This is a genomic window from Methylobacterium persicinum (assembly GCF_022179525.1).
Lineage (GTDB): Bacteria > Pseudomonadota > Alphaproteobacteria > Rhizobiales > Beijerinckiaceae > Methylobacterium > Methylobacterium persicinum.
In genome coordinates, this window is record NZ_BPQX01000054.1 from 54,889 (window position 1) to 111,034 (window position 56,146).

Sequence of the window (56,146 nt, forward strand, 5' to 3'; positions counted from 1 at the left end):
TTGAACCGCAGGGAGACCACCGCAAAGGCAGGGGCGCGTCTCGAATGCGTGGTCCGGCGGATCGGCGGCCGGAAGAGCCACCCGGGCTTGCACCGGGTCCTTGCGAATGGACCCGTGTTACGCGGCCTCCTGCTGCAATGCAACAACCACGGCTGGCCCCGGAAAAACATATCCCGCTGATGCCGAGACCGATTTGGCGTAAGCAAAATCTGCAAAAAATATGGCTTTGCAGGTTGTTAGAGAGGCCGAGATTTAGCGGCGCCGGGGATGGTTTCTATCGTCTGGAGATGGTCACGGGGCCGGCGATGGCTGATGCACGCGTCACCTATCGCCGCGTTAGAGCTTTTCCGCCGAAGTGGACGCCGGGTCGGCGACGGAAAATGCGGTAAAAACAATAGCCTAAAGCGTTTTCAGTGATCCAAGGATGACAGAAAACGCTTTAGCGGCAGTGTCGCCCGCACATTCGGCGGGCGGTGTTACGAGCTTGAAGAGCCGCCCGAGGTTATGGCGGCCGCCTCCAAGAGTATTTGGTGCCTCGGTGCTCTCGCTGCCCCATTGGCACGTCTCAGTCCCGCCAGCACGTTGGCCATGGCTCGGATCGGCCGCAACGATGGTGCGGCGGCACCCGATCCTCGAGGGTCAACGGAACTGAACGGGTTGGCCGCTCCTCTTTACGCCCGCGCAACGTTCAAACCCTGCCTATCTCACCAGCAGAATGGATCACCTCCTTGGCGAGGCTCCCATCGAGCATTGCAGTAGCCTGCCAGATGTCGAACGACGTCAGGCCGCGTCGGCGGGGTTCGGCGCGGCCTTGGGGCCCCCCTTGGCGACGCCGACCAGAGCTGGGCGCAGCACCCGGTCACCGATGACGTAGCCAGTCTGGACGACCTGCACGACGGTGCCGGCCGGCACGTCGGAATTGGGCACCTCGAACATGGCCTGATGCCGATTCGGGTCGAACTTCTGGCCATGCGGCTCGACCGGCTTCACACCATGCCGCTCAAGATTCTTGGCAAGGTCCCGCTCGGTCAGCTCAATCCCGTCGACGAGGCTCTTGAGGGCTCCATCGGCAGCGGCGCGCTGGTCGGCTGGCACGCTCTCCAGCGCCCGGCGGAGGTTGTCGGCGACGTTGAGCACGTCGCGGGCGAAGTTCGTCACCGCGTAGGCCCGGGCGTCCGCGACCTCCCGCTCGGTCCGTCGACGGAGATTCTCCATCTCGGCGAGGGTGCGCAGCATCCTGTCCTTCAACTCGTCGCGCTCCGCGGTGAGCAGGGCGAGCGCCTCGGCCACGGGGTCGACCGCGGCCTCGGTCTGGGCCTTGGCGGCCTCGTCCTGGGGCTGGGTGGGGACGTCCTGAGGCTTGTCGTCGTTCGTCATCGCACTTTCGGAGATTGTCGGCCCGGAAGGGAAACCGGGCGTGATATCAGGCCGTCACCCCACGAAATCAACCCAAGCCGTTCCGCTTTGGCAGCCCTATGCCGCCTCCGCGTCGTCGTCGCACGCGCGGACGCGCTCGCCGTGACGGGGCGATCCGCCCTCACGCCTCCCGCGGCGGCGGGGCAGTGACGAGGGCTTCCAGCCCCTCGGCCTTGAGCATCGCCACGTCCCCCGCGAACACCTCCAGCACCGCCTTGCGAATCGCCACCTGCCGGTCGGGCTGGGTGACGCGGGTGCCGGTGAGGTCGGTGACGTAGAAGACGTCCACCGCCCGCTCGCCGAAGGTCGCCACATGGGCGGAGGTGATGTTGAGCGACAGGCCGCCGAGCGCGCTCGTCAGCTCGAACAGCAGGCCCGGCCTGTCGAGGCCGGTCACCTCGATGACGGTCTCGCGGCTCGACAGGGCATTGTCGATGGTCACGTCGGGCGCGACGAGGAAGGTCTTGGCGCGGGCACTGATCGACGGGTGCTTGTCGGCCACGAGTTCGGCGATCCGGATCTCACCCTTGAGCGCCCGGTCGATCATGTCGGTGATGCGCTTCATCCGGCGCAATTCATCCTCGTCCCGGTCGAAGGCCCGGGAGATGACGAAGGTGTCGAGGGCGAAGCCGTCGGTGGTGGTGAAGATCTGCGCATCGACGATGTTCGCCCCGGCCGCGGCGCAGGCGCCCGTCACGATGGCGAGCAGGCGGGGATGGTCGGGCGAATAGACCGTCACCTCCGTCACCCCGCGCACCGGATCGAGGCCGACCTCGGTGGCGCTGGTGCGGTTCGCCTCGCCCGTGCGCCGGAGCAGGAGGGCGTTCTTGATCTGCCGGGCGCTGTCGACCTTCAGCCAGTATGCCTGCTTGTGCCGGGCGGCGTAGGCGTCGAAGGCGTCCGAATCCCAGTCCGGGAGTTGCTCCCGCAGGCTCATCTGGATCAGCCGGACCCGGTCCGTCCGGGCGATCTCCGAATGGCCGCCGGACAGGTACACCTCCGTCTCGTCGTAGAGGGTGCGAATCAGCGTGCCCTTCCAGGCGGTCCACACGCCCGGTCCCACCGCCGTGATGTCGGCGACGGTGAGGATCGTGAGAAGCTTCAGCCGCTCCAGGGTTTGGACGATGGAGGCGAACCGCTCGATCGTCTTGTGGTCGGACAGGTCGCGGCTCTGCGCCGTCATCGACATCAGCAGGTGGTGCTCCACCAGCCACGCCACCGTCTCCGTCTCGGCCGGGCTGAGGCCGAAGCGGGGGCAGAGCTTCTGCGCGATCTGCGCGCCGGCCACGGAGTGGTCCTCCGGCCGGCCCTTGGCGATGTCGTGCAGGAGGATGGCGACGTAGAGGGCGAGGCGGTTGTGAACGGTGTGGATCAGCCGCGTGACGAGGGGGTAGCTCTCTTCGGAGCGCCCGCTCTCGATGGACGACAGCACGCCGATGGTGCGCAGCAGATGCTCGTCCACCGTGAAGTGGTGGTACATGTTGAACTGCATCATCGCCACGACACGGCCGAAATCCGGGATGAACCGGCCGAGCACGCCCGCCTCGTTCATCTCCCGCAGGGCCTCCTCGGGGGCGTTGCGAGAAGTCAGGATCTCCAGGAACAGCCGGTTGGCCTCCGGATCGGTCCGGAGGGACGTGGTGACGAGGCGCAGGGAGCGGGAGGCGAGACGCTTGGCGTCCGGATGGATCGGCACGTTGTGCCGGTCCGCGAGCCAGAACAGGCGCATCAGGTTGACGGGGTCGCGCTCGAAGGCGTCCTCGGCCCGCAGGTTCACCCGGCCGTGGTCGATCCAGAAATCCTCCGCCTCCACCGAGGTGGCGCGGAAGCGGTCGCGGAACTTGCCGATCCAGCGGTCGAGGACCGGCGTGCGCTTGGCGTGCCGCGCCTCCATCTCGGCGCTGACGATGGCGGTGAGGTCGCCGACATCCTTGGCGATGCGGAAATACGCCTTCATGAACCGCTCGACACCGGAGAGGCCGCCCCGGGCCTCGTAGCCGAGGCGCTCGGCGATCCGCGGCTGCAGCCCGAAGGACAGGCGCTCCTCGGCGCGCTTGGTGACGAAGTGCATGTGGCAGCGCACCCGCCACAGGAACTCGTCGCAGCGTTCGAACAGGGCGTATTCTTCCGCCGTGAACAGGCCGGCGCCGACCAGTTCGCTCTGGTCGCGCACCCGGTAGGTGTACTTGGCGATCCAGAAGAGGGTGTTCAGGTCGCGCAGGCCGCCCTTGCCGTCCTTGACGTTGGGCTCCACGAGATAGCGCGACATGCCCGCCTTCGACACACGTCCGTCGCGCTCGCGGAGCTTCGCATCCACGAACTCGGCCGCCGAGCCGACGATGACCTCGGCGTCGAAGCGGGTGACCAGCTCCTCGTAGAGCACCCGCGAGCCGAACAGGAAGCGGGCCTCCAGCAAGGCCGTCCGGATCGTCATGTCCGCCCGGCCCTCGCGCAGGCATTCCTCTACGGAGCGGGTGGCGTGGCCGACCTTCAGCTTCAGGTCCCACAGGACGTAGAGCATCGCCTCGACGACGCTCTCGGACCATGCGGTCTGCTTGTAGGGAAGCAGGAACAGCAGATCGATGTCCGAGCCCGGCGCCATCGTCCCCCGGCCGTAGCCGCCGGTGGCGACAACCGCCAGTTGCTCGCCGGTGGTGGGATTGTCGTTGGGATAGAGGCGCCAGACCACGGCGTCGTAGATCGCCCGGACGACCGCATCCGTCAGGCGCGACAGGGTCCGGGCACAGTTCATCCCGTTGCGGTCACGCAGGAGTTGCGCTTCTGCGGCCCGGTGCCCCTCGTCGAGGACCCGCTTCAGTTCGGGCACGAGGGCCGCCCGCAGCCGAGTCGGCTCACGGATGTCCCGGTCGAGGCCGGCGGTGATCTGGTCGAGCTCTGCAACGGGGTCGAGCATGCTTCCCGTTAGCATGATATGCCTAAGTTGCCAGTCGTGCCTGCATGCCGCAGCCCCGTCCTAGACTGATGTCCTGCAAGACGAACGAAACGTTTGACATAACGAACGCCTGCGTTTAGCTCGGCGGCAAAGAGACGCCGAGGAGACGATTCGATGCCGCTGGTCCGCCGCACCGTGCTGGGCGCTGCCGCCGCTTTGGCCCTGGCCCTGTCGACCTCCGCGTCGTCCGCCGCTGACCCGGCGGAACTCCGGCTCGACTGGGCGACCTACAATCCCCTGAGCTTGCTGCTGAAGGAGCGCGGCTATCTCGAGGAGGCGCTGAAGCCCCGCGGCATCAAGGTGCGCTGGGTCCAGTCGCTCGGCTCGAACAAGGCCCTCGAATTCCTCAATGCCGGGGCCATCGACATCGGCTCGACGGCGGGGGCCGCGGCGCTGGTGGCGCGGATCAACGGCAACCCGATCAAGGCGGTCTACGCCTTCTCCCGCCCGGAATGGACCGCCCTCGTCACCCGCAAGGACACGGGAATCACCAAGCCCGCGGACCTGAAGGGCAAGCGGGTGGCGGTGACCCGGGGGACGGACCCGCACATCTTCCTCATCCGCGCCCTCCAGGGTGCCGGCCTCACGGAGAAGGACGCCAAGCTGCTGCTGCTGCAGCATCCGGACGGGCGCACGGCCCTCGACCGGGGCGACGTCGATGCCTGGGCCGGCCTCGACCCGATGATGGCCGCCGCCGAGATCGAGAATGGCGACGTGCTGTTCTTCCGCGATGCCGCCGCCAACACCTGGGGCGTGCTCGACGTCCGCGAGGCCTTCGCCAAGGACAACCCGGACCTCGTGCGGACGGTGATCGCCGCCTACGAGCGCGTCCGGGCGGAAGCCTTGAAGGACCCGGCCGCCCTGCGCAACGCCCTGGTGGCCGCGACGAAGCTGCCGGAGCCGGTAGTGGCCCGGCAGTTGGAGCGTACCGATCTCTCGCAGCCGTCGGTCGGTGCGACGCAGGCGGAGGCGATCCGTGCGGCCGGCATCGCGCTCCAGCAGGCCGGCGTGATCGCGGCGGACGTCAATGTGCCGGCGGCTGTCGATGGACTGATCGACCCGGCCTTCAATCCGCAAGCAGGGCGCTGAGGGCCGGCGCCTCCGCGCGGGCGCACGCACTCCCGACGACATGATTACTTGATCGGTCAGACATTGCTGGGAGTCGGCCGGGCCGTTTGCAGGACATGGGACGCGGCCAGCCGGCAATCGTGGATGGTCGCCCGAGCCGTGTCGATGGCGATGGTCACCGCCGACATCGTCCGCGGATCGGGCTCGCGTTCGCGGGCATAGCGCACGACATCCGTCGCCAAGCCATCGACCTCGACGGTCAGCGCCTCGATGGCCGCAGGATCCTTGAGGGACCGGGCCTGCCCGGTGATCTCCAAGAGTCGGTCCATGACGTCGTCGATGCGCTCCCGGCGCAGGCTCGTCAGGCGTTGGCGCAGCCAAGCCAGGACCGAGACGAGGCCCCCGGCCAGGGCGCCGAGGAGGTACAGCGTGTCCCCGTAGCGCTCGACGAAGCCGTGCTGCTCGCGCTCGTAATAATCGATGGCGCCGGGATGGATCGGGATCCGCGCGCTGGTCGCCGCCACCGTGGTCTCGTAGGCCGGGGCCAGGACGTATTCGGCGGCATCCGTCTGACGGGCCGCCGCCGTGCGCTTCTCGAAGATCTGCTGGGTGATGTCGGCCGCCACGACCCGGCTGAGCGTGGCGCGGGCCATCAGCCGGTATGAGGCGCCCACGGTCTTCACGTCGTCCGCCGGTAGTTTCGGGCGGCCGGCGAACAGGCCGCCCGGGATGGTCACGGCCTGGAGCCGGGGAAACCGTTCGATGATGGCGTCGTCGTCCTCGACCGCGACGAACTCGATCTTGCCGTCCCGGGCCACCGACCGCACCGCGCCGACGAGGGCGATGGCCTTGGGCGCGGAGGGGGCGATGATGCTGAGGAACGCGTCGATCCGCCTCTCCCGGAAGGCGGCGGGCAGGGCGGCCTCGTCGACGGGCACGAGTTGGACGGTCGCCGGCCCCGGCGGGCCGCCTGCCACGGCGGTGTCCATGGCGAGGCCGTGATAGGAGAGAAGGTTCTTGAGCAGCGAATAATCGGCATCTTTCTGGGTGCCGATCCCGAGGCGCCGTCCGCCGAGCTTGGCGAAGGTCTTGATGCCGGAGGGCTCGGGCGAGACGACGATCATGGCTTGGTCGCGTAGGATGGCCAGCGTCAGGCCATTGGTGGGCATGAGCACGTCGGGCCGGACCACCGCGAGGTCGGCCCGCCCATCCTGCAGGGCGGCGGCACTCTCGCGGACGTCGTCGAAGGAGATGATCCGGAGGCGGATCCCCTCGCCGCCCTCATCCAGGGCATCGGCATAGGCCTTGATCAGCCCCGGCTCGGTGCCGTCCCTGGGTGCCACGGCGATGATGAGGGTGGTGGGCCGCAGGAGATACCACACCGCCGCCCCGCCCAGGCACAGCATGACGACACCCGCCAGCAGCAGGACCTCCCGACGCATCAGGAACGCGGTGATCGTGGCCATGGGATGGGGGGCCCTGCATTCGTCCGCAGGCGAAACGCGGCGGTGGCGGTTCGGTGCCGGGACTCAAGCCCCATCTTGGCTGGCACGGAGAAGTCACCCAGGGATGTGGGCACAGTCCCAGGAGCGCTATTCCGCCGCCGGCAGGTGAAGGGCCATCAGCTGGGCGGAGCGGCGGTGGTCGCCCTGGTCCGACATGGGCAGGCCGATCCGCCGCCTCGCGTCTCCCACGGCTTCGTGGACGCTGTCCACCGCCAGGATCAGGGCGCTCACCGTGCGCAGGTCGATCGACCGTTCGCGGGTATGGGTCACCACGTCGGCAATCAGGTCGTCGATCTCCAGGACGATCGTATCCAGTTCCGCCGCCGTCGTGGCCGCGCGGATCTCCCGGAGGATGTCGAGGAGCCGGTCGAGGACGATGTCGATCCGCTCCCGGCGCTTGCGGGCGAGGCGCTGGCCGAGCCACGCGAAGCCGGAGCCGATGGTGCCGCCGAAGAAGGCCACGAGGTAGATGTAATCCTCGTAGCGGTCGAGGAAGGTCTGCTGCTCGCGCTCGAAATAATCCACCGCGCCGGGGTGGTTCGGCAGACGGGCGGAGGTGGCTGCGACGGTCGTGTCGAAGTCGGGGGCCTTCATCAGCTTCGCGATGGGTGCCACGGCGGCGAGGCGGGAGCGCCATTCGAACAGATGCTGCGTGGCCGAGGCCACGGCGACCCGGCTGACCGTGCCCCGGGCCATGAGGCGGTAGGAGGCACCCACGGTATGGATCTCCTCGTCGGGCCGCTTCGGCCGTCCGCCGAAGGTGCCCGCCGGGATGGTCACGGATTGCAGTTCCGGGAAACGCTGGAGGATCGCATCGCCGTCGGGAACCGAGACGAAGCCGATCTTCCGCTCCGGCGAGCCCGCCTCCACTGCCCGGACCACGTTGGCCGCCATCTTCGAAGCAGGGCTCGCGATGACCGCCACCGCATCGACGCGCTTGTCGGCGAGCGCCTGGGCGATCTCCGCCACTTTCAGGGGCACCACCGTCACGTGGCCCGGCGCCGGCTCCGCGGTCTCTTCGGTGGCGGGGGTGTCGGGCACGAGGTCGTAGAAGGACAGCACGTTCGTGACGAAAGGCAGGTCCGCCCCGTGCCGCACCACGATGCCGAGGCGCTTGCGGGCGAGGTCGGGAAACTCGTCGATGTCGCTGTGGTCGGGCCGGGCCACCACCAGCGCCTCGTCGTGGAGGATCGCCAGGGTCAGGCCGTTCTCAGGGAGGAACACGTCCGGTCGGACCACCGCGAGGTCGGCCTTGTTCCTCTGGAGGGCGAGGCCGCTGTCGCGCACGTCCTCGTAGCGGACGATCTTCAGCCGCACATCCTCCCGCGCCCGGTCGAGGGCCGCGGCGTAGGCTTCGATGAGGGAGGCTTCGGGGCCGTCCTGGGGCCCCACGGCGACCGTCAGGGTGTTCGGCCGCGACAGGTAGACGACCGCGCCCGCGAGCGCGATGAGCCCCAGCGCCACCAGGACGAGGAGCCATTCCCGACGCATCAGGACGGACACAGCCGCCCGCAGCCTTCGCTGCAGCGTCCCCGGCAAGGAATCAGGGTCGAGGGCATGGCCCGTCCTGTCGCGTTGCGCGCGTTCCATCGCTCGTTCATGAAACGCAAACCTGTCCAGATCGTGAAGAACACGTGAAGCGACCCACCGTTGCATCCATCGGGCCAGATGCCGTGCCGGCCCAGACGGAACCGCCCCGGCCGCCCAAGCCGGTGAGCGCAGCGTGGCTGGAGCGGGCCGCCCTCGACTACCTGCAGCGCTACAGCGCCTCGACCGACATGCTTCGCCGCACCCTCGCCCGGCGCGTCGAGAAACGCGCCAGGGCCCGCGACGAAGAGCCTGCCGCTTTCGCGGAGATGATCGAGGCGACGGTGGCCCGGGCTGTGTCGGCCGGGCTCGTGGACGACGCCCGATTTGCCGAAGGCCGGCTCGCCGCCCTCCGTCGCCGGGGCACCTCCCGCCGGGCCGCCGGCATGAAGCTCGCCGCGAAGGGTGTCCCCCGGGATGTGGTCGAAGCGGCCATGGAGGCCGAGCGGGAGGCGAGGCCCGAAGAGGACAGCGAGGAGAAGGCGGCCTGGGCCTATGCCAAGCGGCGGCGCCTCGGCCCTTACCGCCTGCCCGACAGGCGGGCCGAGCACCGGGAGCGCGACCTCGCCAGCCTCGCCCGCCAGGGTTTTTCCTACGGCCTCGCCCGCGGGATCATCGAGGCCGACGAGGTCCCCTGACACCCCCCGTCATTGTGAGCGCAGCGAAGCAACCCAGGGATGCGGGACGCCTCAGGTTGTGGCGGATGCTTCTGGATTGCTTCGCTGCGCTTGCAATGACCGCAAGGGTTCGCACGAGCAGCCGGTGGGGTGCGGCAATGAGGACCGGGAGGGCCGCCCGGACGCCCTTGTTTCGCTCGGGTTTGTGTTCATCTTCCGTTCCATGGACGAGGTTCTGGCCAAGAAGCTGCGCATCCTCGCCGATGCCGCCAAATACGATGCGTCCTGCGCCTCGTCCGGAGCGCCCAAGCGCGCCGCGGGCAAGGACGGGATCGGCTCGACCACCGGGGCGGGGATTTGCCACGCCTACACGCCGGATGGGCGCTGCGTCTCGCTGCTCAAGATCCTGCTGACCAATTGGTGCCTTTTCGACTGCGCCTATTGCGTCAACCGCCGCTCCTCGAATGTCCCACGGGCGAAATTCACTGTCGAAGAGGTCGTGAACCTCACCCTGAATTTTTACAAGCGCAACTATATCGAAGGCCTGTTTCTGTCGTCTGGCATCATCAAATCACCCGACCACACGATGGAACTGATGACCCGGGTGGCGAAGTCCCTGCGCCGGGACCACGGCTTTGCCGGCTACATCCACCTCAAGTCTATTCCCGAGGCAAGCCCGTGGCTGATCGAAGAGGCAGGGCTCTACGCAGACCGCCTGTCGATCAACGTGGAGCTTCCGACCGAAGCGAGCCTGGGGCGCCTCGCGCCGGAAAAGGACGGCGCGGCAATCCAGGGGGCGATGGCCCAGATCGGCGAGCGCATCGTCCAGGCCAAGGCCGAGAAGCGCCGCTTCGCCCCGGCGGGACACTCGACGCAGGTGATCGTCGGAGCTGACGACACCACCGACGCCGCCCTGATCGCCAAGAGCGAGCTGCTCTACGGCAGCGTCGGGTTGAAGCGGGTCTATTACTCGGCCTTCAGCCCGATCCCCGATGGGTCGCGGATCCTGCCCCTGAAGGCCCCGCCCCTAGCCCGTGAGCACCGGCTGTATCAGGCGGACTGGCTGCTCCGGTATTACGAGTTCTCCGCCGAGGAAGTCGCTTCGGCCTCCGAGGGCGGGATGCTGGCCCTCGACATCGACCCGAAACTTGCCTGGGCTTTGAAGTACCGGGAGCGCTTCCCGGTGGACGTGAACACTGCCGACCGGGAGATGCTCCTGCGCGTCCCCGGCCTCGGGGCTCGGGCGGTGGATCGCATCGTCAAGGCGCGCAAACACACGACCCTGCGCCTCGACGATGTGGCGCGGCTGACCTCGAGCTTGAAGCGGGCCCGCCCCTTCCTCATCGCCGCCGACCACCGCCCCGTCGGCCTCACCGACCGGCAGGACCTCCGGGCGCGGTTGGTGGAGCCGGCCCAGCAGCTGAGCCTGTTCTGATGGCCGGGCGCATCCTCCCCTCCCCCTCCGCGGGGGAGGGCGGCCCCCGTACCATCCTCCTGCGCCCCGGCGCCGACCTGACCGGTTTTCGCGATGCCGCCCGGCGTCTGGCCGCATCCGGCGCGCGCCCCGAGGCGGTGACGTGGAGCGTCGAGTCCGCGCCGGGCCTGTTCGGCAGCGACGGCGCGCCCGATGCGGACCGGCCCCTGTCCCTCCCACGGGCGGTGGTCGATCTGATCCCCCAGGTCGTCCCCCACCGGGACCCGGAGCGCTACAGCCTGCTCTACACCCTGATCTGGCGCAGCCTCCACGGCGAGCGGCACCTGATGGAGGTGGCGAGCGACCCCGTCGTCCACCGTTTGTCCCGCATGGCCAAGGCGATCCGCCGTGACCTGCACAAGATGCACGCCTTCCTCCGCTTCCACCGGGTGGAGGATGCGGCCGGCGAGCGCTTCGTCGCGTGGTTCGAACCGGACCACCACATCCTGGAAGCGGCGGCGCCTTTCTTCGTGCGCCGCTTCGCCGGGATGCGCTGGACGATCCTGACCCCCGAAGGCCGGGCCGTCTGGGACGGAACGGCGTTGACCTACGGCCCCCCCGGCTCCCGCAGCGACGTGCCTGAGGGCGACGGCTTCGAGGCCGGCTGGCAGACCTATTACGAGACGACGTTCAACCCGGCCCGCGTCAACCCGAAGGCGATGCGGGCGGAGATGCCGAAGAAGTACTGGCGCAATATGCCCGAGACGGCCGCCATCCCCGCCCTGCTCCGGGGTGCGGCGGACCGGACGGCGCAGATGATCGAGAGGGAGCCCACCGTGCCCGCACGCCGCGAACCCGCCCGAGCCGTCGCCGCGATGGCGGACCAGGACCCGAACAGCCTCGACGAGCTCAACGCCATCATCCGCAAGACCGAGCCCCTCGTGCCGGGGGCGACCCAGGCCGTCCTGGGCGAAGGTCCCCTCGGCGCCACCCTCGCCTTCGTCGGCGAGCAGCCCGGCGACCAGGAGGACCTGAAGGGCCGCCCCTTCGTCGGGCCGGCGGGGCAGTTGCTCTCGCGGGCCATGGCGGAGGCCGGCATCGACCGTGAGGCGAGCTACCTCACCAACGCGGTCAAGCACTTCAAATTCACCCTGCGGGGCAAGCGCCGGATCCACGAAAAACCCACCGCCGGCGAAGTCAGCCACTATCGCTGGTGGCTCGACCGGGAGCTGGACTTCGTCGCGCCCAAACTCGTCGTGGCGCTCGGCGCGACGGCGGTGCTGGCCCTGACGGGCAAGTCGATCCCGATCACCCGTGCCCGTGGCCCGTTCCGGTTCGACCGGCGGGACAACCGCTTTCAGGGCTTCATCACCGTCCATCCCTCTTATCTCCTGCGCCTGCCCGACGAGGCGAAGGAAGAGGCCTATGCGGCCTTCCTCGACGATTTGAAGCGCATTGCCGCACTCGGTGCGGAGCTTGCCGCATGAACGAGGAGATTTAATCCCTGAAGGCGCGTGCGGGGAGGCACGCCGCTCCGAGTCATTCTCTCCTATATTGCAGTCACGACAGAGGAAGCGGACGCAAACACTGCTCCGCGCTGCATGAGGAGAGAGATTTACAAGATGAAGACCCGCCTTGCCGCTGCTTTTGCCGTCCTCGCCATCGGCATCGCCGCCCCGCTGACCTCGGCGACGGCCACACCCTTCGACACCCGCCGCGACGTGCAGACCACCGGTTCGATCGGCGTCCACGACTCGCCCCTCTACGAATCCCACCCGGGCTACTGCGCCCCGAGTTCGGCCGCCGAGGGCAATGCCAACCAGCAGACCCGCCCGGTGAAGCAGTACGGCCAGACCACCGGCGGCGACCGCTGCTGACACGCATGACCGAACGATGATGTGGCGGGGCCGGGGTGCCCCGCCACTTGTTTTTGCGCTGGCCATCCGCTGGACAATGCGTGGGGGACCGTCCACGAAAAACTCCCCATCCTTGTCGCGGCGGCCGAGGCCGAACTCGGGCGACTGCCGGATCGTTGACGAGTCCTAGCGAGCCCCCCTGCGCCCATGACCGCCGCCAAGACCGCCGAGACTACAGCCGCCCCCAAACAAGTCGGCCCCGGCGATCAGGTGATCCTGGTCGATGGCTCGTCGTTCATCTTCCGGGCCTATTTCCAGTCGATCAACCAGGACCAGAAGTACAATTCCCGCCCCTCGGACGGATTGCCGACCGGGGCGGTGCGGCTGTTCTGCACCAAGATCGCCCAGTTCCTTCAGGATGGCGCCGCCGGCACGATGCCGACGCATCTGGGCATTGTGTTCGACAAGTCGGAGGGTTCATTCCGCAAGGAGATGTTCCCGGACTACAAGGGCCACCGCCCCGACGCGCCGGACGACCTGAAGCGCCAGATGCCGCTGATGCGCGACGCGGTACGGGCCTTCGGCCTGCATGCCGTCGAACTGGAGCGCTACGAGGCGGATGACCTGATCGCCACCTATGCCCGGCAGGCCGAGGCCCGAGGGGCGGGCGTCATCATCGTCTCCTCCGACAAGGACCTGATGCAGCTCGTCGGGCCGCTGGTGCGATTCTACGATTTCGAATCGGGCTCCAAGGGGAAGCCAGGCTACCGGCCCGAGCGCAACCTCGATGTCGAGGCGATCATCGCCAAATGGGAGGGCCTGAGCCCGAACCAGATCGGCGACGCGCTGGCTCTGATCGGCGATACCTCGGACAACGTGCCGGGCGTCCCCGGCATCGGCCTGAAGACCGCCGCCGCCCTCATCAAGGAATTCGGATCCCTTGAGGCGCTGCTGGAGCGGGCCGGCGAGATCAAGCAGCCGAAGCGCCGGGAGACCCTGCTCGCCAACATCGACCAAGCGCGCCTCTCGCGAAAGCTCGTGGCGCTGATGGAGGACGTGCCCGTCCCCGTCCCGCTCGATGAACTGGTGGTGCCCAAGCCCGACCCGGAGAAGCTCGTCGGCTTCCTCAAGGCGATGGAGTTCAACACCCTGACCCGGCGCATCGCGCAGATGCTCCACGTGGACCCGGAGAAGGTGCAGCCCGACCCGTCGCTGCTGCCCGGCGCCGGGGCCAGGGCCGGCGACCCGCCTCCGTTCTTCGGTGATGCGGTGCCGCCGGACCCGGAGACTGCCGCCGCGGGGCCGGAGCGTCCGCCGGGCGACGCCCCACCCGAGGGCGGGGAGGTCGATCCCTTCGCGGATCTCGGCCTGCCGGACGCGGCCCCGAAGCCCCGCGGCCCCGCCGAGCCGACGCCGGGCGCCCTGGTGGCCGCCCGGGCGGCCGAGTCGGTGAAGCCGTTCGACACGGCGGCCTACGAGACGGTGCTGACCCTCGAACACCTCGACGCCTGGATCGCCGAGGCCGAGGAAGTCGGCGTGGTGGCCGTCGACACCGAAACGGATTCCCTCGATTCCTACCGGGCGGGGCTGGTCGGCGTGTCGCTGGCGGTGGCGCCGGGGCGGGCCTGCTACATTCCGCTGGCCCACCTGCGGGCGGTGACGGCCGAGCCCGATGCGGGCGAATTGTTCGGTCAGGGGGCAACCTCGACCGACATCGCCGAGCCCATCCCCGACCAGATCCCCCTGGATGCGGCGCTGGCGCGGCTGAAGCCGCTCCTCGAGAACCCCGGCGTGCTCAAGGTCGGGCAGAACCTGAAATACGATTGGGTGGTCTTCTCGCGCTACGGCATCGAGGTCGCGCCCTTCGACGACACGATGCTCATTTCCTATGTGCTCGATGCCGGCAAGGGCGGGCACGGGATGGACGAACTCGCCCGCCGCCATCTCGGCCACCAGCCGATCACCTTCGCGGATGTAACCGGCACAGGCCGGGCCAAGGTGACGTTCGACCGGGTGGCCCTCGACAAGGCCACCGCCTATGCCGCTGAGGATGCGGACGTCACCTTGCGCCTATGGCGGATGATGAAGCCGCGCCTCGTGGCCGAGCGGCGGGTCGCGGTCTACGAGACCCTGGAGCGCCCGCTCCTGCCGATCATCGCCCGGATGGAGATGGCCGGCATCCGCGTCGACCGCGACATGCTGAGCCGCCTGTCGGGCGACTTCTCGCAGATCCTGGTGCGCCTTGAGGAAGAGATTCAGGAGGATGCCGGCGAGAAATTCTCGGTCGGCTCGCCGAAGCAGATCGGCGACATCCTGTTCGGCAAGATGGGCCTGCCCGGCGCCAAGAAGACGCCCTCCGGCCAATGGGCCACCCCGGCGACGCTGTTGGAGGAACTGGCCCAGGCCGGGCACGAACTGCCCAAGAAGATCCTCGAATGGCGCCAGCTCTCGAAGCTGAAATCGACCTACACCGATTCGCTCCAGACCCATGCCGACCGGGAGACGCAGCGGGTCCACACCTCGTTCTCCCTCGCAGCGACGACGACGGGCCGGCTCTCCTCCTCGGAGCCGAACCTGCAGAACATCCCCGTCCGCACCGAAGAAGGCCGGCGCATCCGCAAAGCCTTCGTGGCGGCACCCGGCAAGAAGCTGATCTCGGCCGACTATTCGCAGATCGAGTTGCGGCTCTTGGCCCACATGGCCGACATCCCCGAACTGCGCAAAGCCTTCGCGGACGGCATCGACATCCACGCGGCGACGGCCTCGGCGATGTTCGGCGTGCCCCTGAAGGACATGACGCCGGACCTGCGCCGCCGGGCGAAGACGATCAACTTCGGCATCATCTACGGCATCTCGGCCTTCGGGCTGGCCGACCGCCTCGGCATTGGCCGGGAGGAGGCGTCCGCCTTCATCAAACAGTATTTCGAACAGTTCCCCGGCATCCGCGACTACATCGACACGACGAAGCGCAGTTGCCGGGACAAGGGCTACGTCACCACCCTGTTCGGCCGGGTGTGCCATTACCCGCAGATCCGCTCCAACAACCCCAACGAGCGGGCGAGCGTCGAGCGGCAGGCGATCAACGCTCCGATTCAGGGTTCGGCCGCCGACATCATCCGCCGGGCGATGACCCGGATCGAAGGCGCGCTCGCCGCCGAGCGGCTCGGCGTGACGATGCTTCTGCAGGTCCACGACGAGCTGGTCTTCGAGGCGGCGGAGGACGAGGTGGAGACGGCGATTCCGATCATCGCCTCGGTGATGGAAGAGGCCCCGGCGCCAGCCCTGACGCTCCGGGTGCCGCTGGTGGTCGAGGCCAAGGCGGCGCTGAACTGGCAGGAGGCGCATTGAGGAGTTCGCGGTTCTCGCGAGCCCCTCCCGTCATTGCGAGCGCAGCGAAGCAATCCAGGGCGCCGCGCCATCGCCGGAGGTTACGCGAGTCCGGGGTACAGGTCGGTCCAGTCCGGGTTCATGGCCTCAATGAGCGCGAGCTTGCGCTTGCGCGATCCGGCCTTGATTTGCTTTTCGCGATCGATGGCCTCGACCATCGAAGCGTAAGGCTCGTACCAGACCAGTGTCTTGCAGCCGTATTGCCGTGTGAAACCCGGCAGCAATGCCTCGCGGTGCTCGTACACCCGCCGGGCGAGGTCCGACGTCACGCCGCCATAGACTGTGCCGTTGCGGCGGCTTGCCATGATGTAGACGGTCGGCGCGCGCATGGCGGCCCTCAGAGGGTCGATGGTTCAGGTCGCGGATCCCTGGATTGCTTCGCTGCGCTCGAAAAGACGAAAATTTGGGTGTCCACAGAGATGCACCAACCTCCGCAACCTCTCCGTCATTGCGAGCAAAGCGAAGCAATCTAGGGACGCGCCATGGTCGGAGACGTCCCGCTACCCTGGATTGCTTCACTCCGTTCGCAATGGCGGAGACGCCTTTGAGTGAGGCGTGAAGCAGTCTACGGAAGCGCAACCTTCATGAGTTGTGGCGAAGGCGCCGAATAAGAACACGGGAGCGAAACGATGCGAGCCCTCCTCTGCCAGACCCTCGACGGACCGGACGCCCTCGCCATTGTGGAGCGGCCGGAGCCCGAGGCCGGGCCGGGGCAAGCGCTTGTGCGGGTCACCCTGGCCGCGCTCAACTTCTTCGACACGCTGATCGTCGCCGGGAAGTATCAGGTGAAGCCGCCCCTGCCCTTCTCGCCAGGGGGCGAGGGCGTGGGTGTCGTCGAGGCGCTGGGCGAGGGCGTCAGCGGGCTCACGGTCGGCCAGCGGGTGGTGATCCACGCTGGCTACGGCTGCTGCGCCGAGCGGATCGCTATCGCCGCGACGAAACTCACCCCCGTGCCGGAGGGGGTGCCGGACGAGCAGGCCGCGGGCCTCACCATCACCTACGGCACCACGCTCCACGCGCTGGCCAACCGCGCGAAGCTGCGCGAGGGCGAATGGCTCGCGGTGCTCGGGGCCTCAGGCGGGGTCGGCCTCGCGGCGGTGGAACTCGGGGCGCTGATGGGGGCAAAGGTTATCGCTTGCGCCTCCTCCGAGGACAAGGTCGCCGCCGCCCGCGCCCACGGGGCCGCCGAGGGGCTGGTCTACACACCCGAAACCCTGAAGGACGACCTGCGCCGGATCACCGGCGGCGCGGGCGTCGACGTGGTCTACGACGCGGTGGGCGATGCCTTCGCGGAGCCGGCCCTGCGGTCCCTGGCATGGCGCGGGCGCTACCTCGTGATCGGCTTCGCAGCGGGGGGGATCCCGCGGCTGCCCCTCAACCTGATCCTGCTCAAGGAACTCGACGTGCAGGGCGTCCACTGGGGCGCCTTCACCGAGCGTGATCCGCAAGCCCACCGGGCCGACCAAGCGCAGTTGCTCGCCTGGGTGGCGGAGGGCAAGCTCAGCGCCAAGGTCCACGGGGTCTATCCGCTGGAGGCCTTCCCCGAGGCGTTCGGGGTGCTCACCCGGCGGGAGGCCGTGGGGAAGGTGCTGCTGCGGGTGTAGGTTTGTCGCTCGCCTCCATGCGTCTTGGGAGGATCGCTGCACAATTCGCTGGCTGATCCTACCCTCAGTCCTCATCCTGAGGTACGGCGACAGCCGCCTCGAAGGAAGGCTCAAGAAGTCGCCGCGCTCCCTGGAACCCTCCTTCGAGGCCCGCTGGCGCGGGCGCCTCAGGATGAGGGGGGAGGAAGGGACCAACGTCTCGACTCCCCCTGCGAACAGGGGGCGGAGAATTGCTCACAGCAGCCCCTGCTCCCGGGCCAGCATCATCAGATCCGCCTGCGGCCTCGCACCGATGTGCTGGATCACCTCCGCCGCCGCGATTGTGCCGAGGCGGGCGCTGGCGAGGTGGTCGAGGCCCCGGGCATGGCCCGCGAGGAAGCCGGCTGCGAAGAGGTCTCCCGCCCCGGTCGTGTCGAGGACATGCGCCACCGGACTCGCCGCGACCTCGCGGACATGGCCGCCGTGGACCACCAGGGCGCCCTTCTCCGAGCGGGTGACGAGGCCGAGCATGTGCATGCCCCGGCCGTTGCGCTCGTCGCGCAGCGCCGCCACGGCGGCTTCCTCGTCCTCGGTCTGGTACAGGCTCTTCAGCTCGCCGAGGTTGGCGAACAGGATATCGATGCTGCCGTCGCGGATGAGGCCCAGGAACTCGTCCCGGTAGCGGCCGACGCAGAACGCATCCGACAGGGTCAGCGCGACGGCATTGCCGGCCCGGTGGGCGATCTCGACGGCCTTGCGGAACGCGTCCTTGGCGGCCGGCGGATCCCATAGGTAGCCTTCCAGGTAGACGACCCGGGCCGAGGCCACCGTGTCCTTGTGCACGTCGTCCGGCCCGAGGCCCTGACAGGCGCCGAGATAGGTGCTCATGGTCCGCTCGCCGTCCGGCGTCACCAGGACGAAGCAGCGGGCGGTGGCCGGGCCGTCGGCGGCGGCGGGCACGTCGAAGCCGACGCCGGTCGCCTTCAGGTCGTGGCGGAAGAGATGGCCGAGCTCGTCGTCCCGCACCCGGCCGACGAAGCCGGTCCTGGCCCCGAGCATGGCCGCGCCGACGGCGGTGTTGGCGCCGGAGCCGCCGGAGACGATCGTCGCCGGGCCCATGGCCTGGAATAGGGCTTCCGCCCGCGGCTCATCGATCAGGGTCATCGCGCCCTTGGCCATTCCCTCCCGTTCGAGAAAGGCGTCGTCGGTCCGTGCGATGACGTCGACGATGGCGTTGCCGAGGACGAGGAGGTCGAGGGAAGCGGTCATGCGGCGGTCCGGCTGCGAAACGTTAAAGCCGCTGTGGCATCGGTCGATAAACGGATCAAGCCGCGGGCGGCGATCACGGTTCTCACCCCGCGATCTCCTCCAGGGCGACGTCCCGGGTCCGCGGTCCGAGCACGCCGACGAGGCCACCCGCGACGAGCATGGCGGCGGAGATGAACAGGAACACGCCCGACGTTCCCGACTCCCGCAGCACGAAGGCGACGACGAAGCCCGTGAAGATCGCCGAAAACCGGCTCCAGGAATACACGAAGCCGACCGCCCGCGCCCGGATGCCGGTGGGGAACAGCTCCGCCTGGTAGGCGTGGAAGCTGTAGGACATGACGTTCGAGGCGAGGGTCAGGCCGATGCCCAGCGCCACGATGCCGGTCACGTCCCTGACCTGAGCGAAGGCCAGTCCGCAGGCGATGTACAGGCAGGCCGCCGCCACGATGACGTGCTTGCGCTCGAACCGGTCGGCGATGGCGAGCCCGATCAGCGGGCCGACGGGCGCCGCGACGGCGATCAGCGCCGTGTAGGCGAGGCTCGACGTAACGGTGATGCCCTGTGCGATCAACAGGGTCGGCACCCAGTTCGCGAAACCGTAGAAACCCACGGTCTGGAACACGTTGAATCCGGCCATCATCAGGGTCCGGCGGCGGTAGGGCGGCACCCACATGTCCCGGAAGGCGCCCTTCGGCTCGGCGGCCTGGGGCGGCCCAGGCGGCGGCAGGGGGCGGCCGTATTCCATCTGAACTTTCGCCTCCAGTCGGGCCATCACCGCCTCGGCCTCGGAGAAACGGCCGCGCTCCACGAGCCAGCGGGGACTTTCGGGCAGGCCGGAACGCATCCACCACACGAGAACCGCCGCCGACGCGCCGATCAGCGCGACCCAGCGCCAGCCGTCTAGGCCGAGGGGCGAGAGCGGGATCAGCAGGTAGGACAGGAAGGCCACGACCGGCACGGCGCAGAAACCGATGGCCTGGCACAGGGCGAAAGCCCGCCCGCGGATGCCCTTCGGCACCAGCTCGGAGAGGTAGCTGCCGATGGTCACCATCTCGAGCCCGAGGCCGATGCCGGCGATGAGGCGCCAGAGATTGAGGCCGAACGCCTCGTTCTGGAAGGCAATTACGACATTGGCCGCCGTGTAGGACAGGAGCGACCACGTGAAGATCGTCCGCCGCCCGAACCGGTCGGCGAGCCAGCCGCAGGCGACCGTGCCGATGAACAACCCGGTGAACAGGGCGGCGACGAAGCCTGCCACCCCCGTCGCCCCGAACAGGCCCGGCGTGGTCGGCGTGAGGATGCCAGCTTTCACGAGGCCCGGCGCGACATAACCGGTGAACAGCAGATCGTAGAGTTCGAAGAAGAAGCCGAGGCCGAGCAGCGCCACGAGGCGCCAGACCGTTCCCGTCGCCGGCAGGCGGTCGAGCCGGGCGACGATCATCGCGGGATCGGGCTGCGGATGCGGAACCGCGCTCGTGGTCATGTTGGGGATCGTCCTCAGGCCGGAGGCGCCGCTTGCCCCGGAACGGGCGGCTGCGCAAGACACGCGCATCCCCCGTCATTGCGAGCGCAGCGAAGCAATCCAGTCGGCACCACCACATCCGGATAAGTCGCGCCCTGGATTGCTTCGGCTCCGCCTCGCAATGACAACGGGGTTCGGCAGGCGCCGGGCAAGCCCCCTCACACCCCGAACACTGACCACCCCATGCGCTGGGTGAGCCGCTCCAAGGCGACCCGGCCGAGATGGGAGTTGCCGGCCGCGTCGAGGCCGGGGGACCAGACGGCGATCGAAGCCTTGCCCGGGGCGACCGCGAAGATCCCGCCCCCCACTCCGCTCTTGCCCGGCAGGCCGACCCGGTAGGCGAATTCCCCCGAGCCGTCGTAGTGGCCGCAGGTTAGCATGATGGCGTTGATGCGCCGCGCCCGCTCAGCGGTGACGACGTTGTAGCCGGTGGCCGGGTTGAGGCCGTTATGGGCCAGGAACTGCCCCGCCGTGGCGAGCTGGCGGCAGTTCATCGCGATGGCGCAGTGGTGGAAATACACGCCGAGGGTGAAGTCCACCGGGTTCTCGATCACCCCGAAGGATTTCATGTAGTAGGCCAGCGCGCTGTTCCTGAAGCCGGTCCGCCGCTCCGAGGACGCGACCTTCTCGTCGATGAAGACGGTCTGGTCCTGGGCCAGGAACTGCATGAAGCGCAGGATCTCGCCCAGGGCCTCCCGGGGCTCGTGGCCGGAGAGGATCACGTCGGTGACGGCGATGGCGCCGGCATTGATGAACGGGTTGCGGGGCACCCCGCGCTCCCGCTCCAATTGCACGATCGAGTTGAACGGGTTGCCGGAGGGCTCCCGCCCGACCCGCCGCCACAGGCGGTCGCCGATCATGCCGAGCGCCAGGGTGAGGGTGAACACCTTGGAGATGCTCTGGATGGAGAACAGCACCTCGCTGTCTCCGCCGGCACTCACCCGCCCGTCGCCGTCGATCACGGCCATGCCGAACCGGTTCGGGTCCACATGGGCCAGTTCGGGAATGTAGTCCGCCACCGTGCCGCGGTCGGTGCGCGCGGCCATCTCCTCCGAGATCTCACGGACGACGGTATCGAGGTCGGGCATGGGCCAGTCGAAGTTTCAAAAGGTCCGAGACCTTTTGCGGGTGCAGGGCGGGGCCCTGCGACGATCGGGGCTTCGCCCCGAACCCCACCAAAGGGATGATCCCTTTGGGATCCCGGTCCTTCTACGCAAGGACCGGGCCCCGCGTCACGCGGCGGCCAGGGCCGTGCCCATGCTTTCCTTCTTCATCAGCTCGCGGAAGAAGCCGTCGAGATGGGTCAGCTTGTCCGGCGCGCCGTCCTGGGCGATCCGGCCGCCCTCCAGCACCACGATCCGGTCGAAGTCCTGAAGCGTCGAGAGCCGGTGGGCGATGGCGATGACGGTGCGCCCCTTCATTAGGTTCGCCAGCGCGTGGCGGATCGCCTGCTCGGATTCCGCATCCAGCGCCGAGGTGGCCTCGTCGAGGAGCAGGATCGGCGAGTTCTTCAGGATCGCCCGGGCGATGGCGATGCGCTGGCGCTGGCCGCCCGAGAGCTTCACGCCCCGGTCGCCGACGATGGTGTCGAAACCCTCCGGCAGGGACTTGATGAAGTCGGTGCAGTGGGCCGCCTCGGCCGCTTGCCAGACCTCCTCGTCGGTGGCCTCCGGCCGGCCGTAGCGGATGTTCTCCCGCAGGGTGCGGTGGAACATCGACACGTCCTGCGGGACCACGGTGATGGCCTCGCGCAGGGAATCGAGGGTGACCCGGTCGATATCCTGGCCGTTGATGCGGATCGACCCCGACTGGACGTCGTAGAAGCGCTGGATGAGGGAGAACAGGGTCGACTTGCCCCCGCCCGACTTACCCACGAGGCCGACCCGTTGGCCGGGCTCGATGGTCAGGTCGAAATCGGTGAACACGCTGCGCCCGTCCGGATAGTGGAAGGCCACGTGCTCGAACTCGATCTTGGCGCCCTGGCCGGCCAGGGGCTGAGCCTCGGGATGGTCCACGAGGTCGTGGGGCTGCAGCAGGGTGTGGAGCGCCTCGGCGAGGCGGGCGGTATGCTGCGTGGCATCGACGAGCGCCACGGCGAGGTCGCGGGTGGCCGCCAGGATGCGGATGCCGAGGGTGCAGACGAGGACCACCTGTCCGTTCGTCGCCTGACCGGCCTCCCACAGGCGGATCGACCAGTACAGGAGGCCGAGGATCGCCAGCACGGTGAGGATCGCGTGCACGATCCGCAGCTTCTCCAGATACAGCAGGGACGAACGCCGGGCCCGCATCTCCGTGGCGATGGTGCCCTGGAAGCGAACGCCCTCCCGCTCGACCGCCGAGAAGGCGCGCACCAGGGACATGTTGCCTACGAGATCGACCATCTCGCCGTCGACGCTGGCGGCCTTGGCGGCGAAGTCGTGGTGCAGGGGCTTGCCGGCGGACGCCATCTTGAACATCAGCACGACCACGGCCGCGAAGATGGCGGCCAGGATCCCCGCCATCGTGAGGCTGACGGACGAGATGTAGGCGATGGAGCCGAACGCAGCCACCGTCGGCGGCATCACGTTGAACACGAACATGTTCTCGACCGTGAAGATCGCGTTCGAGGTCGCGGTGATGCGGCTCGCCAGGGTGCCGGGCTGCCGGTCGGAGAAGAAGGTGGGCGAGTGGCCGGTCATGTGCCGGAACAGGTCGCGGCGGATGTCGCCCGTCACGCCGACGAAGGTGAAGGCCCCCGTCAGGGCGGCTACGCGCCAGAGCAGGTTGTCCACGGCGATGAAGATGATGAGGACCGTGAGCGCGCTCCAGATCCCGGTATTGTTCGGACCCGGCCCCTTCGTCAGCGCATCGACCACGCCCTTCAGGGCGTAATCGGTCGACACCGAGAAGCCCACCGCGCCGAGCACCGAGACCAGGATGACCAGATGCGGCAGCCAGCGACGGCGTAGGTACCGTCCGACGAAGGCGAAGGGCCGTTCGGCGTATCGGTGGAGTTCTTCCATCGTGGCGACCATCCCGTTCTCGCGCCACCGGCCGGCTCGAGCCGTGCGAGCATGCGGTATCAAAGGCAAGTCCGTCCCGTAGCGCCAACGCACCAGCGTTGCCATACGTTGCAGCGTCACTTTCCGGCGTGAGCGCTTTTAGCGTCCCAAGCTGAACAGAGCTTGATGGCGGGCATACAAAGCGAAAGCGGTGCCGCCCGGGTTATGCCGCCCATCATGCTGCCTCGGCGGCCTCCTGAGTCCGCGCCCGCCGGGTCTCCGGCATGATGAGGGCGACGAGCATGAAGGCGGCGAAGCCGACGAAGGCCAGCCCCAGGAACGCGCTGTGGCTGCCCAGGCGATCGGCCATGACCCCCGCCAGCGACGTGGAGAGCGCAGCGCCGATTCCCATCGCCGTCCCCACCGCGCCGAGGGCGAGGTTGAACCGTCCGGTGCCGCGGGTGAGATCCGACACGACGAGGGGCACCATCACCCCCAGGACGGAAGCGGACACGCCGTCGAGCACCTGGATCGCCACCAGGCCGTAAGGGTTCGTGGTGGAGGCGAGCAGCAGGCCCCGCAGCGGCAGCGCCGCGAAGCCGACAAGGAGGACCGGGTAGCGCCCGAACCGCTCGGTGGCGCGCCCGACCGCCGGTGCGCAAAGGGCAAGCACCGCCTGCGGAACCATGATGCAGGCTGCCACCAGGGCAGTCGCCGTCTCACTGGCCCGGAGGGTGAGGACGCTGCCGACGAGGGGCATCATCGCCGCGTTGGCGAGGAAGAACAGCAGCATGCAGGCGCCGAAGCTCATCAGGCCGCGATTGGCCAGGAGCGCGCGGAAGCCGCCCCGGCCCTCCGCCCCAGCCTCAGCTGCCTGGCCGGCCTCGACCCGCGCGGTGGCGTCGATCTCGTCGGCGCGGATTCGCGAGAGGGCCATCACGGCCGGCACGCCCAGAGCCGCGGTGAGGTAGAAGACGGCACCGTTCGAGAAATAGTAGCCGCATGCGCCCATTCCGGCGGCGGCGATGGCGTTCCCCAACGCCTGGAAGCTCGCGTTGCGCCCGAGCCGCTCGCCGGCCCTGGCATGGCCGACGAGGCCGATGCTGATGGCGGCGAGTGCCGGGGTCAGCACGCAGCTCGCCGCCGAGTGGGCCGCCATCGCCAGGAGCACGACGAGGAAGCTCGGCCAGACGGCGAGTGCCAGGGCGCTGGCGGCCACGGACACGACGGCGACACCCGCGGCGAAGCGCTTGGAGCGGGACGCATCCACGAAGGCGCCCCCCGGCACCTGCCCGAGCAGGCCCACGAGGCTGCCCACCGTCAGGGCGAAGCCGATATCGGACTGGGTCCACTTCGCCTGAGAGAAATACACGGCGAGGAACGGCCCGAAACCGGTCTGAAGGTTGGCCACGAAGAACGCGAAGGCGTCCAGACCGCGGCGGCTGCCGACGGACACGGGATCACCCGCGGCCGTTCGGACCGTCCCCGCATCCGCGGACGAGTCCGGCGGCGAACCGGCGGCCTGAGTGGAGACCGTTTCCGCCACCGGCGCGATGCGCGGCTTCGCGTCGGCCCGGAATTCCTTCCGGGCCTCCTGCCGGCCTTCCTGGCGGATCGGATCGCGGTCGCGAACCGGGCCGGGAGGCGCTGAAGCGTGGGGCCGTGCCTTCAATCGGGCCACCGTCATTTATCCGGAGCCTTTTCCGGCGCGGACGCCTGGGGCGGGGATGGGGGGACAGCCGGGGTGGCCGGGGAGACGGGGGCCGCGGCGCCGGGCGGCGGACTCGGCGGTGCTGCGGCCTGCCCGGCAGGCTGGATGGGGGCGGAGCCGGGGGGCAGCGGAGGCTGCCCAGCCTGCTCGCCACCCTCGGCCGGAGCGCCGCTCGCCGGGCCGAGCACGACGATGGGCTCTCCGGACTTGTACTCCGGCGAGACGCGGACTTGGTTGCGGGTCAGGGCGACGGAGAGCCGCCGCTCCTTCCCATCGGAGGTGAAGCGCAGGGCCCGCCAGTCCACGGCGATCTTCCGGGTGCCGACACCGAGGAACCCGCCGAAATCGATGATGGCCGCCCGGGGATGGCCTTCCTTGTCGATGATCACGTCGATGACGCGGCCGAGTTCGTCCCCGCCCGCGCTGCGGACGCTGCGGCCGAGCAGGCTCTCGTAGTCCGAGGTGTCGAGGACCGTCGCGGGCGTCCCCTGCTGCGGGGGTGTCCCAGCCGCCGGAGCCGGTGCAGGCGCGGCAACCGGGGGAGACGCAGGAGCCAGTGTGGCCGGCGGGGGACTGGCCGGCGGGGGACTGGCCGGCGAAGGGCTTGCCGCCGGGGGGCTGCCGGGCGGGGAAGACGCGCCCGCGCCGGAACCGCCCTCGCCGCCGGGCGGCGACTGGGCCACGGCTCCCGTCGCCCCCAGGGCGAGCGCCAGGGCCGCGATCATCCGACTGGTAGTACGCACGCGTCGTCCTCTGTGAATCCAATGGGGGCGGGGTGGAAGCCCTGTGCCACCCGTACCCGGCGCAGCTGCCTGGAGCTACCGTCCGACCTGGGCGAAGTTACGATCAGGTCTGTGGGCTGGGGGCAACAGGGCGCAAGTTCCGAGCCGCCGGAGCCATCCTAGGCCACTGCCGCGACACGCAGCCCCGGCCAAGTGTCTGTTTTTCGCCGCAACCCCAGCGTACAGGCGGGGAAACAACCGGTCCGGCCGTCCTTGCACGGCCGGCACGAGGAACCGTCTATGTCCAGGACTCCGTCATCGGCAGGCATCCCTGCCCTGGTTCTCGCCGTCGCCCTCGCCGCGGGTGGTCTGGCTGGCTGCCAGGCGCTTGGCGGAACCACGGGCGTGATGCCGGAGACGGACGTCGGCCTTCCTCCCTCCATGCGGAACGCGATCCCCAACCGGTCCGCCCGGACGGCGAGCGTCGACGACGAGGGGCGCCCGCTGCAGACCCAGCCGACCCGTTCCCTCGACATCCCGCGGACGGCGGGGGCCTCGGCCCGCAGCAGCGATGCGGGCGAGCGGCGCATCCGCCGCGAGGACCTCGAAGGCAGCGACGCCCAGAGCGGCGGCGGCTCCAGCTCCATGGCCCCTGCCCTCACCCCAGGCGGCAGCGTCGGCCTCGGCGGCAAGTTCTGAGCCTGCGCCGTCAGGCCGGCGCGAACCGGGTGCCGTAGAAGTCGTCGAGGCGCTTCTTGTAGTCCGGGTCGGCGAAGCTGTCCTCGCCGGGCCCGTGGCTCGGCGCGCCGGACAGGACGCCCGGATCGATGTCCACCACGTAGCCGCCGAGGTCCGTGCTGTACCGCAGCGCCCGCCACGGCAACGGGTGGTGGTTCTCGCCAAGGCCGAGGAAGCCGCCGAACGCCAGGACGGCATAGGCGACCTGTCCCGACACCTTGTCGACCATGAAATTGTACACCGAGCCCAGGTGTTGGCCGGTGCTGTCGTAGACGGCGGTCCCCTCGACCTTGTTCGAGGCGATCAGACGCGCCGTCTCGTCAAGGGCGATGCCCTCCGCGCCGGGATCGAGTTCCATCGTGCCCGGCTTCCTGACGGCACGTTCGGTCGGCAGATCCGTGGGCATGGCCCCTCCTCCAGCACTCTGCGCCGCCCCCTTTCGCGCGTCGGGGCGTCAGGAAGAGTACGAGTGCACGGGGCCGGGGGTTCCAAGCCGGCCCGGGGACTCAGGTCTCCGCCGACGGATCGGGGGACGGATCCTGCTCCGCGAGGCGGTCGCGCACGGCGCGGCTCGCCATCAGCATCTCGACCCCGAACACGACGAGGGCGCACAGGGTGCAGAGGATCGCTGCCCCGAAGAGCCCGAACAGCAACCCGGCCACCGCCGCCGCACGCAGGGCGCCGACGAAGAGCGTGAGCACCGCGCCGCAGGTCGCTACGCCGCCCGTTGCCGCGAGGATCACCGCCGCGTCGAGGGAGAGGGATCGGCGGCGCAGGCGCGTGAGCCGGCGGACCAGGGCGGCCCGCTCGGCCTCGCTTGCTCCCGCGACCTGACCGGAGACCCGGTCGGCTTGATCGGCCACCCGGGCGAGGCGTGTGGCGAATACGTTGAGGAGGGTCGCCACGCCGGTCAGGAGGAAGACCGGGGTCAGGGCGAGCTGCACCACATGGGCCGTGCCCTCGAGGCTCGCCGGAAGGGCCAGACCGCTCACGCCGAATCGCCCTGCGGGCGGAACGGTCGGAAGAGCGCGACGCCCGGCTCAGACGAGGCCGCGGCCCGTCGCGTCGGCGCAAACGCCCCCGGCGCGGGTTCCGGCCGCCAAACCGACGACCAACGCAACCGAAAGTGTGAGTGCGAGTGAGAAGATCGGTGCGAACATGTCACCGGTACTTGCAAATCGAGGTTACGATAATGTTTCATATCCCAACCTATGCGATAAGATTCTGAAAGCGCATCGGTGCCGGGCGAACCGAAGGCCGTTGCGCCCTGTGGATTGAGGCAGTTAGCGTCCGATTTCCCCTTGGAACGGGCGCCCCACTGCTTAGTTGAAGCTGCTATGCTGTCGCGACGCGGGGCGAGGTTCGCCCCGGTGCGGTCCAAGCATCGGAGGATATTGATGGCGACGAAGACGGAGAAGGCTGCGCCGAAGGCGGCCAAGACCACGAAGGCTGCTTCCGAGTCCGCCCCCGCCAAAACCGCCAAGCCAGCCGCGAAGGCGACGGCCGCGAAGCCGAACGCCCTTCAGCAGCCGCTGAAGCCCTCGGCCGAGCTCGGCGCCATCGTCGGCACCAGCCCCCTGCCCCGGGGCGAGGTTGTCAGCAAGGTGTGGGACTACATCAAGAAGCACAACCTGCAGAACCCCGAGAACAAGCGCGAAATCGTCGCCGACGACAAGCTCAAGAAGGTCTTCGGCAAGGACAAGTGCTCCATGTTCGAGATGAACAAGCACCTCGCCGCCCACCTGAAGGCCTGAGCATCCTCAACCGGCCGGACCGGCCTGACGGCCGGTCGCGGCGGTTTCGAAAGGTGCGGGCGGCTCACGCAAGATATTGCAGGACGCCGCCATCGACCCGCATGGCCGCACCGGTCGTCGCACTGGCGGCCGGGCTGCAGAGATATGCGACGAGGCTGGCCACCTCCTCCACCTTGGCCAAGCGCCGGATCAGCGATGTCGGCCGGTGCTGTGTGACGAACTGGCGGCCGAGTTCCTCGACATCGCCGGTCTCGCCCCCTGCCATCTGCTTGAGGAAAGTCTCCACACCCTCCGACAGGGTCGGACCGGGCAGGACGCTGTTCACCGTGACGCCGCTTCCAGCGACCGTCTGGGCGAGCCCCCGGGCGATGGAGAGCTGCGCCGTCTTCGTCATCCCGTAATGGACCATCTCCGTCGGGACGTTGAGGGCGGATTCGCTGGAGATGAAGATGACCCGGCCCCAGCCGCGCTCGACCATGCCGGGCGTGTAGGCCCTCGACAGACGCACGCCGCTCATCACGTTTACGTCGAAGAAGCGCTGCCAGTCGGCATCCGGGATGTCGAAGAACGGCTTCGGCTCGAAGATGCCGGTGTTGTTCACGAGGATGTCGATGGCGGGATGAGCCGCAGCGAGAGCCTCGGCTCCGGCGGCATCGGAGACGTCCCCCACCGCCGCGAAGGCCCTGCCGGCGCTCGCCTCGCCCCGGAGGCGCGCCAGGGCCGCATCGACCCGCTCAGTCGTGCGGCCGTTGATTCCTACCTCCGCACCGAGATCGCAAAGCGCCTTGGCGATTGCGTAGCCGATGCCGCCGGTCGAGCCGGTGACCAGGGCCTTCCGTCCGCTGAGATCGAGGTTCATGGCAGACCTTCCTTCACGGTGATGACGGTGAGCCGGCCGGCGGCTCGTAGGCGGCCGGCGGCGATCCCCAGATCCTTAACGCATCCCCGGGGCGTTGTGCGGTCTGCGCCGACAGCCGGCCGCCCCTGTCAGGGTGGGCGCGACGAGGACGTCACTCGCCTTCGCCCCCGCCCCGGCTAACCCTTCTGCTGCCGCCGCAGGACGCTGGCGCAGGCGCCGATGGCGGCGAGCATCACCGCGCAAGACAGGGACAGGGTCACCGCCCGCGCGGGTCCGAGGCCGTGGGTCAGCCCGAACAGCACCGCGACGAGGGCCGCCCCGAGGGACTGCCCCGTGAGCCGGGCCGTCGATTGCATGCCGCTGGCGCCGCCGCTCCGCTCCCGGGGGGCCGACGTCACGATGACCCGGTTGTTCGGGGACTGGAACAGGCCGAAGCCGAGCCCGCAGAGGGTCAGGCGCCAGACGATGTCGATCACCGATGCCTCAGCCGGCAGGGCCGCCACGAGGGCGAGGCCCAGGGCCAGGACCGCGAGGCCCGCCCCGCCAAGGAGCCCCGGCGGGTAACGGTCCGCCAGCCGGCCGGAAATCGGCGCCATCACCGCCACGGCGATGGGCCAGGGGGTCAGCAGGAACCCGGTCTGCGTGCTCGACAGGTGGAGCACGTCCTGGAAGTAGAAGGGCAGCGCCACGTAGGAGGCCATCTGCGCGGAGAAGGCGCAGACGGAGGTCGCCATCGACAGGGCGAAGGCGCGGATCCGCAGGAGATCCACCGGCAGGAGCGGCGCCGGCAGGCGGATCTGGCGCCGGACGAAGACCGTGCCGAAGACGAGGGCCGCAGCGATCTCGGCCGTACCCACCCTCACCCCGTCCGGATCACCGAGCCGGTCGATGCCGATGATCAGAAGGCCGAAGGTGAGGGCGTTGAGGAGGGCACTCACCGCGTCGAAGGGCCTTCGGCTCTCGGGGGTGGCCGGCAGGGTGCGTGAGGCGACGGTGAGTGCCAACAGGCCCACGGGCACGTTGACGAGGAACAGCCACGGCCAATCCGCCACCGAAAGGATCGCGGCGGCCACGGTGGGCCCCGCCGCCGACGCCACCGCCACGACGAGGGCGACGTTGGCCACGCCCTGACCGATGATCCGGTGAGGGTAGATGAAGCGCACGAAGCCAATGTTCACGCTCATGATCGCCGCCGCCCCCAGCCCCTGGACGATCCGGGCGGCGATGAGCAGGGACAGGGTCGGGGCCAGGGCGCAGCAGAGGGAGGCCCCGACGAACACCGCCAGCCCCGGCAGGTAGACCCGCCGGAACCCGAAGATGTCGCCCAGCGAGGCGAAGGGCAGGAGGCTCGCGGTGACGGCCACTTGGTAGGCGTTGACCACGAAGATCGCGTCGGCGGGCTTGACCGAGAGATCCTTGGCGAGGACCGGCAACGCGACGTTGACGATTGCCCCGTCCAGGACGGCCATGGTCATGGCGAGGCTGAGCCCGGCCATGGCCAGCATCCGCTCGCGGGGCGGGATACCATCCTGCGGCGGGGCCGCGGCGGAGTCGGCCGCGATCTCAGCCATGTTGCCTGCTCCTGGGGAGAGGGGGAAAGACGGTGCGGACCGGGCCGGCACCGGACTGTCCCTGTCGCGCAGCCGTGGCGCAGCGTCGAGGGGGCGCTTGTGTCCTATGTCACGGCGCGGCGTGGCTTAACCGGCCCTGCGGCCGCAGCGGACATAGGTGGCGGCGCCACGGCTGCTGGTCCAGGTCAGGCGGTCGCCCTCGACGAGGAGGCGGACCTGGGACGACCAGCGCCGCCCCCGGTCGCTGCACTCCGCCGCCATCAGCCACGTATTCCCGGTGCGATGCCCGTCGTGGAAGGTACAGATGGTCCGCCCGGCCCTGGCCCGGTCGGCGGTGATGGTGGCGGGGAGATAGCCCCGGCGGCGGGTCGGGCTCAGGCAGGCGGCCGGCGTGGGCCCCCATGTGCCGACATACTCCGCGACGGCCGGCGCGACCTTCCTCGGGCTCGGGGAGGCCGGCAGGGCGGCGACCGCGGGTGGCACAGGCACCATTGCCGGGGCGGCGGACGGGGGCGCGTCCTCACCGGACTTCTGGGCCGCCGGCGGCGGATCGACCGGAAGGTCCGGAAGCACGACGACCTTCCGCGGTGGATCCTCCCCCCGGCGCGCGGCCTCGGCCTGCGACTGGGGCCGGAACGGCAGATCCTCCCGCAGGTAGGCGGCGCAATAGGCGAAAAGCCCTCCCCAGCCCACGACGAGTAGGGCCGGGATCAGATGCCGCCTCCGGTCCCTCCCAGCGGGGGGGACCGGAGGCGGGGGTGGTGGCGGGACTGGGACCGGGACAAGGGCGTTGCGCTCACCCTCCCTGGACGGGAGCGGTGCGGAGAAGGCCGTGGGGGAGAACTCGTCCTTCCAATCGCCCCTATCCAGCGCGGCCTCCACGGCGTCAGCGCCCGAAGATGCCCTTCAGGAACTGGGCGGTCCGGTTGCGCTTGCGCTTGCGCTCCAGTTCCGACGCGTCCTTGATCCAGGCGACTTGCACCACCCTGCGCTCGCCCTCGAACGGCTCATGGCCATGCCAGGAATTGTCGGCCCGGAGGAAGGCGAACATGGTCCCCATGGTCGGTGGAACCTCGACGGCGAAGGGCTCGAAGTTCTTCCCGTCGTAGAGAACCCGCAGCCGCCCAGCGGCCGGGGCATCCCAGGCGTCGTTCATGTAGACGAGGAGGGTCAGCACCTTCGACGGCCCGTCGGTGTGGATGGCGCCGTATTTCAGCTGGCTGCGCTTCATGATGGTGGTGAGGCGCGGACAAGAGACGAGATCGACCCCGAACTTCTCGCCCAGGATGCGGGAGAACTCATCGCTCTCCAATTCGTCGATCAGGGCCTTGAACCGGCCCTGCAACGCAACCTCGTCCACGGTGAGGTAGCCGGGCTTGCCGATCTCCGGGAAATCCCGGCGGATCTCCTCGATCGCCTCCCGGTTCAGGACACCGCTTCCCAGCGTGTAGGGATACGGCTCCCGCGAGACTGGAGCGGCCCGAATCGCGTCAACGTCGAGAATCGAGAGAGCCGACATCGCTGGTTTCCCTGGGCTTCACACAAGGTGGTCTCGGCAACGTGGTCCCGGCCGCTCTATCGGAGCCCCCCAGCCGGACGGGCCAGGATGACACGGGAACCATGCGACCGTCCCCGCTCGCAAGCAAAAGGTGTTCACGAATTGTTAGGGGCAACCTGCCCGTGTGGGTGGTTTTTACCCTGGATTGCGGCAGCCCGGCGGCGAAAGGGGTGGGGGTGGCGCATTCCGGTGACAGTCCTGGGGCACCGGCCCGTGCAGGATAAGGGCGCCTGCGCTCCCACGCGGGACGTGCGTAACCAGGATCCGGTTCAATCCGCGATGAGGCCGTTGGTCCTCGTTCTGCTACTCCCCCTCCTCGCCGCAGGCGTGGCCTGGACGACGGCGCGTGCCGAGCCTCGCCCGCCCCGGGGCTCCATGACGGCTAGGATGACCTGTGCCGAGGCGATGGCCCTGGTTCAGCGCGAGGGCGACATCATGATCGCCGCCGGCCCCTCGCCCGAGCGCCTCGTGCGGGACCGCAACCAGTGCGAGCTTTCGGAGATCTCGGAGCTGCGCTTCGTCCCCACCCGGGACAACCCGCAATGCCCGATCGGCTACCGGTGCCGGGAGCCCGGCTTTGAGGAATGGAACTGGTAAGCACGGACGAAGGGAGATTCCCGTCACGCGACTCCCTTGTGCCCAATAAGCCGCGATCTATCCTATCGCTGCACCGCCGGATGACAGGGCGGACCGGGAGAGACTGCTCGATGCGTATGCTGATCGCCGCCACGCTCCTCGCGGGCGTGGCCATACCCGCCCTGGCGCAAGGTGCGCCCCCGGCCGACACCAAGGCCAAGACGGACGACCTGGAGAAGCTCGAAGGCTTCCACAGCACCAACACCCAGGCCGCCCCGGAAATCCCGCAGACCGGCCGCCGGGCCGACGCCATCACCAAGAACCTTGCCAAAGTGAAGCTGCCGGACGGGTTCAAGATCGCCCTCTACGCGGTCGTGCCCGATGCCCGCGCCCTTGCGGTGGGGCCGAATGCCGGCGTGGTGTTCGTCGGCACCCGCAAGTCGAAGGTCTACACGGTGACCGACCGGGACAAGGACCGGGTCGCCGACGAGGTGAAGGTCTTCGCCCCGGGCATCGACTTCAAGATTCCCAACGGCGTCTGCTTCTCCCGGGACGGCGTGCTGACCGTCGTGGAACAGAATCGCGTCCTGGCCTTCCCGGCGGCGGAGTTCTTCTACGAGAACCCGGACGTGGCGGCGGGCGTGCTGGTGAAGCAGGGCGCGCTGATCCCGGCCTCCGAGGAGAGCTTCAACCACACCGCCCGCGTGTGTCGCGTCGGGCCGGACGGCAAGACCTACATCGCGCTGGGCCAGCCCTACAACGTGCCCCCCGCCGACAAGATGGACATGTACCGGAAGCAGGGCATCGGCGGGATCATCCGCATGGATGCCGACGGCAAGAACCGGGAAGTCTACGCCACCGGCATCCGCAACTCGGTCGGAATGGACTTCTCCACCGACAAGAGCCTGTGGTTCACCGACAACCAAGTCGACGGCATGGGCGACGACAAGCCGCCGGGCGAATTGAACCACGCCACCAAGGCGGGTGAGAATTTCGGCTTCCCGTGGTTCGGCGGCGGCGCGGTGCGCACCGTCGAGTACAAGGACGAGACGCCCCCGGCCGGCGTGGTGCCGCCTGTGGCCGAGCTGCCGCCCCATGCCGCCGATCTCGGCATGACCTTCTACAACGGCAAGATGTTTCCCGATTCGTACAAGGGCGGCATCTTCATCGCCGAGCACGGTTCGTGGAACCGCACTCAGCCGATCGGCGCCCGGGTGATGTTCGCCAAGCTCGGGGCGGACGGGAAGGTCGAATCGGTCAAGCCGTTCGCGGAGGGCTGGCTCACTGGGGACGGCGAGTATCTCGGCCGCCCGGTGGACGTGGCGGTGCTGCTCGATGGCTCCCTGCTGGTCTCGGACGATTCCGCCGGGGCGATCTACCGGATCTCCTACGAGAAGTAGGTTTTTCGGGATGGGGCCCCTCTCACGGGAGGGGTCCCGTTCACGTGCCACCCATCCTCCCCCTCATCTTGAGGTGCGGCGAAGCCGCCTCGAAGGAGGCATCCAGGGATCGCCGCGCTTTCTGGAGCCCTCCTTCGAGGCCGCTGACGCGGCACCTCATTATGAGGTCGAGGGTTGGAAGACCCTCAGGACACTTATGCCCGTGCCGATGACCCGCCTGATCCTCATCCTCGTCGCAACCCTTGTCCCGCTCTCGGCCCAGGCCGGCGACGCTGCCGCGGGCAAGAAGCGCGCGACCGCCTGCCAGACCTGTCACGGAATGGACGGCCTCTCGAAGCTGCCCGAAGCGCCGAACCTTGCGGGCCAGGTCGAGCCTTATCTCGTCAAGCAACTCACCGATTACCGTGACGGCAAGCGGCAGAACGAGATCATGAACGTCGTCGCGAAGGAACTGACGGACGCGGATATCGCGAACCTCGCGGCGTATTACAGCGGCATCCAGATCGACGTGCTGCCGCCGGGATAACCGCCCCCGCCGTCTCATTGCGAGCACCGCGAAGCAATCCAGGGCAGCGGGACGCCTCAGAACGAAGCGCCTCCCTGGATTGCTTCGCTCCGCTCGCAAAGACGGGGTTGGCGCTCGCAAGGGCGGGAACGAGAGGAGGACGTGCGGCCGTCCTCAATCGTCCATCTTGAGCGCGGCGATGAAGGCTTCCTGCGGGATCTCCACCCGGCCGAACTGGCGCATCTTCTTCTTGCCCTCTTTCTGCTTGTCGAGGAGCTTGCGCTTGCGCGAGATGTCGCCGCCGTAGCACTTGGCGGTCACGTCCTTGGAGAGCGCCCGGATCGTCTCGCGGGCGATGATCTTGCCGCCGATCGCCGCCTGGACCGGGATCTGGAATAGGTGGCGGGGGATCAGGTCCTTCAGCTTCTCGCACATGGCCCGGCCGCGGCTTTCGGCCCGGGTCCGGTGGACCAGCATCGACAGGGCGTCCACCGGCTCGGCGTTGACGAGCAGCGACATCTTCACGAGGTCGCCCTCGCGGTAGTCCGACACGTGGTAGTCGAACGAGGCGTAGCCCTTCGAGATCGACTTCAGCCGGTCGTAGAAATCGAACACCACCTCGTTGAGCGGCAGGTCGTAGATGACCATGGCGCGCTTGCCGACGTAGTTGAGGTCGATCTGGACGCCCCGCCGGTCCTGGCAGAGCTTGAGCACGCCGCCGAGGTATTCGTCCGGCGTCAGGATCGTGGCGCGGATCCACGGCTCCTCGATGGTCTCGATCTTCATCACATCCGGCATGTCGGCCGGGTTGTGCAGCTCCTTGGTGGTCCCGTCGCGCATCTGCAGGCGGTAGACCACGGAGGGGGCGGTGGAGATCAGGTCGAGGTTGAACTCGCGCTCCAGTCGCTCCTGGATGATCTCCAGGTGCAGCAGGCCGAGGAAGCCGCAGCGGAAGCCGAAGCCCAGCGCCGCCGAACTCTCCATCTCGTAGGAGAACGAGGCGTCGTTCAGCCGGAGCTTGCCCATGGCCGAGCGGAGGTTCTCGAACTCGGCCGCGTCCACCGGGAACAGGCCGCAGAACACCACCGCCTGCACTTCCTTGAAGCCCGGCAGCATGCCCGTGGTCTGGCGCTTGTCCTCGGTGATGGTGTCGCCGACGCGGGTGTCGGCCACCTCCTTGATCGAGCCGGTGAAGAAGCCGACCTCGCCCGGGCCGAGCGCATCGATCTCGGACATCTTCGGGCGGAACACGCCGATCCGATCGACACCATAGACTGCGTCGGCGCCCATCATGCGGATGGTCATGCCCTTCTTGAGCACGCCGTCAACGATGCGCACCAGCACGACGACGCCGAGATAGGCATCGTACCAGCTGTCCACGAGGAGGGCCTTGAGGGGCGCGGCCGGGTCGCCCTTCGGCGCCGGCAGCTTGGTGACGATAGCCTCCAGCACGAGGTCGATATTGAGACCCGTCTTCGCGGAAATCGGCACCGCCTCCGAGGCGTCGAGGCCGATCACCTCCTCGATCTGCTCCTTCACCCGGTCCGGCTCGGCGGCGGGCAGGTCGACCTTGTTGAGGACGGGCACGATCTCGTGATTGGCGTCGAGCGCCTGATAGACGTTGGCCAGCGTCTGTGCCTCGACGCCCTGGGACGCGTCCACCACGAGGAGCGAGCCTTCGCAGGCGGCGAGCGAGCGCGAGACCTCGTAGGCGAAGTCCACGTGGCCGGGCGTGTCCATCAGGTTGAGGATGTAGGTCCGGCCGTCCTTGGCCGGGTATTCCAGGCGCACGGTCTGCGCCTTGATGGTGATGCCGCGCTCCTTCTCGATGTCCATGGAGTCGAGCATCTGCTCGCTCATGTCGCGGAGCGCGACGGTGCCCGTGGCCTGGATCAGGCGGTCGGCCAGCGTCGATTTCCCGTGGTCGATATGGGCGACGATCGAGAAGTTGCGGATGGTGTCGATCGGGGCGGTCATCGATGTTCCGTTCGGGCGCGCGGCCGACAGGGGCGCATGCCGTCAGATCGCGGGGGCCGGGCCAAGGCGTCGGCCGGGCGCCTGCGAGATAGCAGTGCGGCGCCACAGCGTCGAGCGCCGGACGGAGCGAGAGGCGGTCAGGGGGGGATGGCGCAAAACAAAACCGCCCGGCGGGCGGCCGGGCGGCTTCGTATCGCTCAGGCCGAGCTTACCGCCCGCGGTCGCGGATCAGCCGCTCGATCTCGGCCTCGCCATGGGAGCGGGCCTTGGCCTCGGTGGGATGCTTCCGGTCCGAGCGCTGGTGGAGCTTGCCGTGCTTGCGGATGCTCCACTGGTAGAGAGCGCCGCTCTCGCCGACCGGATGAACCTCGAGGCTGAAGGGAAAGGTGTCGGAATGCGTATCGTTCATGCTGCCCATATGGGGTGTTTCGATGCCGTTTGCCATCCCGGCAATGCATTCCTGTCACACGCCGGTTGAATCCTTTGCGGGGCTACCCTCCCCGCTTGAGCGCACCTGCGCGGCCATGGCAACGAGGCTCTTGCGCAGGCTGCCCATGTCCGAGACCGGTTCGGGATAGAGAACCCTGGCGGTCCGGTCGCCGGCCATCAGGTCCATCCCCTCGGGATCGAGCCCGCTGAGGCGCCAGGACGCGCCGGGCTCGCCTGCCGCCGCGGCGTAAAGGCTCAGGGCATCGGTGTGGTCGGCGTTCATATGGGCGACGGCGCCGGCCTCGCCGGCCACGATTGCCTCCCTGCCCGTGAGGTCGAGGAGAAGCTCGGACGGTGTCAGGGTCGCCGCCTTCGCGAAGCCCCCGTTGAGATGCCCCGCCTCCGGCACCAGGGCGAAAAAGGCGAAGTCCGGGAAGTCGGCGTAGAGCTTCGCCTTGGGATGGCGGGCGAGGAACCGCTCCCGGGCCCGGGCTTCGCCGGTCTGTGCCGCCCGGCCGTTCACCGTGAGCCGGGGGTGGGCCAGGGGGTCGCCCTTTCCGCCCTGGCTGAACAGCAGGGAGCAGCGGGGGGCCGCGAGCAGGTTGCGGGTATGGGCCGAGAGGCGGGACAGCAGCATCAACGGCGTGCCGTCCACATACGTGGCGATGGTGACAAGGGAGGCGAAGGGCATGCCCTCGCCGTCGATGGTCGCCAGGGCGCCGGAGCGGATGGTGCGCAGGAGCATCCGCGCGAGCCCCACCGCATCGAAGGGCGCCTCCGCCGCCGGGAGAGGCCTCGCCGGCCCGCGGGCTCCCTCCGGAACGCTGCCCGTCTCAGCCATGCGCAAGCTCCTGTCCCGCAAAGCGATCCTGAGGATTACGGCCAAGCTATGACCGCCGCTCGCTTTTTCCTGGGGATCATATTAAAGCACCAAACCCCTTAGGCGCGAGCGGGAACCGCTTTCCGCGGCGGAATGCCCCCCGCGCCCACCAAGCCAGCCCCGATGGGGCCGGGTGAGACGCGGTCGCCTTCCGGCGGCTGCGCCTTATCCCGTTCAGCCAGGGACCCGCGCATGCCGACCATTGCCCTCGTCGACGACGACCGGAATATCCTGACCTCCGTGTCGATCGCTCTGGAGACGGAAGGCTACCGGATCCAGACCTACACCGACGGGGCCTCGGCCCTGGACGGGTTGCGCCATTCCCCCCCCGACCTCGCCATCTTCGACATCAAGATGCCGCGCATGGACGGGATGGAGCTGCTGCGGAGGCTGCGCCAGAAATCGGACCTTCCGGTGATCTTCCTGACATCGAAGGACGAGGAGATCGACGAGCTGTTCGGCCTCAAGATGGGCGCCGACGACTTCATTCATAAGCCGTTCTCCCAGCGGTTGCTGGTGGAGCGGGTGAAGGCGGTGCTGCGCCGCTTCGCCAAGGAGGCCCCCGGCGCCCCGCCCCGGGGCGAAGCCGAGGCCGCGGCCCGCTCCCTGGAGCGCGGCGCCCTGATGATGGACCCGGAGCGCCACACCTGCACCTGGAAAGGCGAGGCGGTGACGCTCACTGTCACCGAGTTCCTGATCCTCCAGGCCCTCGCTCACCGCCCCGGGGTGGTGAAGAGCCGCAACGCCCTGATGGATGCGGCCTACGACGATCAGGTCTATGTCGATGACCGCACCATCGACAGCCACATCAAGCGCCTGCGCAAGAAGTTCAAGGCGACCGACCAGAGCTTCGACATGATCGAGACGCTCTATGGCGTCGGCTACCGGTTCAAGGAGGCGTGATCCCGAGCAGGACGGATCCCTCGACCGTGTCGCAACCCAACGCCTCCGCCTCCCCCGCCGACGACGCGTCCCCGCGCCCTTCGCTCGGCCAGGCCCTGTCCTATCCCCTGCGCCTGCCCCGGGCCCTGTGGGATGGGATCGGCCAGCGGGCCTCGTCCAGCCTGACCCGGCGCATCGTCGTCCTGAACCTCGTCGGGCTCATCGCCCTGCTCGTGGGCTTCCTCTACCTCAACCAGTTCCGTCAGGGGCTGATCCAGGCCCGGGTCCAGAGCCTCGCCATCCAGGGCGAGATCATCGCGGGCGCCATCGCCGCCTCGGCCTCGGTGGATCCGGACACGATCCGCATCGACCCCGACAAGCTGCTCCAGCAACAGGCCGGCGAGGGGGATGAGGTGGCCCAGTCCCTGGCCTTCTCCCTGAACCCCGAGCGGGTGGCGCCGCTCCTGGCCCGCCTCGTGACGCCCACCGGCAACCGCGCCCGGGTCTACGACCAGGAAGGCGGCCTGCTGTTCGACACCCGCACCCTGTTCAAGCGGGGCGACGCGTCCCGCCCGGACCCGGCGGCGGACCTCGCCACCGCGCGCCCCCACAAGGCGGGCCTGCTCGAATCCGCCTTCGATACGGTCCACGCCAAACTCACCGGCCTGTTCGGGCGCTCGGCGCCGCAGGAGGAGGCCGGCCCGGTCAACGGCCATTCCCTCCGTGAGGTGCAGGCCGCGCTCAACGGCGCCCGGGGCAGCCTCGTGCGCCGGAACGCGCTCGGCGAAACCACGGTCTCCGTGGCGGTGCCGATCCACAAGGCCGGGGCCGTCCGCGGGGCGCTGCTGATCTCGACCCAGGGCGACGCCATCGACCGCGTGATCGCCTCGGAGCGATTCGGGCTGTTCCAGGTCTTCCTGATCGCCGCCGTGGTGATGGTGGTGCTGTCCTTCCTGCTGGCCGGGGCCATCGCCGGCCCGGTGCGGCGGCTGGCCGAGGCCGCCGAGAAGGTCCGCATGGGCATCAAGACCCGGGAAGAGATCCCCGACTTCACCGAGCGGACCGACGAGATCGGCCACCTGTCCGGCGCCCTGCGGGACATGACCCAGGCCCTCTACCGGCGGATCGACGCCATCGAGAACTTCGCCGCCGACGTCAGCCACGAGTTGAAGAACCCGCTGACCTCCCTGCGCAGCGCCGTCGAGACCCTGCCCCTGGCCAAGAGCGACGAGTCCCGCGGCCGGCTGATGGCGATCATCCAGCACGACGTGAAGCGCCTCGACCGGCTGATCAGCGACATCGCCGACGCCTCGCGCCTCGATGCCGAGCTGGCCCGGGCCGAGGCCCGCCGGGTCGACCTCAAGAAATTGCTCTCCACGGTCGTCTCGGTGGCGAACGAGCGGCGGCGCCCCAAGGACTGCCTGATCCAGCTCGACCTCGATCCGAACGACCCCGAAGGCGCCTACGCCATCATCGGCCATGACAGCCGCCTCGGGCAGGTGGTGAACAACCTCCTCGACAACGCCCGCTCGTTCTCGCCCTCTGACGCCAAGGTGCGAATCGCCCTGCGCCGGGTGCGCAACGAGATCGAGCTGGTCTGCGAGGACGAGGGGCCGGGCATTCCCGAACACGCCCTGGAGCGGATCTTCGAGCGCTTCTACACCGACCGTCCAGAGCAGGGGTTCGGCCAGAATTCCGGCCTCGGCCTGTCGATCTCCCGGCAGATCGTCCAGGCGCACCGGGGCACGATTCGCGCCGAGAATCGGCCGGGCGCCCCCAACGAGGACGGCGAGCCCACCGTCCGCGGAGCCCGCTTCATCGTCCGCCTGCCGGCCGCGTCCCGGCAGCTGTCGCAGCACGCGGCCTGATGGAGAGCCTTCATGCCGCCTGCGTCGCCCTCGGCGACGCGGGCGTACTGATTCGCGGCCCGTCCGGATCGGGCAAGTCGACCCTGGCGCTCCAGCTGGCGGACCGGACGGGGGCCGCCCTCGTGGCGGACGACCGGGTCCGCGTCGCGGTGGAGGCGGGGCGCCTCATCGCCCGCCCCCATCCCGGCGAGGCCGGCCGCGTGGAAATCCGCGGGCAGGGCCTGCTCACGGTGCGCGATCTCGGCCTCCCGACCCGGCCCGAGGCGGCCCTTGCCCTGGCGATCGACCTCGTGGACACGGCGCCCCGGCTGCCGGATCCACCGGAGGATGCACGAATCCTGGGGATGACTCTGCCCTGCCTCGTGCTCGACCGGAGCGTCCGGACGGCGGGACTCGCGCCCTTGCTCGTCTGCGCCGCCCTCCGACGGAGGGAAGCGTGACTTCGCAGCCGCACACGCCCATCGTTTCATTTCAGATCATTGCAGGCCGTAGCGCTCAACAGCGGCCCGTGGCATGATTCGCGAAATGTGCGGGCAAAGAGTCGCGATCGCCTTGTGAGAAACTGTGCAATGCACAACATGGCGAACGGCACAGGATGTCGGAACACGTGTCGATGATTGGCATGGTGCTCGTCACCCACGGTTTGCTCGCGACCGAGTTCAAGGCCGCTCTCGAACACGTGGTCGGCCCGCAGGATCAGATCGAAACGATCACGATCGGGCCGGAAGACGACATGGAACTTCGGCGGCTGGACATCATGTCCGCGGTCTGCCGGGTGAACTCGGGTGAAGGCGTCGTGGTGCTGACCGACATGTTCGGCGGCACGCCCTCCAACCTTGCCCTGTCGTGTATGAACGGCGGCTCGGTGGAGGTGGTGGCGGGCATCAACCTGCCCATGCTCATCAAGCTCGCCAGCGTGCGCGACGAGGAGAGCCTCGGCGACGCGGTGCTCCACGCCCAGGAGGCCGGGCGCAAATATATCAACGTCGCGTCGCGGGTTCTGGCAGGGAAGTAGGCGCGGTTCGGGGCCGGCCCGTCGCGGTGATTCCGGCGGAGGCCGCGATCACCAGGGCGATCGCCAGCCACTGCACCGGCGTCAGCGCCTCCCCGATCAGGGCATAGGCGAGCAAGGCGGCGACCGCCGGCTCGAGACTCATCAGCACGCCGAAGCTCGTCCGGTCGAGGCGGCGCAGGGCGACCATCTCCAGGGAATACGGCAGGGCACTCGACAGCAGCGCCACGGCGAAGCCGAGGGCGAGGGTCGCCGGAGCGAACAGGACCGTCCCGGCCTCCGCGACGCCCACCGGTGCCACGACGAGGGCGGCGACCAGCATGCCGAAGGCGACGGCCTGCCCGCCATCCGCCCGCCCAGCCCGCTGCCCGAACAGGATGTAGAGCGCCCAGGCGACGCCGGCCGCCAGGGCCAGGGCGATCCCGAGGGGATCGAGCCCGCCGGCTCCACCCAGGGGCAACAGCAGGCCGAGACCCAGCACCGCCAGGGCGATCCAGGCGAAATCCGTGGGCCGGCGGGAACCGGCCACCGCCAGGAGCAGAGGACCGGTGAACTCGACCGCCACCGCCGGCCCGATCGGCAGCCGGGTGAGGGAGAGGTAGAACAGCAGGTTCATCGCCCCGAGGGCGGCACCGTAGAGGGCGATCCAGCCAGCCTCCCGGGTCGACAGGCTCCGTCGCCACGGGCGCCAGACCGCGAGCAGCACCAGGGCGGAGAACCCCACGCGCAGGCTCGCCGTCCCGGCTGCGCCGATGGCGGGAAACAGGGACTTGGCGATGGCCGCCCCACCCTGAAGCGAGACCATCCCCGTCAGCAGGGCGGCGATCGGCAAGGCGAGGGCGTGATCGGGACGCCGCATGCGAGAACCGGAGGTTTGTGGGATGCGCGACGGAAGGAAGGCCGGGACGGGACGTCTCCCGGCGGGTGGACCGCTGCAACGGTGATCCCTCCCCCGTCCTCATCCCGAGGCGCCCGCGTCAGCGGGCCTCGAAGGAGGGCTCCAGGGATCGTAAAGCTGTCTCGAGCCCTCCTTCGAGGCGGCTGACGCCGCGCCTCAGGATGAAGGGGAGACGGGGGATGGTGGGTCTCTGAAGGCCGACCCCGTCATTGCGCGCGAAGCGAAGCAATCCAGGGACGCGCGACACTCCGGGGCGTCCCGCTGCCCTGGATTGCTTCGCCGACGCTCGCAAAGACGGTGCGGGTGACAGCGCGCCCCCTCACACCGACAGGCTTCGCCCCGACGCCCCTTCCGCGCCTTCGCGAATCGCCGAGATGCGCTCGGCATAGGCCGCCTCGCCGCCGCCAAACACCGCGTTGCCGGCCACGAAGGTGTCGGCGCCTGCCCGGCTCGCCAGCCGGACCGTGTCCGCATCGATGCCGCCGTCGACCTCGATGCGGATGTCCCGCCCGGCCACCATGGCCCGCACCCGGGAGACCGTCTCCATCGACGACTTCAGGAAGCTCTGGCCGCCGAAGCCGGGATTCACGGTCATCACCAGCACGAGATCGACGATGTCGAGGAGGGGTTCCACCGCGGAAGCAGGGGTGCCCGGGTTGATCGCGATGCCGGCGCGCTTGCCGAGGTCGCGGATGGTCTGCAGCGAGCGGTGGATGTGCGGCCCGGCCTCGGCATGGACCGTGATGCCGTCCGCCCCCGCCTGCGCGAAGGCGGCGAGGTAGGGATCCGCCGGGGCGATCATCAGGTGAACGTCGAAGTACTTGTCCGAATGCGGGCGCAGGGCCTTCACCACCGGCGCCCCGAAGGTGATGTTGGGGACGAAATGCCCGTCCATCACATCGAGATGGATCCAGTCGGCCCCGGCGGCCTCGACGGCGCGGACCTCCTCCGCGAGGCGGGAGAAATCGGCCGAGAGGATCGAGGGGGCGATGACGGGTGGGAGCATCGGACGTCTTTCCAGGGGTCTACGGAGTGCCCGAAGCCGTCATTGCGAGCGAAGTGAGGCAATCCAGGGACCCACCACGGTCTCACGATGCCCGCTGCCCTGGATTGCTTCGCTGCGCTCGCGATGACGAGGAGGCTGTTCAGGCGGGCTCTTCGCGCGGGACCGTCGCGCAGGTCAAGCCAATCGCCGCCGCCGCTCCACGAGTTGCATGATGATCGGCGTCAGGATCAGCTGCATGGCCAGATCGAGCTTGCCGCCGGGGATCACGATGGAGTTCGCCCGGCTCATGAACGAGTCGTGGAGCATCGACACGAGGTAGGAGAAGTCGATTCCCTTCGGGTTCTTGAAGCGGATCACCACCATCGACTCGTCGGCGGTGGGGATCCAGCGGGCGATGAACGGGTTGGAGGTGTCCACCGTGGGCACCCGCTGGAAGTTGATGTCCGTCCAGGAGAATTGCGGGCAGATGGTCTGCACGTAGTCGGGCATCCGCCGCAGGATCACATCGGTGACGGCCTCGGTGGAATAACCGCGGAACGAGCGGTCCCGGTGCAGCTTCTGGATCCACTCGAGGTTGATCACCGGCACGACACCGATCTTCAGGTCGGGGTAGCGGGCAATGTCGACCTGGTCGTTCACGACGCAGCCGTGCAACCCCTCGTAGAAGAGCAGGTCGGAGCCCGGCTGGAAGTCCTCCCAGTCCGAGAAGGTGCCTTCGGGGATGCCGTAGAGACGGGCGTCGTGGGCATCGTGGGCGTAGTGCCGGGTGCGCCCGCCGCCCGATTCCGAATAGGCACGGAACACCTCCTCCAGATCGGGGAGGAGGTTGGCCTTGGGCGCGAAGTGAGAGAGCGTCGCCTCCCGCGCCATCATCTGGCGCATCGTGTCCCGGTCGAAGGCGTGGAAACCGTCGCCCTCGATATAGACGGCGTGGACATCCTCCCGGCGGAAGATCTGCTCGAAGGTGTTGCGCACGGAGGTCGTGCCGGCTCCCGAGGAGCCGGTCACCGAGATGATGGGATGGCGTGCCGACATCGCCGTATTCGGACCGGGCCCGTCGCTGTCAGGGGCGTATCAGGCCGCGCTGGCCGAAGAGCGGCGAGCGGCCCGCATCCGGCTTGCCGCCGGCATAGTAGGTCGACACGCAATCGACCTCTTCGGTCGAGCCGCAGATCAGGGGCGCCCGCTCGTGGATGCCCGTGGCGACGAGGTCGAGGATGCGCGCCTGCCCGTCCGTCGCGGCGCCCCCGGCCTGCTCGATGAGCATGGCCACCGGGGCGACCTCGTACAGGACGCGCAGGCGACCGCGGGCATAGCCCTTCCGGGAATCGCCGGGATAGAGGAACACGCCCCCGCGGGTGAGGACCCGCTGGATGTCGGCCACCATGGAGCCGAGCCAGCGCATGTTGAAATCCTTGTCCCGCGGCCCTTCCGTGCCGCGCAGGCAATCCTCGACGAAGGCCTTCACCGGCGGGTCCCAGAACCGCGTGTTCGAGGCGTTGATGGCGTATTCCTTGGCCGCCGCCGGGATCTTCATCGCCGGGGAGGTGAGCCGGAACTGGCCTTGCTCCCGGTCGAGGACGAAGCTCTGGGTCCCCTGGCCGAAGGTGACGATCAGGGCCGTGGCCGGGCCATAGCTGACGAAGCCCGCCGCGAGCTGGGTCGTGCCGGGGGTGCGGAAGCTCGCCTCCACATCGTCCCCGGGGATGGCCGGGCGGATGCCGAACACCGTCCCCACCGCCATGTTGACGCCGATGTTCGACGAGCCGTCGAGGGGGTCGATGGCCACCGCCAGGGGCGCCGAGGGGTTCAGCACCATCACCCCCTCGGCCTCCTCCGAGGCCACCGTGGCGACGGGGGCGCCGCGCAGCGCCGCCGTGACGCGCTCGTGGGCGATGACGTCGAGGGCCTTCTGGACGTCGCCGTCGCTGTTCTGGTCGCCGGTGGCGGCGAGGTCGCCGCCGAGCGCGCCCCGTCCGATCACCGCGCTGATCTCGATCGCCGCCTCGGCGACGGCCGCGACGACCGCGGCAGCGTCCCGCAGGCCCGCATCGGCCTGCATCACCTGCGCGAGGTAGGAGTCGAGGGGGGTCCCGACCGCTAGATCCGCCATCGGCCTGTCCTTTTTTCGCGCTGTCACGTCCGGTTCCGGGTCTGTACCCGTCCGGGGCCGCCCATCATAGCCGGCCGTGGTCCAGGATCGATAAGAACCGTCGGATACTCGCGTCAAGGAATCTCCACCGCCTTGCGGCACCGAATAAAAAAAACGACAACCGCCCCATGCGTAACCTGTCCCTGAAGCAGCTCCAGGCGGTCGCTGCGGTGGCCAAGCTCGGCACCATGACGCGGGCGGCCCAGGAGCTGAACGTCACCTCCGCCGCGCTCTACGCGCGCATCCGCCAGCTGGAGGAGGAGGCCGGACTGCTCCTGTTCGACCGCACGCCCGCCGGGCTCAAGCCGACGGATGCGGGCCGGGAGATGCTGTGGGCGATCGACAGCATCAACACCATTCTGGAGACCTGCACCGATCGCCTGCGCTCCCTGCGCGGCATCTCGGGCGGGCGGGTCGCCCTCGGGGTGGTCTCCACGGCGAAGTACTTCGCGCCGCAGGTCATCGCCGGCTTCGTGAAGGTGCATCCGGGCGTCGAGATCAGCCTGTCGGTGCGCAACCGCGGTCAGACGGTCGAGGCCCTGCGCGGCTACGAGATCGACTTCGCCGTGATGGGCCGCCCGCCCCGGGACTTCCCCATCGAGGCGGCGACCTTCGGGCCCCACCCCCTCGTCCTCGTGGCGGCCCCCGATCATCCCCTCGCGGGCCGCAAGGGCCTCGTCCGGACGGACCTGACCGACCAAGCCTTCTTCATGCGTGAAGAGGGCTCGGGCACGCGCACGGTGTTCGAGGAATTCATGACCGGGGTGCTGGTGAAGCGCGCCCTCCTCGACATCGATACCGGCTCCAATGAAACCATCAAGCAGGCGGTGATCGCCGGGCTCGGCCTCGCGCTGCTCTCGGCCCATTCCGTCGCCGCGGAGGTGGAGACCGGCCGGCTCGCCGTCCTGGACGTCGAGGGACTGCCGATCCGGCGGGACTGGTACGTGGTGCGCCGGGCGGACAAGGTGCTCGGGCCGGCGGCGTCCGCCGTCTGGAGCTACCTGATGAGCGACGGGGCGCGCTGGCTGCCCGGGCTCGCCATCGCCAAGCTCGACGGCCAGAAACCCGCCGTCGCCAAACCCACGGACGCCAAGCCACCAGCCGCCAAGCCGGCCACCGCGTCGAAGGAGCACTGACGGTGGAGCCCGGGATCGTCGTCGTGGGGGCCGGACAGGCGGGCTTCCAGGTCGCAGCCTCCCTCCGCGAAGGCGGATACCGGGGTCCCCTCGCCATGGTCGGCGACGAGCCGGCCCTGCCCTACCAGCGCCCTCCCCTGTCGAAGGCCTATCTCGCGGGGAAGACCGATGCGGAGGGCCTCGCCCTGCGCCCGGCCACCTTCTTCGCCGACCACGACATCGCCCGGCACGCGGCAAGCCCCGCGGCGGCGATCGACCGGGACCAACGCCGACTCCACCTCGCGGGCGGCGCGTCCCTCCCCTACGCCCATCTCGTCCTGGCCACCGGGGCCCGCAACCGGCCCCTGCCCGTGCCGGGTGCCGACCTCGCGGGCGTGCATCAGCTCCGCGGCCTCGCCGACGCGGACGGCCTCAAGGCGGCGCTGGCGGAGGGGCCGCGGATCGTCGTGGTGGGGGCGGGCTTCATCGGCCTGGAATTCGCCGCGGTCGCCGCCGGCCGGGGCCTTGCCGTCACCGTCGTCGAAGCCGCCGACAGGCCGATGGCCCGGGCGGTCTCGGCGGATACGGCGGCCTTCTTCCGGGGAGCGCAGGAAGCGATGGGCGTGCGCTTCGCCTTCGCGGCGGGGGTGACGGAGATCCTGGGTCGGGAAGGCCGCGTCCGGGCCGTCGCCCTGGCGGACGGCAGGGAACTGGACGCCGACCTCGTCGTGATCGGCATCGGTGTGGTGCCGAACGCGGAACTCGCCGCGGCGGCGGGGCTGCCGGCCGCCGACGGGGTGAGAGTCGATGCCTTCCTCGCCACCCCGGACCCGGCCATCTCCGCCCTCGGCGATTGCGCCCGGTTTCCGAGCCCCTATGCCCACGGGCTTCCCGGCGATGGCACGGTGCGCATCGAATCGGTGCAGAACGCCATCGACCAGGGCCGGTGCCTCGCCGCGCGCCTCACCGGCAAGCCGGCCGCCTACACCGCGCTGCCCTGGTTCTGGAGCGACCAGGGCCCGCACAAGCTGCAGATCGCCGGCCTGTCCGCGCCGGGCGACATGGCGGTGATCCGCGGCGAGGGCAGCGCCTTCTCGGTCTTCCGCTTCCGCGACGGGCACTTGAGGGCGGTGGAATCGGTGAACCGGGCCGGCGACCATATGATCGCCCGGCGCCTCATCACGGCCGGAATCCCCCTTACCCCCGATCAGGCGGCCGATCCCGGCCTCGACCTCAAGACCCTGGCGCTGGGTCGATAGGCGCCTCGGCCTCTGCCCGGAGCACGTCCAGCCCCCGGAGGGCCGCCGCGGCATGGTCCAGGAAGGCGTTCACCCGGGCCGGGCGGTGCCCGGCGCCGGTCGTGACGAGGCTCACCGGAACCGGCGGGGGTTCGTAGGGGATCAGCAGCCGCTCGAGTCGCCCTGCCGCGAGGTCGTCGGCCGCCTGATAGGACAAGACCCTGGCGATGCCGCGGCCCGCCCGCGCGGCGATGAGGGCGGCCTCGACCTCGTTTACGATGAGCCGCGGCGCGAGACGGATCCGGGTGCGGCCGAACTGCCATTCGCGGGGACCCGGCCTGATCAGGCCGTGGATCGTTTCGTGTGACGGCAGCTCGGAGGGCTGTGCCGGTGCGCCCCGGGCGGCGAGGTAGCCGGGGCTCGCGACGACGATGCGGCGGACGAGCCCGACCCGGCGGGCGACGAGCCGCGATTGCGCGAGCGCGCCAATCCGCACGGCGACATCGAGCCGCTCGTCGACGAGATCGACGTTGCGGTCGGCGAGCATGAGTTCGACCTGCGCCTCAGGGTACGCGTCGAGGAAGGTCGCAACTACCGGCGCCACGTGACGGCGCCCGAACAGCACAGGCGCCGTCACACGGACGAGCCCCCGCACCCGGCCCTCCCCCACGCCGGCGATCGCCGTCTCGTAGCCCGCCACGATCTCCCGGGCCCGTTCGGCCAGCGCCAGCCCCGCCGGGGTCGGGGCGAGGCGGCGGGTGGTGCGGGCGACGAGGCGCGCGCCGGCCCGCGCCTCCAAGGCGGCAAGGGCCCGCGTCGCCGCGGCGGCAGACCGGTTCATCCGCCGGGCGGCCGCCGCGAGGCTGCCCGCATCGATGATGGCGACGAAGACGGCCAGTTCGTCGATGCGGTCCATCCCGGCCTCCCGATCGTTGCATCAGGTGAAATTCTGATTGCCGCAGAGAGCCGGTTTATCACACGCACCGCAACGGCGATCTTCAGGGGCGGAAGGAGATCCACCCCATGTCCCATCCCGACATCACCCTCTACGGCCTGCGCCTCTCCGGCCATTCCCACCGTGCGGAGCTGTTCCTGTCGCTCCTCGCGCTGCCCTATCGGTTCGAGACGGCATTGCCGCCGACCCCCGACCTCATCCGGCTCAATCCCCTCCGGCAGATCCCTGTCCTCACGGACGGCGACGCGGTGATTTCCGACAGCAACGCCATTCTCGTCTACCTCGCCGCCCGATACGCCCCTGCCGGCGAGTGGATGCCGACGGATCCCCAGGGCGCGGCGGCGGTGCAGCGCTGGCTGTCGGTGGCGGCGGGGGAGGTGCGCTACGGCCCCGCCCTGGCCCGGCTGATGGTCGTGTTCGGTGCGGCCGCCGACAGGGCGGCCGCCCATGCGACGGCGGTACGGATCCTGGCATTCATGGACGCCCACCTGACCGGGCGGGAATTTCTGGCCGCGGACCGCCCGACCATCGCCGACATCGCCTGCTATTCCTACGTCGCCCACGCGCCGGAGGGCGGCGTCTCCCTGGAACCCTACCCGGCCGTCCGGGCATGGATCGGCCGGATCGAGGCGCTGCCGGGATTCCTCGCCATGCCCGCCTCGCCGATCCCCGGACAGGAGTAGGTGCCATGCCCTCCTTCCACGACGACGAGCGCGCCGCGCAGGCCCTGGCGGGCCACGTCCTCGGTGAGACGCCGGCGATCCGGTCCTTCATGCCGGATCAGCATCGGACATTCTTCGCCGGCCTGTCCTATCTCTTCGCCGGCACGGCGGATGCGGACGGCTGGCCCATCGCCACCGTCCTGACCGGTGCGCCGGGCTTCGTCGCCTCGCCCGATCCCGGGCAACTCCGTATCGCCGCCACACCAGACCACGGCGATCCCGCCGCGTCCCACTTCGCCGCGGGGGCCGGCATCGGTCTTCTGGGGATCGACCTGTCGAACCGGCGGCGCAACCGCGCCAACGGCACGATCCTCACCCGCGACGCGGACGGCTTCACCGTCGCCGTCGCCGAGAGCTTCGGCAATTGTCCGAAATACATCCAGCGCCGGGACGCATGCCCGGTGATCCCCGCCGGAGGCGAGACCCTTTCCCTTACCGGACTGGATGCGGCGGCCCGGGCGGCGATCACGGCGGCGGACACGCTGTTCGTCGCCAGCCGGTCCCGGGCGGGCCTCGCGGGAGGGGGCGCCGACATCTCGCACCGGGGCGGCCGGCCGGGCTTCGTGCGGGTCTCGGGCGACACGCTGACGGTGCCGGACTTCCCCGGAAACCGGTACTTCAACACCCTCGGCAACCTGCTCGGCGACCCGAGGGCGTGCCTGCTGGTCCCCGATTTCGCGGGCGGCGACGTCCTGGTCCTCCAGGGGACGGTCGCGATCGACTGGAGCGACTCCGTCGCCGCGGAGTTCGCGGGGGCGCAGCGGGCATGGCGGTTCGATGTGCGGCAAGGCTGGCGGCGCCCGGCCGTCCTGCCGTTCCGCTGGAGCGCACCGGAAACCGGCCCCGGAATTGCCCTCACCGGCGCCTGGGACGGCGCGCGGCCGGGCCCGGCCTGACCTTTCACCCGGGACATCTTTGCGAACCGTCCGGCCTCATGGGACCGGAATGGCTTTGCGGGCGTTGGAGGAAGTCGGAGCATTGTGCATCGCCGCGCAATGGCGCAGAGCCGTATCGAGGCGATGGGGGGCGGGATGGCGAAGATATTACTCGTCGAGGATCACGAGGAGATCTGGGACTTCCTGTCCCGGCGTCTCAAGCGTCGCGGCTACGAGGTGATCCTGGCCCATGACGGCGAGGCGGGCGTGCGCCAGGCGAGGGCCGGGCAGCCGGATGTCATCCTGCTCGATATGAACCTGCCGGTCCTCGACGGATGGTCCGCGGCCCGGGCCCTGAAGGCAGGCGCGGACACGCGGGCGATTCCGATCATCGCACTCACCGCGCATGCCATGTCCGGCGACAGGGACAAGGCGATCCAGGCGGGCTGCGACGACTACCACCCCAAGCCCGTCGATTTCTCGAAGCTGCTGAGCCAGATCAGCACGGCCCTCGGGGAGACGGCGCAGGCCGACTGACGGCCGGGGCAGGCGGGACGAAGCGGAAAGGTTTGCGCCTTTCCGGGGCGAAGGCGAGCGGAGCGTGCCAGTGAGTGAGGATCCGGTCACGGCGCAGCGCCTGAAGCAAGGCCTGCCCATCATGGTGGCGCTGGCCTCGTTTCTCCTCGTCGTGGGGGTGATGGCCGCCCTTTACTTCGGCCGCGACATCCTCGTGCCGGTCACGCTGGCGATCCTGCTGAGCTTCGTCCTCGCGCCCTTCGTGAGGGCGCTGCGGCGGCTGCGGGTGCCGCGGGCCCCGGCGGTGATGCTCGTCGTGATCGTGGTCTTCGGTGCCATGTTCGGGATCGGCAGCCTCATCGCCAGCGAGGCCTCGCAGCTCGCAGCCGACCTGCCCCGCTACACCCTCGTGATGCGCGACAAGATCAAGGACCTCCGGGGCGCGACCGACGGCACGGGCTCCCTGTCGCGGCTCGTCGACATGGTTCAGGACCTCGGCGCCGCGATCCAGCCGCCCCCGGCTGCGGAGTACAAGGGCGAGCCCGGTTCGCCCACCCATCCCCTGACGGTGGAGCTGAGCCCCGGCCGGACCAGTGTGCTGGATACGCTCCAGACTTTCGCCGGGCCCATCCTGCATCCGCTGGCGACCACCGGCCTGATCCTGATCTTCACGATCTTCATCCTGATGCAACGGGAGGATCTGCGGAACCGCGCCATCCGCCTCGCCGGGAGCGGGGACCTGCGGCGGACCACCGCCGCGATCGACGACGCGACCAGCCGGCTGTCGCGGTTCTTCCTGGCCCAGCTCGCCCTCAACATCGCCTTCGGCGTCGTGATCGGGATCGGCCTGCGGCTCATCGGCGTGCCGAGCCCGACGCTGTTCGGCGTGCTCGCGGCGATCCTGCGCTTCGTCCCCTATATCGGCGCGGGAATCAGCGCGCTCCTGCCGGTGATCCTGGCCGCGGCCGTCGATCCAGGCTGGTCCATGGTGATCTCCACCGTCGCCCTGTTCCTCGTCGTCGAGCCCCTGTGCGGCCACGTCATCGAGCCGCTGCTCTACGGACACTCGACCGGCATCTCCCCCATCGCGGTGATTCTGTCGGCGACGATCTGGACCTTCCTGTGGGGGCCGATCGGCCTCGTGCTGGCCACGCCCCTCACCGTCTGCCTCGTGGTGCTCGGCCGGCACGTGGAGCGGCTCTGGTACCTCGACGTGCTGCTCGGGGACCGGCCGGCCCTGGCGCCATCGGAGATCTTCTATCAGCGCATGCTGGCGGGCGACCCCGCCGAGGCCATCGAGCAAGGGCGCCAGTTCCTCAAGGAGCGCGCCCTCGTCACCTATTACGATCAGGTCGTCATGGCCGGCCTCCTCCTAGCCCAGGAGGATCTGTCCCGGGGAACCCTCATCCGGGAACGGCAGGACGAGGTCGGCTCGGCGATCCGGACGGTGGTCGATCGCCTGGGCACCAGCCCGGTCGCCCGCCGGACCCGCCGGGGCAAGGCGAGCCGCGGGGCCGATACGGAGACCGCCGCGGCCCTCGACGTGATCGGCCCCGACCGGCAGGAGGCGACCATCGTGCTCGGCCCGGAGGACCTCGCGCCGTCCTGGCGCGGCGCGCGTCCGGTGCTCTGCGTGTCGAGCCGCGGGCCCTTCGACGAGGCCGCGACGATGATGCTGAGCCAGATCCTCGCCCGCCACGGCCTCGCCTCCCAGACCCTGTCGATGGCCGCGATCCGCGGGGGCGAGCGTCCGCAGGAGCAGGAGGGCATCGCCATGGTCTGCTTCTCCTATCTCGAGCCCGTGAGCCTGTCGCAGGTACGCTTCAGCGTGAGGCAGGCGAGGGCCGCCATCCCGGGGGTGCGTGTCCTGGTCGGCTTCTGGCGGGAGCGTGATCCGGCGAGCCTCGCCCGCCTGCGCCGGGCGACGTCGGCCGACTATCTCGTCACCTCGCTGAGCGACGCCCTCTCCGCCGCCCTGGAGACCGGCCGTGCGCCCCGCGTCGTCCCGGCTTTGCCGGAGCCGGCTCCGGGCAATCCCCCCGTTCCCGTGGGCGCGATGGCCTGACCGACCTTCCGGGAGGAGGCAGGTAGCGATCCGGGCTTGCCTCCCACGCCGGACCGGTGTGATTCAAGCTGGGGTACCCGGATCGGACCATGTCGCAGCCGCAGGAGAAAGACCGCTTCCTCGCCCTCGACGGCCTGCGGGGCGTCGCCGCGGTGACCGTGGTGCTGACGCACATCATGGCGCGGTGGCCGACGCACCTGCCCCTCGTGCCCTTCATCAAGGGGGGCTACCTCGCCGTCGACGTGTTCTTCGTCCTATCCGGCTTCGTCATCGCCCATGCCTATGGCGAGCGGCTGCCCGCCTCGCCGGGGGCCGTGGCGAGTTTTCTCGGACGACGCTGGCTGCGGATCTACCCGCTCCATTTCGCCATGCTCGCCCTCCTCCTTGGCCTGGAGGGGCTGAAGCTCGTGGCGGAATGGCGGGGCGCCCATCCGGACGTGGCGCCCTTCAGCGGCAGCAACGACGTGACCGGTCTCACCGAGAACCTGTTCCTGGTTCAGAGCTTCGTGCCGGCGCCGCGCTTCGGCTGGAATGCACCGAGCTGGAGCATCAGCGCGGAGGCGGGCGCCTACCTCGTCTTCGCCGCCGCGGCCTGGGCCGGGCTCATGCGGCGGACCACGGTCCTCGCCGCCTGCGCCCTTAGCGGCATCCTGATCCTGGCCGTGGTCGCATGGCGGCTCGACACCCTGGACCTGACGCACCGGGAGGGCCTCGTCCGATGCTTCGCGGGCTTTGCCACGGGGGTGTTCCTGGAACGGCTCCATACCCTCGGCCGGATCCCGGCCTGGACCGAGCGGCTTCAGCTGCCGGCCCTGGCCGCGCTTCTCGCCATCGCCAGCGCCGGGCATGGATGGCTCGTCTTCGCCGCGCCGGCCATCGCGGTGCTCGTCGCGTCCCTGCGGACGGATCGCGGGCCCCTGGCGGCGGCCCTGGCGACCGGGCCCATGCAGTTCCTGGGGCGGATCTCGTACTCGGTGTACCTGATCCAGATCCCGCTGCTGATGCTGACCGAGAGCGCCATCAAGGCGCTCGGCCTGCGGCCGCCGACCGGGAGCCCATGGCACGGAGACGAGCTGAGCCTCGTCTACCTCGCCGCCCTTGTCGCCACGGCCGCGCTGTCCCACCATGTCATCGAAGGGCCGGGCCGCCGCGCCCGCCTGCGCCTGCGCAGGGCGCCGCAGCCCGTACCGTCGCCCCAGGGCGTGTCCGCCGGATGAGGGGGCGCCCGCTTCGATTTCCAGTCAAGCTTAGGGGAACCGTTGGCGCCGGTAGCGCGATTCCCGTCGTCGACGATGACCGGCGGAATGCGTGAGACCGAAGTGATGTCCGAGTCTCCAGGCACCCGCGTCCACGACGACGCCCCCGCCGAGGTGTCCGATCCGAAGAGCGAGATCTTCTTCGCCGCGGTCGAGACGACGCGGATGCCGATGATCGTCACCGATCCGCGCCAGCCCGACAACCCGATCATCTTCGCCAACCGCGCCTTCCTGGCGATGACGGGCTATACGCCGGAGGAACTGGTCGGCCGCAACTGCCGCTTCCTGCAGGGGCCCGAAACGGACCGCGAAACCATCGCCCAGGTCCGTGCGGCAATCGCGGAGCGGCGGGAATTCGCCACGGAAATCCTCAACTACCGCAAGAACGGCTCGACGTTCTGGAACGCCCTGTTCGTCTCCCCCGTGCACAACACGGCAGGAGAGCTCGTCTATTATTTCGGCTCGCAACTCGACGTATCGCGACGCCGGGACGCCGAGGACGCCCTCGGCCAGGCGCAGAAGATGGAAGCGCTAGGCCAGCTGACCGGCGGCATCGCCCACGACTTCAACAATTTGCTCCAGGTGATCGTCGGCTATGTCGACATCCTCGCCGCCGGCCTGGAGAAGCCGGATGCCGACCGGGCGCGGCTCGGCCGGGCCACCGACAACATCCGGCAGGCGGCCGAGCGAGCCACGACGCTGACCCAGCAGCTCCTGGCGTTTGCCCGCAAGCAGCGCCTCGAAGGGCGCTCGGTGAACCTCAACACCCTGGTCGAGGGCATGCGGGACCTCATCACCCGCTCCGTCGGCGAGGCCGTGGAGGTGGAGTTCGACCTCGCCGAGGACCTCTGGAACTGCCGGGTCGACCCGACCCAGGCGGAGGTCGCGATCCTCAACATCCTCATCAACGCCCGCGACGCGATGCCGGAGGGCGGTACGGTGCGGATCGCCACGGCGAACCGGACCGTGACGGTGAGCGCCGACCACGAGGTCGGCCCCCTGCGCGAGGGGCGCTACGCCTCCATCGCCATCCGCGACACGGGCACCGGCATCCCGCCCGCGGTGCTGACGCGGGTGATGGACCCGTTCTTCACCACCAAGGAAGAGGGGAAGGGCACGGGTCTCGGCCTTTCGATGGTCTACGGTTTCGCCAAGCAATCCGGCGGGGCGGCACAGATCGAATCCTCCGTCGGGGCGGGCACGACGGTGAACCTTTCCTTCCCAGCCACCGAGGGCGAGCAGCCCATGCCGGCCAAGGTCGCCCTGCGCACCATCGACCGCCCCGGGACGGAGACGGTCCTGGTGGTGGACGACCGGCAGGACGTGGCGGAACTGGCGCGCACCATCCTGCGGGACTTCGGCTACACCGTGCTGATGGCCGGGAGCGGCAAGGAGGCGCTGGAGATCCTCGATTCCAGCGAGCAGATCGACCTGCTCTTCACCGACATGATCATGCCCGGCGGCATGAACGGTGTCGTGTTGGCCCGGGAGGCCCGCCGCCGGCAACCGCGTCTGAAGGTCCTCCTCGCCACCGGCTACGCCGAAGCGAGCCTGGAGCGAACCGATGTGGGGGGATCGGAATTCGACATTCTGAACAAGCCCTATCGCCGCACGGAGCTGATCCGGCGGGTGCGGGCGATCCTCGACGGTCCCACCGGAGTCACGTGAGGCCGCCGTATCCGGAAGGAGGACGGGTCATGTCGCAGGGTGACAAGTCGAAATACACCGATAAGCAGAAGCGCAAGGCG

The 56,146-nt window shown here is 69.3% G+C and carries 50 protein-coding genes and 1 other annotated feature (1 of these 51 cut by a window edge); of the genes, 25 read left to right on the forward strand and 25 right to left on the reverse strand.

Going from position 1 to position 56,146, the window contains the following annotated elements:
- Nucleotides 1-47: 47 nt before the first annotated feature.
- Nucleotides 48-103, reverse strand: a sequence feature (sul1 is cis-regulatory element that is thought to sense ions involved in sulfur or methionine metabolism; They are found in Alphaproteobacteria).
- Between the two features lie 677 nt (nt 104-780).
- Both grpE and MFF22_RS20435 read right to left on the reverse strand, forming a co-directional pair.
- On the reverse strand, nt 781-1,377 hold the full coding sequence (grpE, locus tag MFF22_RS20430; RefSeq protein ID WP_238251966.1) for a nucleotide exchange factor GrpE: 597 nt from the start codon (nt 1,375-1,377) through the stop codon (nt 781-783).
- A 160-nt stretch (nt 1,378-1,537) separates the two neighbouring features.
- On the reverse strand, nt 1,538-4,330 hold the full coding sequence (locus MFF22_RS20435; RefSeq protein ID WP_238251976.1) for a [protein-PII] uridylyltransferase: 2,793 nt from the start codon (nt 4,328-4,330) through the stop codon (nt 1,538-1,540).
- 153 nt (nt 4,331-4,483) lie between these two features.
- Here MFF22_RS20435 and MFF22_RS20440 point away from each other — a divergent pair, with 153 nt between their 5' ends.
- Nucleotides 4,484-5,458: an aliphatic sulfonate ABC transporter substrate-binding protein gene (locus MFF22_RS20440; protein ID WP_238251978.1), complete on the forward strand. Its 975-nt coding sequence runs from the start codon at nt 4,484-4,486 to the stop codon at nt 5,456-5,458.
- A 56-nt stretch (nt 5,459-5,514) separates the two neighbouring features.
- Here MFF22_RS20440 and MFF22_RS20445 read toward each other — a convergent pair whose 3' ends face one another.
- Nucleotides 5,515-6,903: a TAXI family TRAP transporter solute-binding subunit gene (locus MFF22_RS20445; protein ID WP_238251980.1), complete on the reverse strand. Its 1,389-nt coding sequence runs from the start codon at nt 6,901-6,903 to the stop codon at nt 5,515-5,517.
- A gap of 126 nt (nt 6,904-7,029) precedes the next feature.
- On the reverse strand, nt 7,030-8,433 hold the full coding sequence (locus MFF22_RS20450) for a TAXI family TRAP transporter solute-binding subunit (RefSeq protein WP_238252313.1): 1,404 nt from the start codon (nt 8,431-8,433) through the stop codon (nt 7,030-7,032).
- A 143-nt stretch (nt 8,434-8,576) separates the two neighbouring features.
- On the opposite strand from MFF22_RS20450, the gene MFF22_RS20455 reads away from it, so the two are divergent.
- The 5 genes from MFF22_RS20455 to polA all read left to right on the forward strand — a co-directional run bounded on the left by MFF22_RS20455 (nt 8,577) and on the right by polA (nt 15,764).
- Entirely contained in the window at nt 8,577-9,167 is a 591-nt protein-coding gene (locus MFF22_RS20455; protein ID WP_370877487.1) for a regulatory protein RecX, read from the forward strand.
- A gap of 202 nt (nt 9,168-9,369) precedes the next feature.
- Entirely contained in the window at nt 9,370-10,581 is a 1,212-nt protein-coding gene (locus MFF22_RS20460) for a putative DNA modification/repair radical SAM protein (protein WP_238251982.1), read from the forward strand.
- Nucleotides 10,581-12,047: a UdgX family uracil-DNA binding protein gene (locus tag MFF22_RS20465; RefSeq protein WP_238252000.1), complete on the forward strand. Its 1,467-nt coding sequence runs from the start codon at nt 10,581-10,583 to the stop codon at nt 12,045-12,047. The genes MFF22_RS20460 and MFF22_RS20465 overlap by 1 nt, the downstream gene beginning before the upstream one ends.
- A 135-nt stretch (nt 12,048-12,182) precedes the next feature.
- On the forward strand, nt 12,183-12,437 hold the full coding sequence (locus tag MFF22_RS20470; protein ID WP_238252002.1) for a hypothetical protein: 255 nt from the start codon (nt 12,183-12,185) through the stop codon (nt 12,435-12,437).
- Nucleotides 12,438-12,623: 186 nt separating this feature from the next.
- A complete protein-coding gene (gene polA / locus MFF22_RS20475) occupies nt 12,624-15,764 on the forward strand; it encodes a DNA polymerase I (protein ID WP_238252004.1) in 3,141 nt (1,046 codons plus the stop codon).
- 80 nt (nt 15,765-15,844) lie between these two features.
- On the opposite strand, the gene MFF22_RS20480 is transcribed toward polA, so the two are convergent.
- The gene (locus tag MFF22_RS20480; RefSeq protein WP_238252006.1) at nt 15,845-16,132 is read right to left on the reverse strand and encodes a GIY-YIG nuclease family protein; all 288 of its coding nucleotides are present in this window, start codon (nt 16,130-16,132) and stop codon (nt 15,845-15,847) included.
- Nucleotides 16,133-16,432: 300 nt separating this feature from the next.
- Between MFF22_RS20480 and MFF22_RS20485 the strand changes: the two genes are divergently transcribed.
- Nucleotides 16,433-17,407 (forward strand): NADPH:quinone oxidoreductase family protein, encoded by a 975-nt coding sequence (locus tag MFF22_RS20485; protein ID WP_238252008.1) that lies wholly within the window; start codon nt 16,433-16,435, stop codon nt 17,405-17,407.
- A 234-nt stretch (nt 17,408-17,641) separates the two neighbouring features.
- On the opposite strand, the gene MFF22_RS20490 is transcribed toward MFF22_RS20485, so the two are convergent.
- The 6 genes from MFF22_RS20490 to MFF22_RS20515 all read right to left on the reverse strand — a co-directional run bounded on the left by MFF22_RS20490 (nt 17,642) and on the right by MFF22_RS20515 (nt 25,612).
- The gene (locus MFF22_RS20490; RefSeq protein WP_238252009.1) at nt 17,642-18,655 is read right to left on the reverse strand and encodes an adenosine kinase; all 1,014 of its coding nucleotides are present in this window, start codon (nt 18,653-18,655) and stop codon (nt 17,642-17,644) included.
- A gap of 82 nt (nt 18,656-18,737) precedes the next feature.
- Nucleotides 18,738-20,138: an MFS transporter gene (locus MFF22_RS20495; protein WP_238252011.1), complete on the reverse strand. Its 1,401-nt coding sequence runs from the start codon at nt 20,136-20,138 to the stop codon at nt 18,738-18,740.
- A gap of 197 nt (nt 20,139-20,335) precedes the next feature.
- A complete protein-coding gene (locus tag MFF22_RS20500) occupies nt 20,336-21,265 on the reverse strand; it encodes a glutaminase (protein WP_238252013.1) in 930 nt (309 codons plus the stop codon).
- Between the two features lie 144 nt (nt 21,266-21,409).
- Nucleotides 21,410-23,179, reverse strand: coding sequence for an ABC transporter ATP-binding protein (locus MFF22_RS20505; protein ID WP_238252324.1), 1,770 nt, complete (start codon nt 23,177-23,179; stop codon nt 21,410-21,412).
- Nucleotides 23,180-23,393: 214 nt separating this feature from the next.
- Entirely contained in the window at nt 23,394-24,845 is a 1,452-nt protein-coding gene (locus MFF22_RS20510) for an MFS transporter (protein ID WP_238252015.1), read from the reverse strand.
- Nucleotides 24,842-25,612 (reverse strand): PRC-barrel domain-containing protein, encoded by a 771-nt coding sequence (locus MFF22_RS20515; protein WP_370877488.1) that lies wholly within the window; start codon nt 25,610-25,612, stop codon nt 24,842-24,844. The genes MFF22_RS20510 and MFF22_RS20515 overlap by 4 nt, the downstream gene beginning before the upstream one ends.
- A gap of 279 nt (nt 25,613-25,891) precedes the next feature.
- On the opposite strand from MFF22_RS20515, the gene MFF22_RS20520 reads away from it, so the two are divergent.
- The gene (locus MFF22_RS20520) at nt 25,892-26,290 is read left to right on the forward strand and encodes a hypothetical protein (RefSeq protein WP_238252018.1); all 399 of its coding nucleotides are present in this window, start codon (nt 25,892-25,894) and stop codon (nt 26,288-26,290) included.
- A 10-nt stretch (nt 26,291-26,300) separates the two neighbouring features.
- On the opposite strand, the gene MFF22_RS20525 is transcribed toward MFF22_RS20520, so the two are convergent.
- On the reverse strand, nt 26,301-26,735 hold the full coding sequence (locus tag MFF22_RS20525) for a PRC-barrel domain-containing protein (RefSeq protein ID WP_238252020.1): 435 nt from the start codon (nt 26,733-26,735) through the stop codon (nt 26,301-26,303).
- A gap of 100 nt (nt 26,736-26,835) precedes the next feature.
- Nucleotides 26,836-27,312 carry a DUF2721 domain-containing protein gene (locus MFF22_RS20530; protein WP_370877503.1) on the reverse strand — a complete coding sequence of 159 codons (477 nt, stop codon included), beginning with the start codon at nt 27,310-27,312 and terminating at the stop codon, nt 26,836-26,838.
- A gap of 414 nt (nt 27,313-27,726) precedes the next feature.
- On the opposite strand from MFF22_RS20530, the gene MFF22_RS20535 reads away from it, so the two are divergent.
- Nucleotides 27,727-28,083: an SWIB/MDM2 domain-containing protein gene (locus tag MFF22_RS20535; RefSeq protein WP_238252039.1), complete on the forward strand. Its 357-nt coding sequence runs from the start codon at nt 27,727-27,729 to the stop codon at nt 28,081-28,083.
- A 64-nt stretch (nt 28,084-28,147) separates the two neighbouring features.
- On the opposite strand, the gene MFF22_RS20540 is transcribed toward MFF22_RS20535, so the two are convergent.
- The 4 genes from MFF22_RS20540 to MFF22_RS20555 all read right to left on the reverse strand — a co-directional run bounded on the left by MFF22_RS20540 (nt 28,148) and on the right by MFF22_RS20555 (nt 32,032).
- Entirely contained in the window at nt 28,148-28,942 is a 795-nt protein-coding gene (locus MFF22_RS20540) for an SDR family NAD(P)-dependent oxidoreductase (RefSeq protein WP_238252040.1), read from the reverse strand.
- Nucleotides 28,943-29,118: 176 nt separating this feature from the next.
- Nucleotides 29,119-30,513 (reverse strand): MFS transporter, encoded by a 1,395-nt coding sequence (locus MFF22_RS20545; RefSeq protein WP_238252042.1) that lies wholly within the window; start codon nt 30,511-30,513, stop codon nt 29,119-29,121.
- 126 nt (nt 30,514-30,639) lie between these two features.
- Complete coding sequence (locus MFF22_RS20550; protein ID WP_238252045.1) at nt 30,640-31,206, reverse strand: peptidase inhibitor family I36 protein; 567 nt, start codon at nt 31,204-31,206, stop codon at nt 30,640-30,642.
- A 193-nt stretch (nt 31,207-31,399) separates the two neighbouring features.
- A complete protein-coding gene (locus tag MFF22_RS20555) occupies nt 31,400-32,032 on the reverse strand; it encodes a 2OG-Fe(II) oxygenase (RefSeq protein ID WP_238252047.1) in 633 nt (210 codons plus the stop codon).
- Between the two features lie 318 nt (nt 32,033-32,350).
- Here MFF22_RS20555 and MFF22_RS20560 point away from each other — a divergent pair, with 318 nt between their 5' ends.
- From MFF22_RS20560 to MFF22_RS20570, 3 genes are all read left to right on the forward strand, one after another.
- On the forward strand, nt 32,351-32,668 hold the full coding sequence (locus tag MFF22_RS20560) for a hypothetical protein (protein ID WP_238252049.1): 318 nt from the start codon (nt 32,351-32,353) through the stop codon (nt 32,666-32,668).
- Between the two features lie 110 nt (nt 32,669-32,778).
- Nucleotides 32,779-34,047, forward strand: a complete 1,269-nt coding sequence (locus tag MFF22_RS20565) for a PQQ-dependent sugar dehydrogenase (RefSeq protein WP_238252051.1) — start codon at nt 32,779-32,781, stop codon at nt 34,045-34,047.
- Between the two features lie 208 nt (nt 34,048-34,255).
- Nucleotides 34,256-34,573, forward strand: a complete 318-nt coding sequence (locus tag MFF22_RS20570) for a c-type cytochrome (protein ID WP_238252328.1) — start codon at nt 34,256-34,258, stop codon at nt 34,571-34,573.
- Nucleotides 34,574-34,726: 153 nt separating this feature from the next.
- Here MFF22_RS20570 and lepA read toward each other — a convergent pair whose 3' ends face one another.
- The 3 genes from lepA to MFF22_RS20585 form a co-directional block, all read right to left on the reverse strand.
- Nucleotides 34,727-36,529, reverse strand: coding sequence for a translation elongation factor 4 (gene lepA, locus MFF22_RS20575; protein ID WP_238252061.1), 1,803 nt, complete (start codon nt 36,527-36,529; stop codon nt 34,727-34,729).
- Nucleotides 36,530-36,737: 208 nt separating this feature from the next.
- Nucleotides 36,738-36,974 carry a hypothetical protein gene (locus tag MFF22_RS20580; protein WP_370877489.1) on the reverse strand — a complete coding sequence of 79 codons (237 nt, stop codon included), beginning with the start codon at nt 36,972-36,974 and terminating at the stop codon, nt 36,738-36,740.
- A gap of 18 nt (nt 36,975-36,992) precedes the next feature.
- A complete protein-coding gene (locus MFF22_RS20585; RefSeq protein ID WP_238252063.1) occupies nt 36,993-37,799 on the reverse strand; it encodes a HugZ family pyridoxamine 5'-phosphate oxidase in 807 nt (268 codons plus the stop codon).
- A 231-nt stretch (nt 37,800-38,030) separates the two neighbouring features.
- On the opposite strand from MFF22_RS20585, the gene MFF22_RS20590 reads away from it, so the two are divergent.
- The 4 genes from MFF22_RS20590 (at nt 38,031) to MFF22_RS20605 (ending at nt 41,603) form a co-directional block, all read left to right on the forward strand.
- Entirely contained in the window at nt 38,031-38,741 is a 711-nt protein-coding gene (locus MFF22_RS20590; protein WP_238252065.1) for a response regulator transcription factor, read from the forward strand.
- Between the two features lie 95 nt (nt 38,742-38,836).
- The gene (locus MFF22_RS20595; protein ID WP_238252329.1) at nt 38,837-40,588 is read left to right on the forward strand and encodes a sensor histidine kinase; all 1,752 of its coding nucleotides are present in this window, start codon (nt 38,837-38,839) and stop codon (nt 40,586-40,588) included.
- Nucleotides 40,588-41,028 (forward strand): HPr kinase/phosphorylase, encoded by a 441-nt coding sequence (locus tag MFF22_RS20600; protein WP_238252073.1) that lies wholly within the window; start codon nt 40,588-40,590, stop codon nt 41,026-41,028. The genes MFF22_RS20595 and MFF22_RS20600 overlap by 1 nt, the downstream gene beginning before the upstream one ends.
- Nucleotides 41,029-41,201: 173 nt before the next feature.
- Complete coding sequence (locus tag MFF22_RS20605) at nt 41,202-41,603, forward strand: PTS sugar transporter subunit IIA (RefSeq protein ID WP_238252331.1); 402 nt, start codon at nt 41,202-41,204, stop codon at nt 41,601-41,603.
- On the opposite strand, the gene MFF22_RS20610 is transcribed toward MFF22_RS20605, so the two are convergent.
- The 4 genes from MFF22_RS20610 to MFF22_RS20625 form a co-directional block, all read right to left on the reverse strand.
- Nucleotides 41,569-42,459: an EamA family transporter gene (locus MFF22_RS20610; protein ID WP_238252082.1), complete on the reverse strand. Its 891-nt coding sequence runs from the start codon at nt 42,457-42,459 to the stop codon at nt 41,569-41,571. The genes MFF22_RS20605 and MFF22_RS20610 overlap by 35 nt on opposite strands.
- 358 nt (nt 42,460-42,817) lie before the next feature.
- Nucleotides 42,818-43,504, reverse strand: coding sequence for a ribulose-phosphate 3-epimerase (rpe, locus tag MFF22_RS20615; protein ID WP_238252092.1), 687 nt, complete (start codon nt 43,502-43,504; stop codon nt 42,818-42,820).
- A 174-nt stretch (nt 43,505-43,678) separates the two neighbouring features.
- Entirely contained in the window at nt 43,679-44,539 is an 861-nt protein-coding gene (locus MFF22_RS20620) for a phosphoribulokinase (RefSeq protein WP_238252094.1), read from the reverse strand.
- Nucleotides 44,540-44,567: 28 nt separating this feature from the next.
- Entirely contained in the window at nt 44,568-45,617 is a 1,050-nt protein-coding gene (locus MFF22_RS20625; RefSeq protein ID WP_238252096.1) for a class 1 fructose-bisphosphatase, read from the reverse strand.
- Between the two features lie 167 nt (nt 45,618-45,784).
- Here MFF22_RS20625 and MFF22_RS20630 point away from each other — a divergent pair, with 167 nt between their 5' ends.
- Together MFF22_RS20630 and MFF22_RS20635 are read left to right on the forward strand one after the other, a co-directional pair.
- A complete protein-coding gene (locus MFF22_RS20630) occupies nt 45,785-46,792 on the forward strand; it encodes a LysR family transcriptional regulator (RefSeq protein WP_238252098.1) in 1,008 nt (335 codons plus the stop codon).
- Between the two features lie 2 nt (nt 46,793-46,794).
- The gene (locus tag MFF22_RS20635; protein WP_238252100.1) at nt 46,795-48,030 is read left to right on the forward strand and encodes an NAD(P)/FAD-dependent oxidoreductase; all 1,236 of its coding nucleotides are present in this window, start codon (nt 46,795-46,797) and stop codon (nt 48,028-48,030) included.
- On the opposite strand, the gene MFF22_RS20640 is transcribed toward MFF22_RS20635, so the two are convergent.
- The gene (locus MFF22_RS20640; RefSeq protein ID WP_238252101.1) at nt 48,005-48,925 is read right to left on the reverse strand and encodes a LysR substrate-binding domain-containing protein; all 921 of its coding nucleotides are present in this window, start codon (nt 48,923-48,925) and stop codon (nt 48,005-48,007) included. The genes MFF22_RS20635 and MFF22_RS20640 overlap by 26 nt on opposite strands.
- Nucleotides 48,926-49,032: 107 nt before the next feature.
- Between MFF22_RS20640 and MFF22_RS20645 the strand changes: the two genes are divergently transcribed.
- From MFF22_RS20645 to MFF22_RS20675, 7 genes are all read left to right on the forward strand, one after another.
- The gene (locus tag MFF22_RS20645) at nt 49,033-49,647 is read left to right on the forward strand and encodes a glutathione S-transferase family protein (protein ID WP_238252104.1); all 615 of its coding nucleotides are present in this window, start codon (nt 49,033-49,035) and stop codon (nt 49,645-49,647) included.
- Nucleotides 49,648-49,652: 5 nt separating this feature from the next.
- Complete coding sequence (locus tag MFF22_RS20650) at nt 49,653-50,582, forward strand: pyridoxamine 5'-phosphate oxidase family protein (RefSeq protein WP_238252112.1); 930 nt, start codon at nt 49,653-49,655, stop codon at nt 50,580-50,582.
- A gap of 135 nt (nt 50,583-50,717) precedes the next feature.
- Nucleotides 50,718-51,098: a response regulator gene (locus MFF22_RS20655; protein ID WP_238252114.1), complete on the forward strand. Its 381-nt coding sequence runs from the start codon at nt 50,718-50,720 to the stop codon at nt 51,096-51,098.
- A 70-nt stretch (nt 51,099-51,168) separates the two neighbouring features.
- On the forward strand, nt 51,169-53,142 hold the full coding sequence (locus MFF22_RS20660; protein WP_238252116.1) for an AI-2E family transporter: 1,974 nt from the start codon (nt 51,169-51,171) through the stop codon (nt 53,140-53,142).
- An 89-nt stretch (nt 53,143-53,231) separates the two neighbouring features.
- Nucleotides 53,232-54,359: an acyltransferase family protein gene (locus MFF22_RS20665; protein ID WP_238252118.1), complete on the forward strand. Its 1,128-nt coding sequence runs from the start codon at nt 53,232-53,234 to the stop codon at nt 54,357-54,359.
- Between the two features lie 105 nt (nt 54,360-54,464).
- Nucleotides 54,465-56,066, forward strand: a complete 1,602-nt coding sequence (locus tag MFF22_RS20670) for a hybrid sensor histidine kinase/response regulator (protein ID WP_238252127.1) — start codon at nt 54,465-54,467, stop codon at nt 56,064-56,066.
- Between the two features lie 29 nt (nt 56,067-56,095).
- Nucleotides 56,096-56,146, forward strand: the 5' portion of a protein-coding gene (locus MFF22_RS20675) for a plasmid stabilization protein (RefSeq protein WP_238252129.1). It continues 261 nt past the right edge of the window; the window shows 51 of its 312 coding nt (coding positions 1-51); its start codon is at nt 56,096-56,098; the stop codon falls past the right edge of the window.

What these genes read in the sequence shown, in the direction of transcription:
- grpE (WP_238251966.1), bottom strand. Translation starts at nt 1,377, where the DNA reads ATGACGAACGACGACAAGCCTCAGGACGTCCCCACCCAGCCCCAGGAC.
- MFF22_RS20435 (WP_238251976.1), bottom strand. Translation starts at nt 4,330, where the DNA reads ATGCTCGACCCCGTTGCAGAGCTCGACCAGATCACCGCCGGCCTCGAC.
- MFF22_RS20440 (WP_238251978.1), top strand. Translation starts at nt 4,484, where the DNA reads ATGCCGCTGGTCCGCCGCACCGTGCTGGGCGCTGCCGCCGCTTTGGCC.
- MFF22_RS20445 (WP_238251980.1), bottom strand. Translation starts at nt 6,903, where the DNA reads ATGGCCACGATCACCGCGTTCCTGATGCGTCGGGAGGTCCTGCTGCTG.
- MFF22_RS20450 (WP_238252313.1), bottom strand. Translation starts at nt 8,433, where the DNA reads ATGCGTCGGGAATGGCTCCTCGTCCTGGTGGCGCTGGGGCTCATCGCG.
- MFF22_RS20460 (WP_238251982.1), top strand. Translation starts at nt 9,370, where the DNA reads ATGGACGAGGTTCTGGCCAAGAAGCTGCGCATCCTCGCCGATGCCGCC.
- MFF22_RS20465 (WP_238252000.1), top strand. Translation starts at nt 10,581, where the DNA reads ATGGCCGGGCGCATCCTCCCCTCCCCCTCCGCGGGGGAGGGCGGCCCC.
- MFF22_RS20470 (WP_238252002.1), top strand. Translation starts at nt 12,183, where the DNA reads ATGAAGACCCGCCTTGCCGCTGCTTTTGCCGTCCTCGCCATCGGCATC.
- polA (WP_238252004.1), top strand. Translation starts at nt 12,624, where the DNA reads ATGACCGCCGCCAAGACCGCCGAGACTACAGCCGCCCCCAAACAAGTC.
- MFF22_RS20480 (WP_238252006.1), bottom strand. Translation starts at nt 16,132, where the DNA reads ATGCGCGCGCCGACCGTCTACATCATGGCAAGCCGCCGCAACGGCACA.
- MFF22_RS20485 (WP_238252008.1), top strand. Translation starts at nt 16,433, where the DNA reads ATGCGAGCCCTCCTCTGCCAGACCCTCGACGGACCGGACGCCCTCGCC.
- MFF22_RS20490 (WP_238252009.1), bottom strand. Translation starts at nt 18,655, where the DNA reads ATGACCGCTTCCCTCGACCTCCTCGTCCTCGGCAACGCCATCGTCGAC.
- MFF22_RS20495 (WP_238252011.1), bottom strand. Translation starts at nt 20,138, where the DNA reads ATGACCACGAGCGCGGTTCCGCATCCGCAGCCCGATCCCGCGATGATC.
- MFF22_RS20500 (WP_238252013.1), bottom strand. Translation starts at nt 21,265, where the DNA reads ATGCCCGACCTCGATACCGTCGTCCGTGAGATCTCGGAGGAGATGGCC.
- MFF22_RS20505 (WP_238252324.1), bottom strand. Translation starts at nt 23,179, where the DNA reads ATGGAAGAACTCCACCGATACGCCGAACGGCCCTTCGCCTTCGTCGGA.
- MFF22_RS20510 (WP_238252015.1), bottom strand. Translation starts at nt 24,845, where the DNA reads ATGACGGTGGCCCGATTGAAGGCACGGCCCCACGCTTCAGCGCCTCCC.
- MFF22_RS20520 (WP_238252018.1), top strand. Translation starts at nt 25,892, where the DNA reads ATGTCCAGGACTCCGTCATCGGCAGGCATCCCTGCCCTGGTTCTCGCC.
- MFF22_RS20525 (WP_238252020.1), bottom strand. Translation starts at nt 26,735, where the DNA reads ATGCCCACGGATCTGCCGACCGAACGTGCCGTCAGGAAGCCGGGCACG.
- MFF22_RS20535 (WP_238252039.1), top strand. Translation starts at nt 27,727, where the DNA reads ATGGCGACGAAGACGGAGAAGGCTGCGCCGAAGGCGGCCAAGACCACG.
- MFF22_RS20540 (WP_238252040.1), bottom strand. Translation starts at nt 28,942, where the DNA reads ATGAACCTCGATCTCAGCGGACGGAAGGCCCTGGTCACCGGCTCGACC.
- MFF22_RS20545 (WP_238252042.1), bottom strand. Translation starts at nt 30,513, where the DNA reads ATGGCTGAGATCGCGGCCGACTCCGCCGCGGCCCCGCCGCAGGATGGT.
- MFF22_RS20555 (WP_238252047.1), bottom strand. Translation starts at nt 32,032, where the DNA reads ATGTCGGCTCTCTCGATTCTCGACGTTGACGCGATTCGGGCCGCTCCA.
- MFF22_RS20560 (WP_238252049.1), top strand. Translation starts at nt 32,351, where the DNA reads ATGAGGCCGTTGGTCCTCGTTCTGCTACTCCCCCTCCTCGCCGCAGGC.
- MFF22_RS20565 (WP_238252051.1), top strand. Translation starts at nt 32,779, where the DNA reads ATGCGTATGCTGATCGCCGCCACGCTCCTCGCGGGCGTGGCCATACCC.
- MFF22_RS20570 (WP_238252328.1), top strand. Translation starts at nt 34,256, where the DNA reads ATGACCCGCCTGATCCTCATCCTCGTCGCAACCCTTGTCCCGCTCTCG.
- lepA (WP_238252061.1), bottom strand. Translation starts at nt 36,529, where the DNA reads ATGACCGCCCCGATCGACACCATCCGCAACTTCTCGATCGTCGCCCAT.
- MFF22_RS20580 (WP_370877489.1), bottom strand. Translation starts at nt 36,974, where the DNA reads ATGGCAAACGGCATCGAAACACCCCATATGGGCAGCATGAACGATACG.
- MFF22_RS20585 (WP_238252063.1), bottom strand. Translation starts at nt 37,799, where the DNA reads ATGGCTGAGACGGGCAGCGTTCCGGAGGGAGCCCGCGGGCCGGCGAGG.
- MFF22_RS20590 (WP_238252065.1), top strand. Translation starts at nt 38,031, where the DNA reads ATGCCGACCATTGCCCTCGTCGACGACGACCGGAATATCCTGACCTCC.
- MFF22_RS20600 (WP_238252073.1), top strand. Translation starts at nt 40,588, where the DNA reads ATGGAGAGCCTTCATGCCGCCTGCGTCGCCCTCGGCGACGCGGGCGTA.
- MFF22_RS20605 (WP_238252331.1), top strand. Translation starts at nt 41,202, where the DNA reads ATGATTGGCATGGTGCTCGTCACCCACGGTTTGCTCGCGACCGAGTTC.
- MFF22_RS20610 (WP_238252082.1), bottom strand. Translation starts at nt 42,459, where the DNA reads ATGCGGCGTCCCGATCACGCCCTCGCCTTGCCGATCGCCGCCCTGCTG.
- rpe (WP_238252092.1), bottom strand. Translation starts at nt 43,504, where the DNA reads ATGCTCCCACCCGTCATCGCCCCCTCGATCCTCTCGGCCGATTTCTCC.
- MFF22_RS20620 (WP_238252094.1), bottom strand. Translation starts at nt 44,539, where the DNA reads ATGTCGGCACGCCATCCCATCATCTCGGTGACCGGCTCCTCGGGAGCC.
- MFF22_RS20625 (WP_238252096.1), bottom strand. Translation starts at nt 45,617, where the DNA reads ATGGCGGATCTAGCGGTCGGGACCCCCCTCGACTCCTACCTCGCGCAG.
- MFF22_RS20630 (WP_238252098.1), top strand. Translation starts at nt 45,785, where the DNA reads ATGCGTAACCTGTCCCTGAAGCAGCTCCAGGCGGTCGCTGCGGTGGCC.
- MFF22_RS20640 (WP_238252101.1), bottom strand. Translation starts at nt 48,925, where the DNA reads ATGGACCGCATCGACGAACTGGCCGTCTTCGTCGCCATCATCGATGCG.
- MFF22_RS20645 (WP_238252104.1), top strand. Translation starts at nt 49,033, where the DNA reads ATGTCCCATCCCGACATCACCCTCTACGGCCTGCGCCTCTCCGGCCAT.
- MFF22_RS20650 (WP_238252112.1), top strand. Translation starts at nt 49,653, where the DNA reads ATGCCCTCCTTCCACGACGACGAGCGCGCCGCGCAGGCCCTGGCGGGC.
- MFF22_RS20655 (WP_238252114.1), top strand. Translation starts at nt 50,718, where the DNA reads ATGGCGAAGATATTACTCGTCGAGGATCACGAGGAGATCTGGGACTTC.
- MFF22_RS20665 (WP_238252118.1), top strand. Translation starts at nt 53,232, where the DNA reads ATGTCGCAGCCGCAGGAGAAAGACCGCTTCCTCGCCCTCGACGGCCTG.
- MFF22_RS20670 (WP_238252127.1), top strand. Translation starts at nt 54,465, where the DNA reads ATGTCCGAGTCTCCAGGCACCCGCGTCCACGACGACGCCCCCGCCGAG.